Source organism: Petroclostridium xylanilyticum (assembly GCF_002252565.1).
Classification (GTDB): Bacteria; Bacillota; Clostridia; order SK-Y3; family SK-Y3; genus Petroclostridium; species Petroclostridium xylanilyticum.
In genome coordinates, this window is sequence record NZ_NPML01000012.1 from 57,672 (window position 1) to 115,342 (window position 57,671).

Sequence of the window (57,671 nt, forward strand, 5' to 3'; positions counted from 1 at the left end):
CGCATCTACTGACGCCTTTCGTACATCCTTTACCTGAACCTGGTACTGAATTGTATCAAATTGAGCAACCGATCTTCCCTTTCTAACCAGAAAGAATTTATAATAGGTACCGCTGACCGCAGCAAGGATCAACAGTACTACAACAATATCTACTATGCTAACCTTTCCAAAAATCCTGCCTTTATCATCAATGAACACTGAAATTCCTCCTCTCACTGCTGTTCATATCTTATTCCTATAATAAAAGATGCACCGGCATATCCCTTGCCTTTTACATACAATCTTTGTCCTACTTTGATCTCTACACCTTCTGCCAATATGCTGTCAGGAGTAACGGCTCCATTTGCTTCTAAGGTTAAAATAACATCATATGCATTAGGAATTTCCACTTTTTCAAATTTACCTTTTTCTAAATTCTTGGTTACATCAGTTGCCGGCAAGACCTGTTTTTTTACTACCTTGCCTAAGTAGTTGCCTTTTATGCTTTCACGTATTTCGTCTCCAACTTTGATGACATCCGCAAATTCCTTAGTCTGAGCCTTTATTTCAACATCATACTGCACTTTTCTACTTAACTCTTCACCTGGTCCACTTTTTGCAAAGTATTTTATATAAATCCCAGCAGCTGCTGAAAAAATGACCAGTACAATAAGCAAATCAATAAGGCTGATCATGCCAAATAGTCTACCTTTACTATCAATAAAAGACATATATTTTCCTCCTAATTCATAATAAGTTCTTCATAGGTTTTTTCAATTTTTTTTGTCATGGCCTGCGCTGTAAAGTGTTCTTCCATAAATTTTTTTCCTCTCATTCCCATCTGTTCCCTCAGCTTATCATCTTCGACCAGTTTTAATATCGCCTCTGCTAACTTGGGAACATCTTTAACCGGTACCAGCAGGCCATTCTGCCCATCCAAAACCACCTCAGGATTTCCCCCTGTATTGGTTGCTATACACGGTTTTCCTACGCTCATTCCTTCTATTAATGAAAGGCATAAGGCCTCTGAGAGAGACGAAATCACATTAATATCTATAATGTTCATTATTTTACCTACATCTTGAATGTGTCCTGTAAAAATTACTTTTTCTTCAAGCCCCAGGCTTTTTACCTGTTTTTTCAATTCTTCCTCCCTTGACCCCGTACCCACAATAAGAAATTTTGCTCTTTTATTCTTATCAACCACTAAATGAGCTGCTTCTATAAAATAGCAGTGCCCTTTTATTTCCTCCAACCGTGCTACAATTCCTACTACAACATCGTCAGGCTTAATATTCCATTTCGCCCTTATCTTTTCCCTTTCAGTGAGAGGAATTATGTCCAGCTTTTCTACCCCATTGTGTATTACTGTAATCCTATGCTCCGGAATTCCGGAGGCAATCAAATTTTCTTTTGCCGCCTGGGCAACGGCAATAATTTTATGGCTCAACAGCGTATTAACTGCTGCAATGATATCTCTTTTTACACCTTTTTCTATATCCTGATCTATACAGTGCTTGGTGTGAATAATAGCTTTCACCCCTGCCATCCTGGCTGCTATTCTTGCCGAGAGGCTGGCATGAGTATGGACAACCTGGGTCCTTTCTCTTTTAACAATTTTATACAAAGCCTTAATAGATTGTATATCAAAAGACCGGTCAGCCATCCCCGGAACTTCAAATGATTCTATTTTAAGTTCTTCAATTTTACTTTTTAATAAACTTCCTTGAGGTAAAACAACTTTCACTAAAAACTTTTCCCTGTCAACATATTTCAAAAAATTAAGCAGCCACCTGCCTGCCCCGCCAATATTTGTATCACTTAGCACATGAATGACCTTTATCATTATTTTACACCTCAAACTCTTTAAAAACTAAGCAGTATACTGCAACACTATTCTCACTGTAAATCGTGAACCGTGAACTGTGAACTATTTACTGCCAATTTATGCGCAGTCATACCCAAGGATATCACAATCCAAAACGTCAGCATCACACGGTAATTATACCATATATTATCTACCAGTCCCTGGAATAGGTATCCGGCTAATCCTGCACAAAGGGCAATCATTATGGTGGAGAGAAACTGGTCCTTTGTCCTCCAATAGGATGACAGTATACTTTTGTAAAACATAAAAAGAAGCAATAAAAATGATATAAATCCTACAATACCTGTCTCCACCAGCAGCTGAATGTATATATTATGCGCATGTAGTGCAAAGGCCGCTCCGGATAACGCATATCTTGGATATATCTTAATAAAAGCATCGCTGCCCAATCCTATCCCTGATGGCCAGTAATCTTTTACAATTTTTAGTGAGCCAAGCCATACTGAAAGTCGATACGCTGATGAAGAATCCTTGAGATTTCCTATACTTGTAAATCGGTTAATGATGGTTGCGGGTAAAGCAAAAGGCAGCATAAGCGCACCTACAATGCCCAGTGTCACAAGCCTCTTATCTCTTAACACTGCAAATATGCCTAATGCCAGCATCAGCCCCAGCCATGAACCTCTGGAGTATGTAAAGATAAGACATACTCCCATAATAATGGCAATACCGCCGAAAATTAAACGATAAAACCAACCTTTTTTTGCCCACATTAATGCAATAGAAATAGGGATTAATAGCACCAAATACTCACCCAGCACATTAGGGTTGTCAAAGCTGGAGTAAACCCTTGCTTTTATATTTTTGAACATCTCTTTGTCAATCCAGGACTGGGTAGTAGGTCCCCCTGCATAATACTGATAAATTCCATATAATCCGACAATAAAACCTGCAAAAACAAACAGCACAATTAAGGCATTAAGCTGTGCGGAATTTTTTATGGTATTTACAAATATCATATAAAACAGCAAAAAAGAAACGTAGACCAATGCAATAAAAACACTGCTCCTGGGTGCGAAAGATGTTATGCTGCTATATACAATCATTCCGCCAAACAAAACCATAGGCAGGTCCAGGGGCGTATTTTTTAAAGTATAATTCTTGTTTAATAGTAATTTGATAACAAAAGAAAAAAGACTTAGTATTATCAATCCGACCAGCTGCATTGTTTGCAAAAAAGGAGTTAAAACAACAACCAGAAATACTCCTATTTCTACCTTCCATAAGATGCAAACTGCTACTGCCAGGCCCCCGGCCACCTTTATGAAAGATGTAATGGGAAGCATAAAGCCCAAGACGCCTAATACCATACCGATAAATACAGCAGTGATTTCAATTTTATTTTTATTTACAGCCTGTATCATATTTCATCCCACCTGATTTCTAAAAAAACTACCTATCAACTGTGCTAAGCTACTTCCTGAATACAAAGCTTTTAATGGCTTATCAATGAGTATAAGAATCAAAGATACAACAAGTAGTAATACCCTTAGCATGATAGATTTTAAATCATTTACTCTTAACAGTATCCATAATATTCCTTCGGTCAGTGAAAACGCCAGCAGCATCAGTCCATAAACTTTTGTACTGAAAGCGAAAACATTGCTTAAAAATTCAGCCAGAGAATTTAAAACAATACTGCCCCTTATGCCATCGCCTAAAGGTTTCGCCCATTTGTTTGACAGATACCTGATGATTGCCAAAGGTAAGGTAACTACCTTATGCATAAAACTGCTTGTCCACCACTTTCGTTCCCTTTCACTTTTGAGAAAAAAACGTATCAACGCGCTGTTTTGCAATGCCTGTGAAAAAAATTGTGGCATAGAAGCAAATATATCATGCACTCTACTGTATTGATAATATCTGCTCCACTTATTAAAAACTACTCGAAAAAATCGAAAAAATAAACTTTCCTGCAATCTATTCACACCCTTTTAAATCTATCTCTAATTATGTCCAGAGCAATTTTAGCTTCTTTAACACCCAAAATAAGCGTTAATACTGCATACACCAGCATTCCTACCAAACCTGTAAGGCTTAGATTCAGTATTTGCTTTAGTAGTGTATTATCTCCCAATATGCTGCCTGCAAATCTATGGGTTGCCGCCGCTATTACACCCATAATAAGCGAAGCAGCAGCAATTTTCCCTAAATCGTAGAATACCAGGGAATTAATGATACCCCCAACTCTTTTATTGATGAAAGCAGCTAAGGTAATAGAAATTGTGATAGCAGCAATGGACGCTGCCAAAGCCAGCCCCCCGATTCCCATATACTGCACCAGTATAAAACTTAACACAATATTTAATGTGATGCCTGCTACACCGATTTTCATAGGGGTAGAAGCATCGTGTAAAGCATAAAAAGCTTTATTCATAATTTCCTGAATCCCAAAACCTACCATCCCCAGTGAATAGTACAGCAACGCCGTAGAAGTCAATTGGGTAGAAAGTGAGTCAAAAGCACCCCTCTCATAAATGAACCGAACCATGGCGGTTCTTAAAATAATAAAGCCAACCATTAAGGGAAAAATGAAATATATGACTGCTCTAAGGGCAGTATTTAATGTTTTTGCAAACTCTTCTTTATTATTCGCGGCGTTCATTCTGGAAAGGGAAGGAAAAATCACATTCCCGAGGGCATAGGTAAAGACGCCTATAACAATAATATAAGTTCTATTCGCATAATCCAAAGCCGCCACTGCCTCCCCCCGGTTCAGATAGGAAGCCAATCGGATATTCACCATTGCATTAATAGGCTGGACCCATGTACTAATGAGAATAGGAATAATGAGCATCGATACTCTTTTTATCCCTTCACTGGTAAAGCTAATAACCGGCCGGTAAGAATACCCCTTTTTTATAAGAAAAGGTATCTGCACAATTACCTGTGCAAGCCAGGCAAACAGCATTGTTAGTGCTAAGCCAAATATCCCAAAATGCTTAACCAGGAAAAGAAAATAAAAAATAACAATCCCATTGGATATCAAACTAATGGCAGCAGGAACATTAAACTCGTTAAAAGATTGCAATATTCCTACAAACGCATAGGCAATACCCGTAAAAATAATCATGGGAAACAAAATCTGAACCAATTGCACTGTTAAAGCATATGTTTTTTCATCCAGCCCGGCCGCAATAATATTTACCCATTGCCTGGAAAATATGATTCCAATTAAAGTTATAAAACTGGATACCAATATAATGATATTTAAAAATTGGTTTGAAAACTCAACCGCCGCATCCTTATCTCCACGCTCCAGGTATTGATTAAAAACCGGAATAAAAGTGGAAGAAATAGCAGCCCCCAGCCCCAGGTCAAAAAACAGAAGAGGGATGCGGCTGGCAGTTAAAAAAGCCACCGCTTCCATGCCTGTCCCATATTGGCCTGCCAGAAGGATATCTCTCACCATTCCAAGAATTTTAGCTGCAAGTGTCGCAAAAATCATAAAGCTGACGGTTCTGACAGTATTTTTTGTTGTTAACATAACTCCCCTGCTCTACTATATATTATATTATATATAAGTTTAATCAAAAGTTAATACTATAGACTATATCGGACTTTTTCAGTGGTTTCGAACCGTCCCCATGTCATGCTCCTGAACGATTCTGTAAAATCTTTAATGCAACATATATATCATTTTATAAATAATATTTTTTTCATCCCTTAACACCCTTAATATTATATACATAAATTTCTTTATTTTCAACATTACAGACTAGAGGAATTCGTTCTATTCTTTTTTAAATATATACTTATCTTTATCTTCCATATAAGCTGTTCCAAACAATCTGCCGTCTTTTGCAAATAATTGCACATCTCCGTTTGCCTGCTTCTGTATATTTAAAGGAAATACAGATAAATCATCTTTCATCCCCATGATAATATAAGTATCCCATACTTCTTTATTAATTTTAGCTTTCTCACCATCGGATACAGGCCGGAGATATAATATCTTCTCATTTCTCGCAATCCCCCGTACTCCTCCGGTGAGTGCCCAGTCACTGGAACTCACATTGTGTATATGGTCACGGAAATAGTAGTTCTGTTCTATATAAGAAGATTTTGTATTAAATATGATTACACTTTTCTTTCCCTCCAAAAAGCCGGGATCTTTTACAGCAGCAATTATGTTAGCAGACATCTTTTGATCCGCTTCACTTACATTTTTGTAATCTGTAATTTCCGAAACATTTACTACAAGAAACACAAAAGTTGCAATAAATACTCCCAGCCCTTTTAAAAGGGTACCTATTTTTCCTCTGAAGAAAATTCCCAATACTCCATCTATTATCAAGGCCAATCCGATAAAGGAAGTAAAGGCATTACGAATACAAATCCATACAAGTTCCAATAGAAAATTAGGACCAAAAGGGACCCAAAATAGTACAAAACCAACAACGATTTTGAAAATATTGATTTTTATACTGCCAATATTTTTATCTTTATATGCAAATACCGCTGCAGCAAAACTGAAAAGTAAAAGTAATAATAAAAATATATATGAATCATTGGATAATAATACATCCATTCCCCGCGGGAACCCATTCGTGTAAAAAGGTATATGAACCTGTCCGAATACATCGGTCACCTCATCCAGCACAAGCATGGTATGCTTTATAAAGTTACTTTTAACAAATTCTCCTCTTACAGCAACATTACCTATCTTGGAAAATGCCTTGTAATACATTGCAATGGCAAAAAAATTGATACAGGGAAGGCTGACAATCCATTTATGTTTGATTGCCCTCCAGTTTACAGCCAAAAGCAGCAATACACCGAAAAAGCTAAGGACAATCACTTGTTCATAGTACCCCATGGATGCCAGATTTGTAATAAAAAAGGTCCAAAGATATATATTTTTTTCTCGTTTTATATACAAATTTAATAAGAACAAGGACAACGCCATAAAAAATGTACCCACAACCACCCTGGCTGATGCAGAAATCCAATAGGTAGCCTCGGTTCCCAACGGCAGCAAACCAAATACAATAAGAAAGGATATACCTAACGGCATCCTGTTGTCCTCAAATACTTTGTATAGAAAATAAGCACTCAGAGCATGCATCATTGTAATAATGAAAAATACTATGCCCATTACTCCCCAGAATCGTCCCCAGATATAAGGATCTGAGAGATTAGCAAGCGGACGGGCAGCATAGAGCTTCATCTCTATGACCACATCCCGGAATATGTTGTCGTACAGTCTATACCCTCCGTATTGAATCCAGTCATCAATGACGGGATAATAGCGAAAGCCATAGTATCCATATTTTAAAAGCATTAACCCTAGAAAAGTTAACCAGAAGGTTTTTGCATTTACATACTTCTCATATCTTTTCATTATTCACTTTCCTCTCCTGCAGCTCAAAGTTGAGTATATTAAACGCCCTAACTGCCACTGCTTTTGATTTTTTTTAATGAATATTTTCCCGTAATAAAGTAGTAAAACCCCAAAGGCAACATTGCAGCATACTGAATAAGGTGAAGTAATATGGCCAATACTGCTGCCTGTATGCTGGCTACTTTATACAGTTCAAGAGAATAAATACATGCGTACTGAAAAACTCCTATGCCTCCTGGCGCAGCAGGAATTAACATAGCAAGGTTGGTCATGGTTAAAACAGTCAGAGAAGCAGGTAATGCTTTCCCTAATTCGGCCCCTACACTTAGAATTCCTAAAAGGGTACATATGTACACGCACAACCAGGACAACAGCAAATAAAATCCTGCATATAATATTACTTTAGGTGACTTTATTAACCCGGCCTTTTCTATATATCCCAATAGTTTTACCAACCACGCAGGTTGTGACTTAGAATTCAGGTATAACCAGCGCAATATCCCGGTAATGGCTACACCAAATACAATTCCAGCTATCGCCAAATTACGTAACCAGATAATTTTCTTTTCAATCTCTATTCCGAAATTTGTAAAGAACAAAGTAGTTACCGCCAGACATATCAGGATGACAACATCCATAAGTCTTTCCAGTATAATATTTACCCCCACCCTGGAATAGAATGCATCCTTTGTCCCTCCCAGTACAGCTATGCGCAGTGCTTCACCCATGCGAAAGGGCACCACCATATTCACTGCCATGCCGATGCAAACTGCTTTAAAAACCTGTATTGTTTTAAAATCTCTGCCCATTCCTCTGCTCCATGCCAGCGACCGAAACCACTGGGCGGCTATAAAAAACAAGATTGAAAGTGCAACTAAAAAATAGTTTACCGGGTAAGTAACCACTTTTCTCAGGTCCAATTCCCCTATACTTTTATAAGAAAAAAACAAAAAAATAATTGTAAATAACATCCCGATTGCCAGTTTTATATATTTCTTCAAAATTTCTGTCCTCCGCAAATGCATTGTTCCCATCCAGGGGCAGCCCGCTGTGCTGCCCCTGCAAGCATCATTTTAAAAATACATTCTCATGTTCTATGTCATATAATCTTTTCCAGTCATTAATTCTTACTTTTAACGCATCCCGCATCATTTTAAGGGAATCTGAAATGATATTTACCTTTGATCCCCCGGTATGAGATAGATTTACAGGTATTTGTTGAATATCCAAATGATATTTTTTAGCAATATACAACATCTCAAAATCAAACCCAAACCCATCAATAGTAATCATAGGAAAAATACCTTTAGCAGCATTATTGGTAAACCCTTTAAATCCACACTGAGTATCTGAAATGCCTAAATGTAAAATTCCGTTAATGAATAATGAAAACATCCTGGACATTATTTTTCTGTGTAATGGGTAAGGCACGTCCGGTTTTTCTTTATACAAATCCCTTGAACCTATCACCAAGTCGGCTCCCGTTTTCCTGAATACTTTAATTGCTTCTATCATACTATCTAACGGATATGGCAGATCAGCATCCATAAAGAAGCAGTAATCCCCTTTCGCATAGGACATCCCTGTTTTTATTGCCTGTCCCTTGCCCCTATTCCGTCTCTGGGATATTATTTTTAAATGTACATCATGATATGTTTTTAACACATCTATTGTTCCATCCGTACTTCCATCGTCAACCACAATAACTTCATAACTTTTAAAATGCTTGTTCATAAACTTTGAGACACATTCCATTGTATGGGTTATTCTTTTTTCCTCATTAAATGCCGGTATAATAAGAGAAACTTCCATTGATAACACTTCCTTTTATATTAAGTATAAACAAATAAAAAGCCACCAAGCGCAGGTATAAGCCTGCTACCTGTGACTTGTACCCTACTATTACTCTTTTGAGGGTTCTTCCTCACTAACTTCTGCAACTTCAGCGGCAGGCACGTTCATATATTTTGCACCCGCTACTACGAAAACCAATACTGAAAGAACAAGTATCATGGCTCTAAAAGCTCCGCTGCCTGTTAAAACTACAGCGCTAATCCCTAAGATACCGCTCATGGTATAAAGTATCATCACAGTTTGCTTTTGTGAAAATCCCCTATCAATTAGTCTATGATGAAGATGTCCTCTATCAGCTTCCATAATAGATTTACCACTTAAAAGTCTTCTTAAGATAGCATACCCGGTATCAAATATGGGCAAGCCTAAGATAAGAAGCGGTACAGCAAAGGATATGACAGCATAGCCTTTAAACAATCCCTGTATTGAAACTGTAGCCAGTACAAACCCGAGAAAAGTTGAACCGGTATCTCCCATAAATATTTTTGCAGGGTTAAAATTATAGGGTAAAAATCCAAGGCATGCACCTGCAATCGCTGCAGTCAGCAAAGCTATTGTTGTTTCACCTACTAAAAGTGAAATAAACAAGAGAGAAAGGGAAGCAATAGAAGAAATCCCCGTAGCCAGCCCATCCAGCCCATCAACAAGATTTACTGCATTCGTTATACCTATAATCCAAATCACAGTTACAGGAATAGCCCAGTATCCTAAAGAAATCAGCCTTTCACTGCTAAATATGTTAGGATTTGTAAGAAAATCAATCCTAACTCCATGAAATGCTACAATTAATGCAGCAAAAATCTGTACAACCAATTTTACTTTTGCTTTTAATTGCTTAACATCATCAATAACCCCTAAGATCACAATCACTAATGATCCTAGAAGTATTCCTTGAATAGCCTTATCAATTTGTACAAAAGATATAGCACTTATGATAAATCCATAAAATATGGCCAGTCCACCCAAACGAGGAATAGGCTGCTTATGTACTCTCCTTTCATCCTTTGGAATGTCTATCGCACCAATTTTATGAGCAATGATTTTCGCCAAGGGTGTCGCAGCAAAAGCAACTAAAAATGAAACGATAAAAGAAAATACCAACAATAAATTCTGGTAATCCAATTTAAAACACCTCTTTGTTAGTCAAAATTATATCTTACACTATAGACGGAATTATCCCCATTTTGTTTCCATATCTAATAAATATTATATACATTTTTAACAATCTTAAATTTCCAACAATAATTGTATATTTACAATCGTTTATTGTCAATAAAACTATACCAAATCTAAAAAAATTACGAATTATTGTAACCTTTTCTTCAGTAAATTTCATATACTATTACTAGGAATTATTTTTAGGAGGGTGTATCGTGATTATTTGGAAATGTCCCAATCCCAATTGCAATATTAATAATGTCTACCAAGATGATCCCAATCTTATTTTAGAGGATGAAACAGAAATTATACGGACCTATGACACCCAGTGCAGTAATTGTCTAAAAAAATACGAGATAATTATAAATACCAGATTAAAAGAGCTTAAGATTAAAGATAAAAACGGTTAAAAAGTCAATCCAGGGACGGTTCGAGACCACTGAAAAAGTCCGGTTCAGCAGGAAGAAGGGCTTCGACTTGGGGACGGTTCGTCTGTCGAATGCGCTTTTCATGCGACTGAGGAACCGTCCCCATGTCGAAGCCCTGAGCAATCAAGCACTTTTTCAGCAGTTTCGGACGGTCCGAAATTGCTGAAAAAGTGCCTCTACAGTCAGAGGCATTTAAATTTTAATTCTGCTCATCACGCATATTATCTTCAATCATCTTAATCAGTTCATTGCCACTGGTATTACCAAAAGCCGTCAACCGTTTCAGCTGCTTAAGCCCATTTTTTTTAACATTGACGCCTTTATCACCAACGGTCACTTGAATCTCATACCCCGCCTTTTCTGCCAAATCTTGTACATCAGCATTATACAAGCCATAAGGATATGCAAATACCTTGCAGGTTTTTCCCAGTTCCCTTTCAATTAAATATCTTGAACGCCTTAATTCGAGCTGGGCACGGCCTTTATCCACCTTCGTCATGTCAGGGTGTAAGTCAGAGTGACTTTCAATATCAATTACACCGCTTTGCTCCATCTCCCTGGCTTGTTCCCAGGTAAAATGAGGATAAATGACATCCTTTGATGCACCCATACGCCCTGTTATCACAAAAATCGTGGCTTTCATATTTAGCTTTTTTAAAATAGGGTAAGCATATTCATAGTTGCTGCTATATCCATCATCAAATGTGATAATGATTGGCTTATCAGGTAAAGCCTGATTGTACACTACGTAATTGTAGTAATCCTCAAAGGTGATGGTGCTATACCCGGTGCTAACCAGCGCAGTCATATGTTCTTCAAATTCAGCCGGGCTAATCTGCACCGAAGCATCCTGTGGGTCATAACCATCCATCAAATTATGATATAATAAAACAGGTACTCTAACATTTTCATCAACTTCGCCGGCTATTCCCTCTGAAATCGTGTCTGTGTCGGCTATAGTAAAATCCAGGGTAATTAAAAGCATAAGTAACGTTATTATTATAGTTCTATAAATTTTCAACACATTATCCCTCCCTTTTTAAGGGATTTTTCTCATCGAAAATCACTAGTTATATCAATCTATATTGAAAGCACTAACGATTTTGCATTAATTTTTGTATCTTGTATGTGTATAGCAATTGCAGCAACGCTTCAATTCGGAGTTAGGAGATTCTCATTTATGTAGTTTTAACTCCAAATTCCCAATTAATTGTAACTCCAACTTAAAAATCATGATCGCATTATGTATATTTTTATTATAATATTCAATTATCAATATGTCTACATTATTGACAACCATTCGCCAATTAAAAGTAGAAAGCACAGAAAATCATATTCTGTGCTTTAAAAATTTATCATAAATTATTAGGAGGCATTTGCTCAAAAACTTCATTTCAAAATATATTTTATATAATAAATAAATAATTATCAATGATTTTCCAGAATATTAACAATTTATTCATAAACTTTTAATCATTGTGTAATATGGTCAAATGCAGCGTCCTTACTCATGACTAAAGTCACGAGTAAGGACGCTTTTCATCAACTTTTAACACCATTTACCTTTTTACCAAAAACGGTATCAAAAGCCAGCCCTAACGATATAATAGCCAGGGCTGCTCCAATCCACCATGAAGGATGCACCGTAGTCATAGTGATTGCAAACACAATTGCCCCCACAGCGAACTCTCCATATATGTTTGCAGTACTATTGAGCAATTCTAAAACTTTTCTGCCTATATATGCACAAAATGCTGCAAAACCTAATAAAAGTGCTATTCCAAAAAAGACTATTGCAATTGGCAAACCGATAATGGTAATAGCCAGTAAAATTGCGATGATAGGAAAACAGAAAAATAATACAGCACCAATTATAAGTTTTCGTATAATATTATCTTCCACAGATTCTGATATATTTTTTACCCTTTCGCCCGCTATCGTTATAATTAGTAGTGAAAACACTAAAAATATAAAAAACCCTACATTGCTGAAGAAATTAAAAAACCCAAAACCTCTATACATAAAGGGTAGAAAATTTATTTTAAATCTTGGCAGATCCAGATTTCCGAAATTTATTCCTACCGAATCCCCACCAATTTCCGACCCCGGAAGCCTTTGAATACCTCCAGGACCTATTGCTACAACATCTCCGGCTACATTTGCCTGAGATCCCAGTGTAACTTTGCCCAACACCGCTACTACGTCTCCCCTGACATCCGATTCCACATTAACACTGCCTAGTACTGCTACTATATCCCCATCTACTGCATACCGGGCATTAACACTTCCAAATATGGCTACTACGCTGCCTCTTATAGGTTTGTCTACATCTATATTCCCCAGTATACTTACCTTATCCTCCTGCATCGTTGCAGCAAAAACCTGCATTCCAGTGGAAATAAATAAAAAACATAAAACTACAATTCTAATAATGTTTTTCATGTAAACCTCCTGCTTTTTGGTTCACAGTTCATGGTTCGCAGTTTGTAGAATTATTGAAACTTCATCTTCTACGAACTATTAACTGTAAACCATGAACTTTTCTAGCATCAATTCTGCTTAATCATCCTTGTGCTCATAATATAACCAATTACAATAACAGCTGTCATAGAGAGCATAACATCATAATAGTTCCTCAATACAACATAATAAATATCAAAAATAGAATTTCCTACAATAATTACTGTCTTATAAGAATTCTCAGCAGCTACCAGAATATTATCCAGCAAATCTAACGTCAATCCGTTTCTCATAATTAATTGGATTAAGTCAATTGCCGTTATACTGTTCAAAAATATTACTGCCCATATCGTAAGCATTAGAAAGCCGGTTGCCAATAATACATATAAAATACTGAGAGGCATTCGTATAAAACTTTTCCTGGAAACCGGAAGTACCTTGATTGATTCCATTACACAAGCTTCAAAATCTTCAGGAGGATCCATCAAGGGCTGCTTCTCCATATACCCTAATACTTCTGACATAATGGTATACTGCTCGGAACAAGCAGGACAGCTTTTCAGATGCTGTTTGAAATAATAAAAATCAATATCATTTATTTCACCATCAAAATATTTCATCATAATTTCATTTACTTCACTGCACTTCATAAAGCTTCCTCCCTTCTTATCGTGACCAGCTTATCCCGCAGCATATGCCTTGCCCTATGTAACCGGTTTTTAACTATACTTAGCGGTTCGTTCAATACTTTACAAATCTCATCATAAGACAGCCCATGCTGGTGAAATAGGATAATCGGCAGCCTATATTTTTCCGGAAGAGAATTAATGGCTTCTTCTATTTGCACTGTCCGCTCAACTTTCAAATATGCAGTCTCAGGGTCTTCACCATGACCTGGTTCGTAAATCATTTCATCCACTGATGTAGTTTCGATTTTCTTCTTACGTAAAATGTCCAAACACAAATTAGTAGTAATCTTTACTGCCCAGGTGGAAAATTTGTACTCCGGATTATACTTATCCAGCGTCCGGTACAGTTTGATGAATACTTCCTGTGCAATATCACTGGCATCTTCCTTATCATTGATCATTCGGTATACAATCGTATACACCAGCTTTTTATATCGGTTAACTATTTCAGCAAACGCGTCTTGATTACCTTTTAAACATAATTGAATTATTTCATAATCAGTCAGCTCCAATGCCAATCATCCCTTTCGACCGTCTTCATATCATTTTACGTCATATTTCTAAAATATGTCTGATTATTTCTAACATAAAATTTAAGGATAGACTGTTAATAGTCTATCCTTATCATTAAATTTTTCTCTTCCATCTACCTAATCTAACTCCACTCTTCCATCAGGTATTTTTTTCTTGCCTGATATTAAATATATTATACCATACTCAGTATTAATTTACTATATTATTCTAAATCGAATATCAGTAAGTTTATGATATATCTTACCTTTTTGTCTTACACCTCTTATGATAGAGAAATATTCAAAAAACCTGGAATCATATCTATTGATTACCATATATCCCTTTATAGTTATTTTAATACTTATTTTATACAATAATGCAAAACAAGAAGTGGGACTAAACCTTGTAGTAGGTTGTTCCACTTCTCGTTTTACATTTATTTTATTTGACTCGTATCAACTAAAAACAAATAACTCCGCCTCCCCAGTCTGCAAACCTGTATCAACATACCAGACAAACTAATAACATCGCTAAAGTTATTACTAAAATTGAACTTTCATGCATTAATAGTCTTTTCAAGCATTTTTAGTCCAGCAATCCATGAGGACGTATAGGCTGATTTTTTTAATTCAGTATCTTCCGAAATTTTGTATTGCATACATCACTGCACGCATACTGGTCAGCAAGGATCCGTTGTTGATTGAACCAGCTGTGGAGATATTAAGTCCTCTGCATTCCCTCGCCATTTCACAATCTCTTTTCACTTCGGCAATAATCGCCTTTTCATCGTTGCTCATAAAAGTAAAAGGCGCAAGACAACCGTCGATTCTCGTTCGCGGCATGTATTTCCGAATCTCGTCCACTAACACTGTAGGTCCAAAATTACACCCGGTCAGATTTAAGCGGCCAAGGATGGGAAGCAAATGGGCCATCGCTGAATCTGAGTGCTGGTATCGGTTGTCTTCTGGCTTAGGACACCAATGATCAAATATTCTTTTCAGTATGGGAAATCCAAACAATTCATACATTTCCGGAGTTAAAAGGCAGCAGTTATCATCTGCAAAGCTAAATCCTCCCGGAGCTTTTCCAGGCTCATATCCAGCTTCTTCATCCATAATGGTTGCAATACCAAATATAACGTCAGATATAACCTGGCTAAACCTCTTTGCCAAGTCAGGCTCATCGAGGATCAAAAAAATCAAATTCTCGACACCATATATGGAAGTAGCAAGGGTTACCGGTCCCCTTACATGTCGCATCAACTCAGGCTTTTTGCCATATTTCTCATAGATCCTTTTCTTCTCACTTTCCCAATTGGGAGGAAGAATAAACTCACGCAAATTAAGTTTTTCTACATGATCCAGCATTTTCTCTAGTTCCTTCGGTGTATTGCATGAACCTTCCAGCCATTCTGATATCCCATTATAGACATACCGACCTTCAAAAACCTCACCTATTCTGCGTATTGGTGGGAAAACAGCATCCGGTTCCGGAAAATCTTCAGGCAACAACCTTCGCCCTACAATCTTTTCTGCCTTATCATTATACCGCTTGTTCAGCTCTATACGTCTTTCTCTTGGCATATATCCCCATGGATTTCCTTTTTCCCCCAATTCCGCAAATACACACTCTTCACTCATGCGGATTCCCAGAGCAACCTGTGGTGCTTTTGAACTGAAGCAGTTTTCTTCATGGGCAAGCTCATCATCTGCCCAAAACTTCTCTATATCCACATCCAGCATCTTTCTACTCCTCCTTCTTTCTTAGTATCGGGTGTATTTTCTGAGTTTGAAGAATATTATTCCACTGACTGAGCCTCAAGGCTAAGAACCTGTAAATTTGCTCCGGACCGCATCAAACGCGCTACCCGTAGCAAGCTTAGAAGTTCTTGACTTCGGAGCTTCAGTGACTGGAATAGTATTCTTCACTTTTAATTTATACACCTCAACTGCGTAAGTAATGTTGAATTAATAATACTGCTATTGTATAATATATACAATGAAATAAAATAAGTTTATTTGTATAATTTAAAGAAAATTTTAAACAAAATTTTCTTTGCAAATCAAAGGTGAAAGCTATGACATATACTGATTTTGATAATTTGATACCAGCCATCGGTTATTTTGTAAATAGAAAGTATACTCCTAACTGGAAGATAGAAAAAAGTTTAATTGACTTTCATGATCTGACCTATGTATATGCTGGGTTGGCAACGTATTTTGTGAATGAAGTTAAATACACGGTAGAACGAGGTGACATTGTCTACATACCGGCTGGAAGCGTCCGGCAGGCTTATACTTATCCAGAAAACCCAATACAATGCTATTCCATTAACTTTAAATGGTATCTACCCGAAAATAATAGTGTAAATCTTCCTTTCCCAGTTATTTCTAAGCTAGGCATATTTAACGAAATAATAGATCTCTATAAAGACTTCAACAATGTATGGATTGAAAAAAATCCAGGATATATGATGAAGGCAAGGGCTATATTTATGCTTATTCTGCATAAACTGTTATGCCTCACCTACTATAAGAATACTGCCCTTACGGAAGACTATCGTATAAAGAAAATTAAAGACTATATCATGATTCACTATAATGAAAAGATTGAAATTAAACAATTGGCAATGCTGCTTGGACTTACTCCTGTATATCTCGGAACCTTGTTCAAAAGAAACAATGATTGCTCTATTAAGCAATACATCACCAGGATACGTATCAACAATGCTGAAAACTTGTTGTCCACAGGAGAATATACAGTAGGTGAAGTTGCTCAGCAGTGCGGGTTTGAAGATATTTTTTATTTCAGTAAGGTATTCAAAAAGTACAAAGGCTATCCTCCCTCGAACGCCCTGAAAATCAAATAACCCTATGCATCCTTTTTGTGGTTTAATATAACTTCATTTTACTGCATAAACTAATTAAAGAAATGAAAACTGCTCTTTGAAAATTTCATATATGTAAAGCTGCAAAATGTGGCAAGTGTAACATATTTATATAGTTGATAATATCTTGGTTTTGTTCCATGATAACATTAGGTATAAGTATGCTCCCCAAAAACTTTGTTTTATATCTTTAGACAATATAAAATTAACATATTTGGATCACTTATGCTTTGTTTTTGCCATTCTATTGCCAATGTAATTGTTGGATACACTGTCAATTACATTTGTTTACAAACAATTTAGTACGAAACTCAAGTAAATTGTTAGATTGTACTAACATAATTTATACTAAACGTCATGAATCATGAGGTGGTATGAATGAAAAATAATTCATTATCTATTAAATTATTTACCGCACTAACTCTTTCACTAGTTATTACAGTGGTGATTTTCAACATTATATCAAACTATGCAGTAATGAGCAGTTTTGAATATGAAATAAGTAAAAACTCCATAGGTAAATTAAAAGTTGCTGAGAATATGATAGTTCAGTTGAAAGATACGATAAATAAAGATACAATACGGCTTACGGTAAACAGTGCTATTAATGCTCTTGCTGATATCCAGGAGAATAAAGCCAACTTATTCAATACTGACAATTTGTTTAAATTATCGAAAGTAATTGATATTATATCCGAAATCGTAAAGACCAATAATAGTTATCATTCCATATATTTGTATCTTGAAGATCTGGGCTATGTTTTTACGTCCAGTCAAGGATTTGTTTCCGAAAATAGTTTGAGTGATACTGTTTGGATGAAATATTATAAGGATTTTAAAAAAAATGGAACTGCTTTGTCATGGATTGAAACAAGATTACCTGATGATGGAAATAATGATGTCGGCGTCGGAACATCAGAGCATGTGATTACATATATTTACCCTCTGACCCCATATACTACCAACTTAAGAGGTGCTTTAGTGGTCAATATCCGTGAGCAAGTACTAAATAAGCGTATTAATAGCAATAATTTTAATAGCGAAGGCTATATAATAATTATTAATAGCAAAGGTAATGTAATATCGCATGTTAATGATAAACTTTTATGTAAAAATATATCTGACAAGAAATATATAGACAGGATTATCACTAGTCAATCAGCAGAAGGATATCTGGTAACCAATATAGATGGCAGCAAATCTCTTGTATCATATTATAAGTCGTATAATAATGACTGGATATATATCGGGATATTCTCACTCGACAATCTGATAAATAAAGTAAAGCTTATCCGAATCTATACTATTTATATATCATCCTTGATTGTGGCTATCGGTGTATTTATTGCGTATTTAATTTCCAGAAGATTGTATAATCCTGTAAAAAAGCTGCTCCAGGATATACAGGCTACAAAAGGAATTGATTTTAAAGATAACGAAGATGAAATGGAGATATTGTGTAAAGCTTTTGACACGCTAAAAAAACGTGATGAAAGCCTGTTTGATATTCTGGAAAGGAACAGACGAAATATTAATGAAAGTTATTTGAATAATTTATTGAGAGGTAATTGTTCTTGTGTAGCTGATAAAAATATTTTGGAAGTGGATTTTCAGTACCTTTATTATACCTGCGCTATTATATCCATTGATAAATATAGTGAATTTTCGAAATCATATAAGGGAAAACAGCAATATTATGTCAAAATGATGATTTTAAAAGTAGCTGAAGAAGTTTTAAACCCATCTTTTATATGTGCAGGCATCAATATAGATAAAGGTGATATAGCCCTGATTATTAATACTAGTTATTCAAATAATAATGAGTTACATGAGAGGTTAAAAGCTTACTTTTTAAAAATTCAAAAAGAGATTACGAAGATATTCGATTATACTATTTCTGTAGGTATAGGTCTTTGTCATCCAGGAGAACATGAGATAAATGCTTCATATATGGAAGCCCATGAAGCATTAAAATTCAAGTTGAAATATGGATATGGAAGTATTATCGCATGGCAAAAGGAGTTAACTGAACATAAATACTACTATCCATTTACCACCGAAAAACATATATTGAATTATCTTGATTTAAAGGATAAAAACGGAATAACAAATGCTGTTAATGGATTAATGGACGAAATCAGGAATAAGAAAGGGCTATCTTGCGACAACGTGATGCAGATATTCAATCAACTGGTAGGAAATACTATTATAAAATATCTTGTGGACTCTTATGTGGACATGAGTCATGTGTTTGGAAGCGGCTTTAATATATACAGAGAGCTTTCAACAAAGGAAACATTGGATGATATAATATGCTGGCTTATTGACGTATATAATACAGTAATTAATTATTGTAGCAAATTAGAAAATAATGAGAAGGATAAATTTAAGGTTATAATAGAATTTATTCATAAAAATTATAAAAATGATATAGGGATAAGGGATATAGCAGATCATGTGAAAATCAGCTATTCACATATAAGAAAGATATTTAAGGATGAGACAGGAGAAAATATTGTAGATTACATCAATGTTATGAGGGTGAACGAGGCAAAAAAATTGTTAGTCTCGACAGATATGAATATTAAAGATATAGCTCTTGGCCTGGGATATAATAATGACCAGAGTTTTACCAGAGCTTTTAAAAAATTTGAAGGGATAACTCCGGGTGAATATAGAAATAAAATAAAGTAAATTAATTTTCTTCTTGTTCATATCACAGTGGTATTTTTTTACAGATAAAAACTCATAGCATTAAATTTGATTATCCATAATTAAATTTAATGCTATGAGTTTTTATAAAGGATTTATATAGATTTATATTAATTTTAAAATTAAAAATGCACTTCCTAAGCAAATGTCATTATTGAAATAAAATAAATTATTATATACAATACAATTATAAATTGTTTATATTTTACAAAAAAAATGGAGGTGTAAGGGTATATGAAAACAAATATTTCATTATCCGATTTAAAGGGGGTAACTGAAGTTAAAAGAAAAAAAGGAATAGTTTATTACATAAATCGGGATAAATACCTTTATTTATTACTGTTGTTACCCATTTTATATTTTTTTATATTTAAATACATTCCTATGTATGGGGTAATTATTGCTTTCAAAGATTATAACCTGTTTCAGGGTATTTTCGGAAGTAAATGGATAGGGTTTAGCGCATTCAAAGAAGTTTTTGCAATGAATGATTTCTTTAGAGTTGTAAGAAATACGTTAATACTTAATTTTCTTGATTTGATTTTTGGTTTTCCTGCTCCAATAATACTCGCACTAATTCTAAGTGAAATCAAATACATGTGGTTTAAAAAAAGTGCCCAGACCATTTTATATTTGCCACACTTCCTGTCTTGGGTTATCATTGGCGGGATAGCATATCAGTTACTGTCGCAGAATGGTTTTATAAATAATTCTCTAAAAGCTATGGGTCTGGCCCCTATACCGTTTTTAACAGAGAAGTGGCATTGGTTATTCACATATGTTGGAATAGGAGTTTGGCAAAATGCAGGTTGGGGTACAATAATATATCTTGCTGCAATTGCAGGTATAAATAGAGAGCTTTATGACGCTGCTGATGTTGATGGAGCTGGCAGGTTGAGAAAAATATGGCATATAACCCTTCCGGGTATTAAGCCTACTATTATCATACTGCTCATTTTAAGCCTTGGAAGAATGGTTTCTATTGGATTTGAACGGCCGTATGTTATTGGTAACCCCCTGGTTTCTGATTTTTCTGAAGTAATAAGTACATTTGTCTATAGGATAGGTCTCCAGTCAGGAAACTTTACACAGGCTACGGCTGTAGGATTGTTTCAATCCGTAGTTAGTTTGATGTTTTTGCTAACAACAAATTATATTGCTGAGAAAAGTGGTGAAAGTGGAATATGGTAGGAAATTTAAAATAAAAATTTTATATATAAACAAGCAGTTTGCGTTTGGACGAAACCTGAGTAGTTACTGAAAAACATAACTTACTACTTTTTACACAAAAATAAAGGAAAGGCGGGAAGACGATGCACTCAACAATAACCGATAAAGTATTTGATGGAGTAATTATCATATTAACCATTCTGGCAATTTTAATATGTTTAGTTCCGTTTCTTCATGTGATTGCACTTTCTTTTAGTTCAAATCATGCAATACTTTCAATGAAAGTCGCAATTTTTCCGGTTGATTTTACTCTTGAAACATATAGAGCGGTATTTAAAGACAATGCAATGATTAATTCCCTTTTATTTACAATAGTATTGACAGTGTCATACACAATTCTCGGCATGATTATGACTATTTGTGCTGCATATCCTCTTACAAAAAAAAATTTGAAGGGCAGAAACTTTTTTCTGCTACTTATAGTTATAACCATGTACTTTAGCGGAGGTTTAATCCCTGATTATTTACTGATTAAAAATTTGGGACTTCTCAACAAAATATGGGCTCTTATATTACCGGGTTTAATAAATGCTTATTATTTGATTATTTTAAAAACCTTTTTTTCAACATTACCTGACAGCCTGCAAGAATCTGCGTACCTTGATGGTTGTACAGATATAGGAATATTGGTTAAAATAATATTACCTTTATCAAAACCAGTATTGGCCACATTGAGTTTATTTTACGCAGTAGGAAGATGGAATGGTTTAATGGATGCACTCTTTTACATTACAAATCCTAAGTTATATCCAATCCAACTGAAATTGTATCAAATTGTTTATAACAGTATGCAGTTAGATATTCAGCAGATGGAAGGAAGTGCTGCTGCCGGTATTCTCCCAGAAAGTTTAAAGGCAGCCAGTGTTATTTTTGCTACTGTCCCCATTCTTATTGTTTATCCATGGCTTCAGAGATACTTTGTAGCTGGTATAATGATAGGTGCTGTTAAAGGATGATAGATTTCCTCTCAGATTTCGCTTAATTTTGCGATATGATGAGGATCCTACATATAAAATTTATAAAAAGGAGAGGATTTTTATGAAGAGTGTGAGAAAAAGAGTACTGTGTATCCTTTTGAGTGTGATGATACTGGTAATCATGCTTGCAGGATGCGGGGGAACAAAGAGTAACGATGCCGGCAAAGGTAACACTACTGACAATACCAGCACCACCACTAAGGAATCTGCTCCTCCGGTTGAATTAAGGGTTGAGGTTTTTGACAGGGGTAATCCTGGACAGACACCCGTCGATAACAATTATTGGACAAAGTGGATTCAGGATAACTTTGGAACTCCTAATAATATTACAATGAAGTTTATTGCGGTACCCAGATCTCAGGAAGTGGATAAGCTTAATATCATGATGGCAGCAAATGAAGCACCTGATATTGTTTTCACTTATAATGCAAATGTTGTGTACAATTATGTTAAGCAAGGTGGTCTTGCTGATCTGACAAACCTGATTGACGAACATGGATCAAATATTAAAAAGCTTTTAGGAGATGAAGTACTTGAATATGGCAGGTTTAACGGTAGAATTTATGCAATTCCTGCCAAAAGAACAATGGTTGGAAATACATGCAGCTATATAAGAAAGGATTGGTTGGATAAACTTAATATGCCGCTGCCGACAACAACCGAGGAATTCTATAATACAATGAAGATTTTTAAAGAAAAGAATCCTGGCAACGTTAACGGTGTTATACCTTGGGGGTTGACTGGTAGGATTGACTGGAGTGCAAAAGGTTTCTTAGATTCTTTTACCCAAAATATTACCGAAGAGGAGTTTGCGACTCTACCAGTATGGCTGAGACCGGGATATAAAGAAGGTTTAAAATTTTTGAACAGAATGTATCATGAGGGATTGGTAAGTCCGGAATTTGCTATTGACAAAGATGAGAAGAAATTGAATTCAGACGCTTCATTGGGTAAAGTCGGCTTCATTTCCAAAAATCTCGATTTTCCTTTAAGAAATAATCCTGGTATCAATGATGCATTGAAAAAGAATGTTCCTGGTGGAGTATTTGTACCAGTGGATACATTCACAGATTATCAAGGGAAGTATTCAAAAGAGGTTTATGCTCCTAATGGAATATATAACCTGATACCTAAATCAAGCAAAAGGGTTGTTGAAGCTGTGAAGTACCTGGATTGGCTGGCAAGATACGATGTGATTTACTATTTGCAGAACGGTGATGAAGGTGTACACCACAAAGTAGTGGACGAAATTCCTCAGGCAATACCTTTCCAGGGTGAAAAACAGTTGAATTCAGTACAAAATATTGACTATACATTGCTAATAAACGGTATGGAACTGGGTGATAAGGAAAAGAATGCTAAGGCTTGGACAAAATCCTATGCAGGATATGAGGATCTGGCTAAGATCGCTTATGGTATATCACTGAAAGACGGGTATACTCCTTTTAGATTTGACAGGCCTATTGAGGCTGATGCCAAGTATAATAAGTTACTGGAAGACAAGTCCGTAGAAATGTGGGTCAGACTTGTTACTGCAAGTCCATCGGAATACGACAAGTTGTATGACCGGCTTGTTGATGAGTATATGAAATCTGGTGGGCAACAGGTAATGGATGAGAAGAAGGCAGCGTATAAGGCAATGAAAGGTAATTAATGCAGAATTTAAAGGGTACTGAAAACGATAGTACCTTACAAAGAGATTTGTAAAAAAGAAAATTCTAATGAGACTGTGCAGAATTTTATGTAAACGTTGAAATTGCTGCACAGTCTCTTCTTTTGTTTAAAAAAAGACCCCACACATAGTGGGGTGTTCTTCAAATATTTATTAGTCCTTGCAAGGTCTTGCGTTATTGAAGACATCCTGTGCACCTTCAAATTCAAATCTTTGAGGTGGGAAGAATTCATCAATCGGGAACTTGATTCTTTCAAATAATTCGCAAGGATTGTCTTCAGTAGCTGCAATACATTCTTTATCAGGAACGCAGAAATCAAATGCAGGAATGAGCAGCTGGACATTTCTTTCAATTTTAATAATTGTGAACAATCCAAGAGAAACAAATACCCTCTTTCTTTCTGCACCGGCTACCAATTCATCATCAAAGCAGCTGCATACACTTTCAGGTATTCCTGACAGGTCTATATTATCAGTCGGGAACAATCTGTCAGTAATATCAACTAATTTAGCTGCCAGGCATATTGGGTCAACTACTTCCACTTTAGCTTTTGGCATATTGGTCTTCTTCCAGAGCTGTGGATCAAATGCATCTTCTTTGAATTTGGATTCAAAGATCTTAGCATTACCTTCAGAACCGAAGAGGATAACCGTCTTGTCAAATGTAGCCAACCCTTCTACTTCTGTAGGCCTTCCAATACCTGTAAATGCGTCCAGGGTAATTCTGAAGAAAAATTTAACACTTACTGTGAAAAATCCCCTGTTAAATGGAACAGGCTCTACATCCGGGAAAACCCAGATGATTTCAGCTTTTCTACATTTAACATTTATTGCCCTGTCAACGATTTCCTGGCCTCTTCTGGTTAAAAATACTCTTAAATCTTCCAGACAGTCTTTTTCCCTACAAGAATCATAAACCTTATCTGTCTGTATGCATACAGCTTCTTTGAATCCTGGATGCGCACCAAGAATTGGTCCTGGTTTAAGTTTTTCGCTCATAATCTATCCTCCTATTAATAATATTTTTTAGTATCCCTATAAAAGGTGTACCCTCAATAACATAATATGTTGGTCCGCCTTATGTGTGATTGTTTTAAAAAAATTTATATAAATTGAAGAAATAGAGCATATACATAAATTAAGAGCAGAGATTGAACCTGAAACAGCTAGGAGTTCGGAGCTCGAAGAAATTATTTGGAATCCCAAAAAATACTGCCGATATTTCAATCTGTGTTTCGTTACGGTATTAATTCTGAATTAATATTGTGGGGGTGTTTCTTTGACTAAGGTCATATCTAATCAATATATGCTTAAACAAGCTTCTAAACAGCAATGGTATTTTTTTCACCATACTAATACAGGTATTTGCTTTAAAAAGAAACTGGAAAATGAATGGAGTGATTATGAGATCCTGCTCAAGGATGGACAGGGAGATTTTGATATTATTATAGATCCTAGAGATAACATACATTTAATTTGCCAGGATAAGCTTGGAAGTATCATCTACCTTATGTATAATGGGCAGCAATGGCACAAGTATGTTATCCTGCAAAGTAAAAACAATAAAGCATACCCTAAGTACTTTAAGATGTTGTTCGTAAATGGTTGGATTAACCTTTTTTATGTCATCCAATACAAAGATAAAAATCTGCTCGTACACCATATACTAGATAATAACAACGTCTCTCCTAATGTTATCGACTATATAGTTACATCAGCCAGGCCTTTTTCCGTTTCAGCAGAAAACTCAGGCAATATACATATATATTATCAAGATAATACTGATTCCAACAAAATTGGCTACAGGGTGTATATGTGGTCTAAAAAAACATGGAGTGATTTTATCTCTATTGATCTGGAAAATTATGATGCAGTATTACCCTATATTATCATAGATCACCAGGACAACATTCACCTTACGTATTTAAAAAAATCAGGAAAAAATTATGATATCATTTACAAACGCAAGCCTTCCAACAGTTATAACAAAGCTTTGTGGGATAAGGAAGTAGTAGTCTATAACCGTTGCTATGAGGATGCTGTTCCTGTGATTATGAAAGTTGATAAACAGCTTTTGATATTATGGCAGCAGGATATTAAAGTACTAAGCAGTTCCTCGGACGATGATGGGATTACATGGAGAAAACCTTCACAGTTTATGGCGGGCAGATACGGCAATATAGGACTATTTGGATTTAGAATTCCTGCTTCTATGGATAAAGATAATATCATTTGTGACCAATGCTACGGCTATAACACTAATAACGATATAAATTTGTATATAATTTCCAATTATCTTGAACAACTGCCGGCTGCCAAACCTGAACCTGAATTCAAAATGTCGGGTTATGAAGTGGAAGAATTTGCAGAAAAACATAAGAATTCCTTCCTGTTTCCTTCTTCTAATCCTTCCGTCCCTGCTGCTTCTCCAGCTGCAGCATTTTTGCGTTCTTCAACAAGTCAGTCAAATACCGGGGTTGATAATAGCATTGAAAGTACTAAATTAAAGATCATGCTCAATATGCTTCAAGAAGATCTTTCTCAGACTAAGAAAAAACTATTGGAATTAAGTCAATTTTCTAGAATTGATGAAGACTTAAAAAATATTATAGACGAGCAATACAGAACTGAAATTGAAAAATTAAAAGTGCAATTCCAACAGCTCTTAGAGAGAATTGCACAAATTGAAAAAATTCAAGACAATATTATCCGTACAGAGCTAGAACGTATTAATAAAGAAATTACCATTATCAAGCGTAATAACAATAAAACGAGTTTTACAGATTTGATTCATAAGGTAGAGGAAAGCAAAAAATAAGATACCTTCGACGTCTCCCATTGACGTCGAAGGTTTATCTATATTAACCCATTAATTTTTGATGGATTGAGTATAATTTTTCCAGCATTTCAAAAGCATTTATACTGCTTGTACGATTGGTATTAATGTCGGATACATGATGCTGAGCAGTAACAGGTTGTTCGCATGTTACATCATTAACAGTTTTATTCTCCAAGTCCGATTCCGGCGTTTGTTGTTGACTATCCGGTTTTTTAACTGTATTGTATACTCCAACTTCTATATCTTCCTCTATACCTTCTTCTATGCCTTTTTCCAAATCTTCATCCATATAAAAATCAGTCATTTTTTCAGAAGTATCGCTGCTGCTGGTATCCTTGTCCTGTACATCATCCGGTTGATCATAAGATAATGTCTCTTTTACTGCCTTCTCCAAATCTTCTATTATACTTTTCTCTACATTTCCCTTGATATTTTCCATATTTTCTTCTATATCATCTTCCATATCTTCCTTCATGCTCTCTATATTACTATTTTGTAAATGTATTGGATCAGGTCCTGAAATAGACTGGTAGATGGATTCATAGGTTTTTTCATCACTATTATAATCCTGTACCTCAATCAACTCAACATCTTGAATCTGATGGTTATCCTTTTCCGTAATCAAGTCATTGCTGCTTTTTACTTTTCTTATACTGTTAAAGTACAGTAATGGGCGGTACGGTAAATTTTTGCAATTTATTCGATTCACTCTCTCCTTCTGGAGTTGCAAAGGTTGTGAAGCAGGTTGATAGCTTTCTTTCTGGACGTTATCCCCTTGGGTACTACCCATTTTTTGTTTTTGGGTCTGCTTCTCATCATTTTTTTGCGTTTCATAATCTTGTTTGGTTTGGACTGATCTACTATTATTAAAATACGGTAATGGACGGTACGGCAGATTACTACACTTTATCCGATTCATTTTCATAATTTATAAACTTCCTTTCTTTATATGTATTATATAAAATGGTAAAAATCTTATTTATTGTAGCTGGTGATTTTCTTCATAATTGAATACATCTCTCTTTCATTTATATTACATTTCTTTATAAGAGACTTTGTTTTTTCTAACGGGTCGGCTGTAGCATAAAATTCTTTATTTGCTTCCAATTCTTTTAGCATTTTTTCATAGATTACTTTCTCACTAGGAAATAAAACATCCTCTAGTTTGACTTCATAGGATTTTGGCCTTTTATGGGTGCCTCCGTTATCAATATAATTTTCAAACCATTTATGTCCATTCTTACATTCAAACCTGACTCTCATCGGTTCATTTATTTTTATAACCTCTGTCTGATTACAAATGGCACACTTCAAATTTATCACTTCCTTACCGCCTTGAAATTCCTAATACTTTGACTCCCGGTTTGATTTCTATTGCCTGAAACGGGTGGTCATTTATCCATATGGAACCTTTCTCATCAACTCTTAAATCTATATCTAAACCTTCAAAATTTAAATTTTCTAAAGCGTATGGTGAGATAAACACCAATACTGAATTTAGTTGTACTGGTGATATATTATTAGTTCCGGCTAAATTTGCCTGGTTAGAAAGGTTGACCAAAAAGTTATAGAATTTATTTTCAATCACCTCTGAATCTTTAGATGACTTCATACAACTTATTCCCTCCTTTGCACGATGTAAAGAAAATGTCATTCTTCTTTACTACAAGTCATTTTTTTATCTGAATAAACGCGAATATTATTTTCATCACTCAAAATATCTTTATCCAAACCATTAATCTCAAGTTCTCCAGATCTAGTAATGTTTATAGATACCGGAATTTCATCTGTTTGCCCATTGTCTCTCCTTAAATGCTCTAAACCCAGTATAACTACAAAATTGAACTGGGATAAGCCAGACTGGTTAGCACTGTGAACGTTCGCTTGATTTGAAGAGTTAAGTATGGTCGATAATTTTTTTTGGTCCAAAATTTATCACCTCACACCATTGTATTTTAAGTCTGTTCGTTTAACATTTGTTTTAATTTTTCCGCTTTTTCTTCGTTTGTCAAAGTTTTATCAATACGCAATTGATGCATTTTCATTAACAATTTCAACGGGTCGATATTTCCAATATCTTTATTCATCTTAATATTAAAATCTCCTATCGTTACCTCTGTTGGATCAATTTTATATTTTTTATCTTTCTTCTTGTTTGGTTCAATACCGTTTTCAACTTTTATATCATCAGCTTGCCTTTGACTTTCTTCCGACATAGTCTCATCTCCTTACTCTCAAGTTAACCTGTATAAACCAAATCTACACAGGTCAAGGATCTTAGTTCTGCATTTAAACTTTTCTTCACCGCTCCCAACCCGCTACTCTAATATTTAACCGTAGTCCTTTCTGTCTTATTGGGCTCTTGTATATCTGTAATGACTGCAGTTTCTCCCTTACTTGCTTTTTTCTGCTGCTCTATCATTTTCCTGGTCTCTTCTCCGGTATTTAATTTGTTATATTTCTCAACACTTACGCTTAAATTTTTATATTTCGTCTTATTTTCGTCATAGAGTTCACCATCGATAAAAACATTTCCGTTTTTATCGATTTTAATTTCTGAAGGTATATCTTTTCGTTTCCTCGTGCTTGTTATTGTAATCCAGTTGTCACTTTTAGCGTTATTATTCACGGCTTCTCTTTACCTCCTTTTGTCTGTATAACTCCTAACTCTCACCTGTAGCTTCATTACCTCCGGCACTATTGATTTTAACTGCAGAATCGGATTGTGTTATGACAGAATATGCTGAAAGAGTCATATTAGATTGTTGGTTTGTATTGACCTGATCAATAATATCTGCTTGCATATATATATCATTTGATTTTTTTGATTCTGGTAATTTGCCAGCAGCCTGTTTCGGCATCCATGAAACCTCCCCTATATATTTGACACATTTCTTTCTAAAACATACTATGCATATCAAACTTAAAAGGTTCGCATCATACATAATAAAAAAGACCCTCCTCGTAGAAAGAGCTGCGAGAAGAGTCCTTTTTATTATATTTTTCTTTTATGCGCAAATATTATCATTATCAAGGTTAGTAGCAAATCCGAATTGAGCTTCTAAAATGTTCAGTACCTGAGCTGCTATAAGGACTAAGATTTGCTGAGCATTCTGGTTTACAACTTTCTGATTGATACAGCTAGCTACAAAAATATCCGGCATGTCGTTCCCTCCTCTATACTTAATAAGTCAGCTTATTTTTCTACCATAGACTGTAATATTTTAATTTTATCCATTGTAGTAGCTTCTGTATCTGCCATTCTGACAGAAGCAAGCTTTGATAACAATTCAAATGCATCTACTTTATTGTCTATTTCCTCTGCTTCTATGCCATAGCCATTGACAGAAAAATTCAAAGGATTAAACTTTTTTGAGTTAAGGGTTAAACCTTCTTTACTGAATCCTATTTTCAACTGTAACATCTCCTTTCTCAAACAAATTTTTATACGTTTACAACATCACTATCATCATTGGTGGAGAATCCAAACTGAGCTTCAATGATATTAACAACCTGAATAGCTATAGCAACCAGGATCTGTTGTGCATTCTGGTTTACAGCCTTTTGATTAATCACACTGGCTACAAAGATGTCCCCTGAACCTGTTGACAAAATTGAAGGTTTCTTTGGCATAGCACCGTTTATATATTTATAAGCCAGGCTATTCACACTTAGTCAACTCCTTCCTCATTTTTTCCTCGTTTTTATGCTTTTATAGTATCATTGTCGAGATTAGTAGCAAATCCGAATTGAGCTTCCAGGATATTTAGTACCTGAGCTGCTATAAGGACTAAGATTTGCTGAGCATTCTGGTTTACAACTTTCTGATTGATTACACTAGCTACAAAAATGTCTGGCATTTTTGTTACCTCGAATCCCACGCCTTCAGGCGTGTGGAGTGTCAACAGGATAGTCATACGTTTACCGTATCGCTATCATCATTGGTAGAAAAACCAAATTGAGCTTCAGTAAGGTTGATAACCTGGGCAGCCACAGCAACCAAGATTTGTTGTGCATTTTGGTTTACAGCTTTCTGGTTGATTACGCTGGCTACAAAAATGTCACCCGAACAGGAATTTGTGTTCGCCATTACTTTGCACCTCCCTTCTGTTGCTTCTAGTATATAATATGTAGTACAGTTAATAGTGTTACACATTATGTAAATTTTTTTATTTTGAATACATAGTAATTTACTCAAAAACTATGGCAAGACAGCATTATAGTCCAAAATGGATATGGAAGAATCAACTTGAACCTTTGTTGGAACATAATAATAAATGCAAAGGCAGCCACAGCAGTGACTGCTTTTTTGCTCCATTATTAAATTTAAGACTAAATACCCTAAGCTTTCTTAGAACTTTAATATTTACTGTTTAAGTCCATTCATTTTTAAAATTTGGTTCATTTCATACACTGCCGCCTCAATAATCTTATCAATTTGTTCATCGGTCAATTTTCCTTTGGTGAAATTCTTTAATACCTGTACCGCCTCTTGTTTTTTATCCGCACCATGTCCTCCCCCAATCGTCTGTTCTATAGCCGTAACTACAGTCTTTGCAAGGGAGCAGTAGACTTTAAGATTCTGTTCACCTATCTTTGCTCTAATATACTGTATGGCATATCCCCCAACAATAAGAATAAGAATTTGTATCAACACCGTTAGCAACTCGGCTAGTAACTCACCAATCATAAAGAACCCCTCCTATTTCATATTTTTTAATCGCTGTTGAGTAATAATATATTCACCCCATGTAACAGGTACGTCCAGGTCATGGTCTTCCAGGACTATACCCTTTGCTTTCCATTCATCAAAGGCGTCCTGTGCAAAATGCTTCGGCTTTTCGTCTACTTTAGTCTGTAAAATATCTTTCCATATTTTTACGATGCTTTCACCATATCCTTGCCCGGGTACAGCCCATTTTCCGTTTAAATCTTCCCAGTAGGGTGCACTTCCACGTTGGACCAGATGAAAGCGCGGGTCTACCTGCTTCGTTTTTAAGGGACCGGTGGTTGCATAAGCCTTTAAATGTTGTATCTGTGCCCTAATTCCTTCTTCAGGAGTTGCAAAGACTGCACCTTTACTATTTTCATCTGTAGCACCTAATCCCGCAAAATTATTCTGATTTTTATCAATACTTCCACCAAATTTAAAATATCCGGTTTCTTTAATAGCCTGCGCAAAAGCAATATCCCCCTTCACACCTTCCTGTTCTCCAATTATTAAAAATAATTCTGCCAGATATGGAGCATCCGGGTTAACACCTCTCACAAACTTATCCATCTGCTGTGCTGTAGCTTCTGCCTTTCCCATAATAGGAGTTTTATTCGAAAACACAGGTTTAAATCCGAAATATTCACACATTACTTTTGTCAACTGATTAGTAAAAGCGTCCTGCCACTGTGTGTTGTTTAATTTATCTTCTTCTTCAGGATTAGATATAAACATAACTTCAATCAGCACTGCTGGCATTTTTGTCTCCCGTAATACGTAAAAATTAGCGAATTTTACTCCCCGGTCCTTATTTTTGTTAAACTCTATCATCTTGGTCTGCAGCACCTGAGCCAGTTTGTATGCCTTTCCGCCGCCGGCAAGACAAAATGTCTCTGTCCCACTAGCTCTTTTATCTTTCGAACTGTTGCAATGAATACTAATGAAATAATCCGCCCGATTTTTATTTGCAATATCACATCTTGGCTGTAGGTCAATATACCGGTCATCCTCTCTGGTGCAAACAATATCCATTCCACTTGCAATGAGTTTGTCTTTGAGTTTTAGCGAAAGAATTAAATTTATATCTTTCTCTTTGCTGTAGCTCCCCAATGCACCCGGATCTTTTCCCCCGTGCCCCGGGTCAATAACTATCTTCATCTTACCAACTCCCTTCTATATAAAGTAGATACATGTTTAGACTTTATATTATACATAGTATTTTTAGAGCATAGAAATGTTACCAACCTACGGGTGTCAAGTGTCGGTGTCAAGGGGACGGGTTGTTTGTCGGTGTCAAGGGGACGTCGGTGTCAAGGGGACGGGGTTGTTGACAACATGTTGTCAAACGGGTGTCAACAACCCCGTCCCCTTGACACCCACGGGGTTGTTGACAACATGTTGTCAAACGGGTGTCAACAACCCCGTCCCCTTGACACCCATAGTTTTCATTTACCATAAGGTCTTTAGATGGGTGTGCAAAATGTCCCGGATGGGGGTGATAAACAAATCATTTTTAAGCTCGTAACCTTTTGTGCATATACAATTCAAAGCTTTATAATTTTACTCTTATACTTTTTTAATTGATTTGTTGCATTTCTGGTATCAAAGAAGATATTAGAATTTTTTACGATCCATTCATAATCATAGTTGCTGTGCGGTGTCAATAAAACTGTACAGTCACAACTGCTTAATAGCTGTCCACTCAGTTGTTGTGAAAAATATTTATGGTTGTCTATATCCACTTCACCTATATATGGATCATGATATATTACCTGACAATTTTTTTGCTGTAAGAGTTTTATGATTTTTAATGCAGGTGACTCCCTAGTATCCCCTATATCTTGCTTGTACGAAACTCCTAATAGCATAATCTTTGAGTAACTTAATGGTTTATTAACATTATTTAAAATATCTTCTATTCTATCTATGACAACATACGGCATATTGCTATTTATGTTGTCAGCTATCTCTACAAGTGATAGTAAAAAATCATATTCCTTTGCTTTCCACGACAAGTATAGGGGGTCAACAGGTATGCAGTGTCCTCCTACCCCTGGTCCCGGATAAAACGGCATAAACCCAAAAGGCTTTGTAGAAGCTGCCTCAATAACTTCCCATATATCAATTTCCATTTTGTGGCACAAAAGTGATAATTGATTGACTAAAGCAATATTGACGCTCCTAAAAGTATTTTCCAATATCTTTACCATCTCTGCTGTTTTAGTACAAGAAACCCTGTAGACATTATCAATAAACTGACTATAAAAAGTATATATCAGGTCGGTACAGTCCTCAGTGACGCCACTAACAATTTTAGGTGTATTTTTTATTCCATACCTCTTATTCCCAGGATCTACTCTTTCAGGAGAAAATCCCAGAAAAAAATCTTTTCCTACTCTCATACCCGTCCGGCTTAATACAGGAAGCACAATTTCTCCGGTTGTCCCCGGAAAAGTAGTGCTTTCCAGAATGATGATTTGTCCATTTCTCAAATGACCGGCAACCATCTCTACAGCAGAATTTATATATTTTAAATCCGGTTCTTTGTTAATATCAATAGGTGTTGGTACACATATAATGAGCACATCAAATTTTTCAAGGCTGTCATCATTACTCTGGGCAGATAACCGACAACTGTCAACCAAGTATTTTATTTGTTCATGCGTGATGTACTCTATATATGAATTTCCACTGTTGATAGCATTTACCTTATTAATATCTAAATCAATTCCCGTAACCTTAAAGCCGCTTTCTGCCATTCTCAGCATAAGGGGTAACCCTACATATCCCATACCTATAACAGCTACAGACACGTTTTTATCTTTAATCCGTTTTAAAAGTTCCATAACAGACGCATCCCCTTTATACAATTCATGTTCTCACTTATCTAATTCAATATATGTTGTGGATTATAAAAACGTTACTTATAATAATATATTTTATGTTAAGCGTGCACATGATTTTGCAGTGTAATTTTGTACAAACCTTGATTCATATATTAAGAATAATTATATCAAATCATACCCGTTCCCATGTTCGGCTGAATTGAAAGCAGGTGTTTTTATGATAACCAGTATTCTAAACTCCGGCTTCGGCCACTCTGTAAGATTTATAGCCATGGTAGAAAATTTAAGGCGATATACTGATGAACCCGTTTCATGTCTGGTAGGCGGGAGCATGCAAAAATTTATTAGTACAAACCTATCTAAATATAACTGTAATGTTTATAACCTATACCACTATCACTCACTGGTTAACAAAAGAGCCGGCAAAGTTAAAAATGCAATAAAAACAAAGGATAAAAAAACAATACAAACGTTTAAAACTACTTCCATACTCATCAATGATTTCATTACAAATATAAATAGCATAAAAAAATTATTTTCTGATGAAATCATTACCAGCTGCCTCTATCATGGAGATATAACTCCCTTAAATAATGACAATCCCAAAATAGCATCTTTTAAAAAGCTTGTCCTCGATACAGCTTCCAGGCATGACATTTTTTTTCATATAAACCTTGAGCAACCTTTAGACAAACCAAATATAAAATGTATGTATATACCTATTCCAATTATATCAAGGCAAGTTTCAATGGATAAAGCAACGGTTAATAGGATTTTGGGGCTATCTCCCAACGATAAATTCATCTTGGTTCATGCCGGCTCTGCGGTGATGGAAAATGTTTATAAAGATTTGCACAATTTCTATACCGCAGTAAACAATTTGAAGACAGAATACAGAATTGTAATATCCAGTAGTCTGGAAAACAACCATTTTCCTTTTCATCCGGGCATTATCAAGGCCCCGCTATTTAACAACGGTATTGATCTGGTAAATGCAAGTGAACTGGTAGTATCCAAACCCGGCATGGGAATACTTCAAGACTGCATTGTTACTAAAAAACCCCTGCTATTTCTTCCCGGTGATTTTGCAGAAAGAAATCTAAAAATCAAGCTGCTGGACCAATTACTTTCAGGAAATCTGCCCACTATGAAAAAAATAACTGCTTTAGATTTAAAAAGCTGCATAAACCAATGCCTATCTATTACAGACGCATATCATGCAGCATATGCAAAAGTCCCTACCAACGGTGCAGATATAATCGCAAAAGCAGTTAATATTTTAAAGGATATTAAAAAAGATGAATTTCCTAATGTTTTGCCTGTTATTCAGAAAATAAGTCCTTTTAAGTAGTTCATGGTTCATGGTCCACGGTTCACAGTTCACGGTTCACAGTTCGTGGTAATTGAATATACAGCAAATTATATAAAACATATGTAACATCTGTGAACTGTTAACTGTGAACTGTGAACTATTTCGCTATCTCATTAATTGCCTTTAAAACTTTATCTATATCCTGTTTTGTATTAAAACAGCCAATACTCAGTCGTACTGTTCCACTCTCCAAAGTCCCTATTGTTTGATGCGCCAGATAAGCACAGTGCAGGCCACCTCTTGTAGCTACATCAAATTTTTCATCAAGTTCTGTACATACATCTATACAATCTTTTCCCTTTATATTGATTGAAACAACTCCCACCCGCTGCTCCAGTTGTGTGGTCCCGTATATTTCTACTTTACTAATACTGTGCAGTCCTTCCAGCATGTGCTTGGTAAGTTCTCTTTCATGTCTCATAATTTCATTAAGTCCAGTGTTTAGGATATACTTTACTCCCTCATTCAGGCCAGCAATCCCTGGTGTATTAAGTGTGCCGCTTTCATATCTGTCGGGAATAAATTCCGGCTGATAGGGGCTTTCAGATACACTTCCCGTCCCGCCCTCTTTGAGGGTATCCAACTCAATACCCTCTCTGACGTACAGCCCACCGGTGCCTTGTGGCCCTAATAACCCTTTATGTCCAGGAAAAGCAAGAATATCAATATTCATTTCTTTCACATCAATAGGGTATACTCCTGCTGTCTGAGCAGCATCAACCATATGGATCAGCTTATTCTCCTTAGCAACAATCCCGATCTCTTTTATCGGATTTATTGTCCCGCATACGTTAGATGCATGAGTGGTAATAATTAATTTTGTTTTTTTGTTGATATACTTTAAAATGTCTTTTGGATTTACTCTTCCATTTATATCTGCTTTAGCAATGGATAATTTAACTCCCGAAGTCTCAAGTTTCTTTAAGGGACGCAACACAGAATTATGCTCCATACTGGTTATAATGGCATGATCGCCTGGCTTTAATAGCCCTTTTATACCCATGTTTAAAGCTTCGGTAGTATTGCTGGTGAATGAAACACAAAGAGGATTAGCTATACCAAATATTTTACAAATATTTTCCCTGCATTCATAGATCTTTTCGCTTGCTTGTATAGACATTTTATGACCGCTTCTTCCGGGATTAGCGCAGTATTTTCTCATACAATTCAATACTTCATTATAAACTGCATGAGGTTTTGGCCACGACGTAGCAGCATTGTCCAGATATATCATTTTTATCAGCCCCTCTCAAAATTAAGGTAAAAAATATCGGTGATGGTACCATCACCGATATTTTTGTTGAGCTTAGCTTATTGTCCACAAGGGTATATATACTGGGATTGTGCCGGGTAAAAATCATCAGGAAATGCAGCGGAATCGAAATCATCACATGCACTGACATCTGAAAAGTCTTTACATTCTCTTGGTGGAACACAATATGGAAATACTTGGTCAAGCTTCAGCTGCACCCTTCCTATTACCTTAGGAATGACAAATACTCCTATTGCAAGCGTTAATATGCATCCATCATTACACTCACATTCTACTATTTGGTCTAATACCTCTCCCCTTGTTTCAACAATAATATTAAATTTAAATTCAGACCTTGTATCTGGATGGTACATTACTATATCAAGAGGTATTTCTGGAAGTGTTCCAGGGATTTCAAAACATTTACCATTGCAGGTAGCTACAACTATGTAGTTTGTTACTACAGTCGCCTTTATTCTTTTGCAACCTTCCGGAAGTACAGAACTGTCTAGAACTTTTAGAGAACCTGGTACTATTACTCCGTTTTCAAAACGCACTTCGATGTCGCAAAAATTAGGGTCTATTCCATCTGGCAGTTGTACTTTTATATCATCGAAGCAAACTTTCTTTAGGCAGCTATCAAAAACCTTATCCACAAGTATGCATTCAAAATTTCTTTCGTATAATCCATCAAAACCGTTAGCCATGCCTTAAACCTCCTTAAAAATATTGATTATTAATTGATAATCCCACAGTTCAGTATATACACCATACTGATAAAGTGTTACATATAATTTAAAATTTCTTAAGTGTCGCGCTACTTCAGTTGTACCTTCCAACTTCTATATATCCCTGTGTTCCACCTCTGATATCAATATATGTTGAAAAGAAAAAACTGTTACTACCAGCTGTAATTTATTTTTATTTGATATTTAAGGAAAGTCCATAAAAAAAAAGCATATACATATAATATGAAAATAGTGCGGAGCGGACAGTGGGGAGTGTGGTGATCATCATGCAGCAAAAAATGTTTCTTATAAAAAAAAGCAACGGCATTATCTACAACTTTTATTTTTCGAAAACAGGAGGGATTTGCTATAAGCTCTACTCTTTACACAACAACCAAAAGGTAGACCCTTTTGAAATAAGTGTAATTGAAGAAAAAATTCTTGAGTTCTATGTAAATATCGATGAAGAAGATACCATTCATATCTTATGCCTTACTGAAAGCGGGGAACTTAAATATTTCGTTAATAAAGAAAATATGTGGAACAGCAAAGTATTTTCACGCTTTGACTTGCGTTCAAACATTGTAAAATCTTTATTTATTCATGTCACCAATAAAAAAATATACATCATATATGCAGCCAGTAATCTGATGAATGTGAATCTATGGACAATCTATTTTAAATCCTGGGACGGGTCTAAATGGAACAATATAAATATTGGTATGACTATATGCGATAAGGAATTCCCACCTTATTGTTTAGCACTTGATACTCAAAATAATATTCATGTGGTTTATAAAAACTCCAGTAACAGAGGTACTCAAATATTTTATAGAAAGTTTCACATGCAGTTTTCTCTATGGAGCACACCTGAAAAAACTATAAATTCCCCTGAAGCTGTAGGATTCTACTATATTTTCTGTGACACACGCAATAATCTTCATCTGGTATGGTCAACTTCAACCAGTACTAACTTTAAAATGCTATATAAAAAACTTAATACTAAAGTATTAAATAATAAGCATTATGATAGAATTATTTCAGTACATATGTCCAACCATCCATATTTGCAGCCTGTAATATTTGAGATAGAACAAAAAATATGGGTAATGTGGAGAAACCAGGGCGAATTTTCAGGATGTGAAATAGACTCATCAGGCCTATCCTGCAGTTCTGTCTCATCCATCCAACATGCCGGCAGTTCCTCTCCCATACTTGTTGAGTTTATCAATAATTATGAAATAGAAAAACAGAGCTTTAGTGGACGTTTATTATATGGGGTTGTAGACGACTTTATTGATTTAATACTTCCTAAAAGTTACTCTTGTGATTTTTATGAAAACATACCTACAGAAGCATCAGAATTAGATCCTGAAGAGTTTTTAGCTAATGAATATTCCCCTCAGAATTTAGTCCAAGAATTGGTTACAGTAAATGAAAAGGAAAAACAGGTTGCTGCCATTCAAACACTAAACGAGCAATTACCCTCTAAAGTATCCGAAAAATTTGATGAGATTAAATTAGATAATCAAAAAATTGTAAAAATATTAAAAGAAGTTAAAGAACAATTGGATAACCAGGATGTAATAAAAATCCTCGAAGAAATTAAAACGCAAAATGTATTGCTTACGGAACTTATAGCAAAAACGCTTGAAAAAAATGCAATAACAGAATCCGTTGAAACATCAAAAAATGATGGAATGTTAAAAAAAGTCTTTAACTTTTTTAAGTAAATTATATCGATAACCAATATCAAAATTATAAATAAATTAATGTAGTTATCGATGAAATGAATCAACTTTAAAATTAAATATTTAGCTTTAAAGTTGGTTCATTATAAAGCTAGCCAGATAATCTGACTACAATATTCAGACCATTTGGCTAGCGATTAATTATATCTAACATATACCTGATTATATTTCTATATGTGTAATTTTGGACTGTTTGTTTATAAGCATTATGCCTTATTTCATCTCTTAACTTTTTGTTGTGAAGATAAAATAAAATCTTATTTACAAGGTCACTGCAGTTGTCAATATCAAATGTCACGATTTGTTTATCCGGTTTAAAAAAATCAGAAACCTCTTCCCTGCTATTATCAACAATTTGAAAAGCAGCACATGCACTGATGTCAAAAGTTCTGGAATTTAAACTTGCCGCTTTTATATTCCGGCTGTTTTGGTTATAAGGAATTGCCTGGTCTTCCCATTCTCTATGTATATTGATATTTATCTTTGCACCATTATAATATCGTGCCACTTCGCAGGGATCAGTTATGTAATTTGTTACAAGTTTTTTTAGAGCTGGTGAGAGTTTTTCATTCCAAATATCCCATTGGCCGATTATTTTTGCTTTGTACTTAAGAAGCAATGGTTCCAGGCTATTTAATATTCTGATTCTTCGTGGAAATCCCTGTCCAATAATGCAAATGTCGCTTTTATATTTTAAATTAACCTGCTGGGGCTTGTATATCTTTTCATCGGTACAGGCAGGAAGATAATAAATATTCTCCCTGTTATAGTAAGGTATTGTCGCTAAATCATTGGTAAATACATAATCATAAGCCATTCTGGTTTTGTCATAGTATATATCAAACTGGTAGGGATCTTCCGTAGCCCACAGTACAGTTTTAAACCCCTTTCTCATAACATCCAGTATTTTTTTCGGTTGTACAAATATTCCGTAGAATACAAGTATAATATCTGGTAAAAAGGCATCTTCAATATTTCCGGTCATAAACTGCTGTGGTGAAATGCTGCGAACTTTGCACTTAAATTTTGTTATCAGCGTATCTATAATACTTGATTGTATACTAACAAATGCACGTGGGCGTCCTGAATTGACAAATAAAATTTTCATAACCTCTTCCCTCTGAACCATTCTACCGTTCTATTTAATCCTTCTTTCATTTTTACCTTTACGTTGTAATTCAGCAGTGATTGCGCACTGGTAATATCAGCCAGTGAATGCAATACGTCCCCTTTTCTCGCTTTCTCATATAGCACCGACCCATCGTAACCTATAATTTCGCTTAAATAACTTACTAACTGATTCAATGTAGTTCTATTGCCACCACCTATATTAATCACTTCCCCTCTGCCGACTTTTTGAGAGTGGCATGCCAACAGGTTAGCTTCAACAACATTTTCTACATAAGTAAAATCCCTTGACTGATAACCATCACCATAAATGACAGGAGGCTGCTTTTTGAGCATTGAATAAATAAACTTAGGAATGACTGCAGAATATTCAGATGCCGGGTCCTGTCCAGGGCCAAATACATTAAAATATCGTAAACACACCGTCCTTAATCCATAAATCTCATGAAAAATTTTACAGTATTGTTCTCCGGTATATTTCTCCACTGCATAAGGCGATAAAGGATTTGCCGCCATACTTTCTGTCTTGGGTAAGGTGTCTGTATTCCCGTATACAGACGAAGATGAGGCAAATACAACTTTTTTTACACCCTCCCGTTTTGCTGCTTCCAGTATATTTAGAGTTCCGTCAATATTAGTAGAATTTGATGATAGAATGTCATCTATTGACCTTTTTACTGAAGGCAGCGCTGCTTGATGTAAAACATAATTCACTCCTCTGACAGCTTTTTGGCATGCAGAAAAATCTCTTATATCTTCTTTTATAAATTCTATATTTTTCAGGTAATCCTCTATATTTTCCAACTTTCCTGTTGAAAGGTTATCGATAATTCTGATCCTATCATTTCTTCTTACTAGTTCTTTTACTATATTAGAGCCTATAAATCCAGCACCGCCTGTCACAAGATAAAATGGCAATTTGACCCCTTCTTTCTTATTTATCTATTTTTCTCTCTATATATAGAACACACTAAAGGTCGACATGGGGACGGTTCCTCAGTCTCATGAAAACCGCATGCGACAGACGAACCGTCCCCATGCCGCATAGAAGAATTTTTATAAGTTTGTTTATTAATACGGCTTCCCAAACTTATTCTGAAACTTTCTCAAATTATTATCTAACAATTTTTTGCAATTAATATCTAATTTATTAAAAGTTGCCCTATGATAGTGATATACATAGGTATCAAGTGCTAATGCAATCTTGTATCCTCTCAATCTTGCCCTTTCACAATAATCTGTATCATCCATAAATCCTATACCATAGTCTTCATCCAATAAGCCAATATGATTAATTGCATCCCTTTTTACTACCGCACAAAAAAAGGCAACCATTCCCACTATTTTATATTTACCAGAATATGTATTTTCAATTATTTTTGCATATTCATCTACCGATTTCCCTTCCCAATCAGGCAAATCCTGCAACCATGATACCTTGCCCTTAAGATGATTGACAGGCTGCCATCCTATATTGGAAGGGGAAGCAAGACATCCAATAATACCTATTCTTTTGTCTTTATTAAAAATATTTATCATTTTGGTTAACCAACCGTGTGTTACTTCTACGTCATTATTCAGAAATACAATAAACTGTCCCCGTGCCAGCTTAATACCCTGGTTGGTTCCTTTTATAAAACCTTTGTTCTCTTTATTGAGTACGATAGTATATTCAACATTATTTTTATTAAAAAAATCCAACGCAGTTTGTATCACTGGTTCCTCAGAATGATTATCAATCAGGATTATTTCATAGTCGACAGCAGTATATTTTACAACACTTTCCAGACATTTCATAGTAAATGCAAGATTATTCCAAACACATATAATAATACTTGCTTCTACTTCTGATTTTTCACTTCTATTAAAAATACATTTCATTTTTACCTCCTAAAGTATTTGTTTTGGATTTTTATATATTAAACATAATATTCTCATTAACAGCAGTGTGTCTTTGTATATATTCGTATAATGCATCTTTCCATTCTCTAAGTTGATAGACACCTTTGGTATTTATCAAAGAGGAATTGGCCGGCCGTCTGGCTAACCTGTTCAGTTCTTTTGAAGTAACAGGAATTAACAAGGTATCTTTATTTCCGGTACATTTCAGTATTTCACGCGCAAATTGGTACCAGGAACAATAACCGCTGTTTGAAGCATGGTATACCCCATAGACTTCTGCCTTAATGAGTTGAAATATTGCCTCCGCCAAATCCATAACATACGTGGGACAACCTATTTGGTCATCTACCACTCTTATTTCTGAATTCTTTTTTGCCAACTCCAGGATTGTATTTACAAAGCTTTTTCCCTGACCACCGTACAGCCATGAACTTCTGACGACAATATATTTATTTAACACACTTCTTACTATTTGCTCACCTATAAATTTTGTATATCCATAAATGTTAACAGGCGAAGGCATATCCTGCTCCGTATACGGCATCCCCTTTTTTCCATCAAAAATGTAATCAGTACTGATATAAACCATAACCGCATTGAACTTTTTGCAAGCCAAAGCAATATTTTCCGTCCCTATACAATTTACCTGAATAGCTTTCTTAATATATATTTCACTTTCATCCACTTTTGTATAGGCTGCTGTATGAATAATATAATCAGGTTTTATCTGTTTTACCGTCCGGAAAACTTTTTCTTTATTCACTACATCCAACTGACTTTTGTCCAAAGGTGCTAATAAATAGTTATTGTTGAGAAACTTTAATGCACTTCCTAATTGACCACTTGAACCAGTTATCATTATTTTTTTTGTATTTTTACCTTCAATTTTCCACATGCTTCATCCACCTTTTTTTACTTAAATTTTGAGGCTTTTGCATCTAGAAGAATGGAATATATTTTTTTAGTACTTGTAAAAATTCCTGAGATGTAATTTCATTATTATATTTTTTTTCTATTAATTTTCGAGCATTCATGGATAATTTCTCTCTCAAATCCCTGTCATTTATTAAGCTTTTCAGTGCCAAATACCATTGTTCATCTGTTGAAGCCAGAAAACCATTCACACCATTTTCAATCAGTGTTGCATGATGTTGTGTATCCGACGCTACTACAGGAAGTCCCAAAAGCATCATCCTTTTTAATCCGAAGCCGCTTTTTCCCCATCTATTCGGATGATCTATATAAGGCATAACAAAGATATCCGATTTCGCTATCTGCGGTACAATATTAGCTAAATATTGTTTCATTGGCTGGTATTCAATAAATTTTGCAAAAGGCATTGCCTCTCTCACTTTGCCACTATGGTCGGGATAATCCTTTCCCATATGCCATCCGTATAAGTGTAGTTGGATTCCATATTCTTTATTCAGTGCACAGAGTGGCTTTGCAACCATTAAAAGATCTTTTACATAGGCATCCGCACATGATTGCTGCCAGCTGATGATTAGTGGATTGTTGGATTTCTTATCAACAGGAACATATTCATAGTTTTCAAGATCCAATATCCCTGTAATAGCTTCTACAGGAGTGGTAGTATAATCTCTCAGTGCTGTTTTATGTTTTTGTGTTCCTACAATTATGAGGTCAGAAATATTTAAGGTTTCTATATGCTCTTTGTTTTGCATATCTAAAAAGTCGTCATCAATATGGACCAGATAAACCTTTCCCTTCAGATGCCTGATAGCCTTGCTCGTATGTGCAGCACACTGTATGGTTTTTTGGAAAATTATTACTTCGCAATCAGGCTTATTTAAAATTTTGAATTTTTCCCGTATATCTCTTACAATTTCTACTTTATAACCCTGATTACCCAAACTGGAAGCTAATAAATCATTAGAATATGATGTTGTAGAGTTTTCATCCGTTGAAAGGAAAAAATATATTTTCATGCTTATCACTCCCCGTATAACAAAAAAATCTTCAATTCTACCTTATTATAATATTCAAATGCCCCTGTTAAGCGTTCCACTTTATCAAAATTAATCATATATATATTATAGTTCAAGCAAGTTTTATTACTTTTTGAGAGGGTGTCATACGGTATGAAAATCGGATTTTCACAAGATTATAATGGCCCTGGTGGTGCCAGGAGCTGGATAAAAAGTTTCAGTAATTATTGTCTCTCCAAAGGACATGATATTAGCTTCGGCTATGATCCTGATGTCGATGTGTTTTGCTCAGTTGCAGCCATGTCAAAAATTGAAGAACTGGAAGCTCTTAAAAATAAAAAAATCAAAATATTGCAAAGGATAGGCGCAATATTTTTACCTTATAATTATCCCAGCCCAGAGCTCGTCAAAAGCCGCAACGATTATTTCAAAAAAATAATCTCTTTTGCTGACAGCATTGTATATCAAAGCATATTTTCAAAAACAGTATTACTTAGAAGCATATATAACGGCAATGAACCGGACGGTGATATTATTTACAATAGTGTTGATGCATCTGTTTTTACACCTGACGGCAAAACGCTATATAAGCCAAAAAATAAGAAGGTCATACTATCCATAGCTTATTGGGGCACGCAGTATACTTCAGCCAAGTCCCTTCAAGCCTTAATCAATGTTGCAAAGTTATTTAAATCAAAAAAAAATATTGAATTCTGGATATTAGGAAAAGCATTCCCTAATGATGAAAAACTGATACGGAATGCCAATCTGCCCAATATCACAAAATTAGATCTCAGTACCCCCGTCCCTCGTGATTTAATGCCTGAATATTTAAGAACGGCGGATCTCCTATTGAGTTTCAAAGCACATGAAGCGTGTCCCAACCTGGTAATTGAAGCAATGCATACCGGAACCCCTCTGGTAGGATTAAATTCTGGCAGTCTTCCTGAACTGGTAGAAGATGCTGCTTTACTTGCCAATTGCAGCCAAAGCATCAATTCATTTCCGACTGTGGATATACATGATTTATGTAAAAAAATTTTAGAAACTCTTCACAACCAGGAGTTTTATAGAAAAAAAATGCTGGCAAGAGCTAAAAATTTTTCTGAAAAGGAAACACATGAAAAATATTTAAATAAGTTGGAAGAACTATACCATTTGTCAAAAAAATAATTTTATTATACATTTTCGCATTCCTGACCAGTTCTGAAGAAATCTCCTTTATAATGTAATTACATTACAAAGGAGATTTCTTATGTGCAAATCAATTAATAATTCATACAAAGTTAATTTACCCAACATTTTGAGTAATTACTCCTACAAATATTTTTTGAACGATTTTATTTCATCTACAATTTTTTCAACATCACTTTCACTTAGGTTGGGGTGTAAAGGAATATTTAATGCTTCTTCATTTAGTATTTCGCAATTTGGCAATTTTACATTACTATGGTAAATTTTATTCATATGCAGCGGATGATAGCGTACGGTGGTATATATTCCTTTTTCAAACAAATATTTTGCTAATTCATCTCTCTTCTTCCTTATCCTGATACAATATGTGAAATATGAATGTTTATCTCCATCATTGGCTTCACAAGGAGTTTTTATCCAGTCACAGTCTTTAAACGCATTTTGGTATATATCCCAAATCTTCTTTCGATAAGCCTGTAATGCATCCAACTTTTCCAACTGAGCCAGCCCTATCCCCGCCAATATATCCGATGGATTCATTTTAATAAATACTTCTTTTATATCATATTCCCACCATCTTTTTTTACCCTGTGTAGACGTTTCAAAACCTGACTTGCCAATACCGCAATATCTTAATACTCTTGCTCTCTCTATTAATTCAGATTTTTGGGCAGTAACACCTCCACCTTCTCCGACTGCCAGGTTCTTAATTGCATCAAAACTGTAAACGCCGACATCTCCAATACTTCCACAAGCTTTTCCCTTATAATAGGAATCCACTGCATGAGCTGCATCTTCTATTATGGGAAGACCAAACTGCTTAATTGAATCCATTTCCACCGGTAACCCCGCGTAATGTACAACCATGATTGCTTTAGTTTTATCAGTTATACTATTTGCAACCGTTTTTTCTGTAATATTATAACTATTTATGTCAACATCGCAAAAAACAGGTTTATGCCCTGCCAATATTACGGCTTGTGCACAGGAGACCCAGGTAAAAGAAGGTACAATAATTTCCGAGCCCATCGGTAAATCTAATAATTTTACAGCTAAATAAAGACCATTTGAACCGCTATCAACCATTAAAAAATTCCTAAGCCCTAGTCTTTTTGAAAATTTTTCTTCGAATTCTTTTACTTTTGGTCCCATTCCCATCCATTGATTATTGATGCTCTCCGACACCTGTTCAATTTCTTCTTTTCCTGCTTTAGAGCCAAAGACCGATATCATTCTTTTTCACATCCTAAGATAACTTGAATTTGACAAGGTCTGAACTTATCAAAATCTAATTCTGCATAAACATACTCTCCATGATTTTCAACAATTCTAAAACCATTTTTTATATACCATGTTACTGCCGGATTATCCTTTAATACTTTGCAGCCAATTATTTTATTGAAATTGGTTTGAATATAACTGCACATTATTCTTAACGCATCACTTATTTTTGCACAGGATTTATGGTATTTTTCACCGCGGATGATATTGTAAAGGTCTATATAGCTTTTTGCATCCCTAAATCCCATACATCCAATGCTTTTGCAAACATTTTCAATATCTTCTTCAATGATAAACATGAAATCTTTATCTCTATCTAAATACTTTTTAAACCATTCTTTTTGTTCATCTACACTTATCTCATTCTTATAAAAAAATGAATCTCTATTTCGATTTTTCCAATTACGTAAATGATTTAAATCCTTTTCTTCAATACTCCTTAATCGCATATTGGGATGTTCATCTGATAAAATAATAAAATTTTTATCCTGCATATTCAGAACCTCTCTTATACTCTCTATATAAACGCACCTAGTTAGCATAATCAATATAAAATTGAAAGTTCTCTTCCGCCCATTCTTTATTATAAACATGGTTTCGTATAGAATCAGGATCATGTATGGACGCACAATATACGGTGCGTTTACCTGCATTTACTTCGCTGAGGTAAATCGACAGTTTGTTCCGAAATTTTTTTGCAAACTCTCCATGTTTGTGCCTACTCTTATGAATATCCAGGCAAGTCATCGACTTCTTTAAAACAGTGCACTGTTTTTTTAGCATGCATTGTTCGCAACGTACATATTGCGTTTGCTCTATCTCAATACTTTGAATAAACCCTGTTTTATATGGAGTAAATCTATTGATACGCAAAGATGTATCAACATCAGCCCAACAGGTTTCTTCGTTGAAGTATCCAATATAATCAAACAATTCCGGACGAAGACATATACAAGATCCTATTACTGAATGATATTGGTAATAGCTAATACCATCTTTTGTTACAATCTTAGGTGATATATTTTTTTCTTGAAACAACGTGTCTCTCGCTACTCCTAATAATCCTATCTCTGGAAATGTATTCATCACCTTCATAAATTGAGTAATCCAATCTTTTGTTTTTATATACACATCACAATCTATATGAATAAAATATTGGTCCTTTTTTCTTTTACTTAATGCATAATTGATGGCATATACCACACCGCGGTTTAAATCAAATCTCTTTTTGCACTTAATTCTGTCATCCTTTAGGCTTTCTATAAATTTCCATGTATCGTCCTGAGAATTGTTATCAATAATATACAATTCAAAATCTTCGGTTGTATTAAGAAGAGCTGCCAGGTTACGTGCGATTAATCCTGCCCTATTAAAAGTAACGAAACATACCAATGGTGGCGTCACAGCTATCACTCCTTCCATTAAATTTTATATTTGCTTATTACGTTAACTACTTTATCAATATCATTATCAGTCATATCAGGATATAAAGGCAAGGTCAGGATTCTTTTCCAAATATCATTGGCAATAGGCACGCTAGCCTTTATATTTCTGTAGCAAGGTTGAAGATGTATTGGAAGATAGTGTACGCCCGGTGAAATATCATGCTGTTTTAGATGTTGTATCAAACCATCTCTTGCACTTTGGTCCGGCAGTTTTACCTGATATAAATGCCAGCTGCTTTCTGCATATGGTTTTTCATGCGGTAGTTCAAGCCATTTTAGATCTTTTAAGGATTCAGAATATTTTTGAGCAATGTATTTACGTTTCTGATTTAGTATTTCCAATTTTGCAAGCTGCACCAGTCCTATAGCAGCATTGATATCATTCATATGGTATTTGTATCCTATTTTATCTATCCAGTATTGCCATGCATATATGTGCTCTCTTGAAGTCCGGAACCATGTATCTTTAGATATACCAAGCCATCTCTTTTCTCTAAAATACCTGTTGTACCATTCATTATTACATGTAATTGCGCCGCCTTCGCCACAAGTTAAATTTTTTACTGCATGAAAGCTGAAGCAGGTAAGATTGTTTCCACTTCCGATTTTTTTCCCTTTATATCTGGCTCCACAGGCATGGGCGGCATCTTCTATTACGTATAATCCATCATAACCGGCCAATTCATTAATCTTATCCATATCACAAGGATGACCTGCCATATGGACAACTATGATGGCTTTGGTTTTTTCAGTTATTTTTCTCTGAATATCATGGACATCGATATTCATGGTGTCCTGTTCTATATCCGCAAATACCGGTTCTGCCCCAACATAACGTATTGCATGTACTGTAGAGACAAAAGTCATAGGTGTAACAATAACTTCATCCCCCTTTTTTATTCCCAGTGCTTCTACCGCCATATGAAGGGCAGCTGTCCCGGAATTTAATGCTACAGCATAGTTACATCCGATATAATCGGCAAATTTTTTTTCAAATTCTTCCGTTTTTGGTCCAAGACCTAACCAACCGGACTTTAGTACTTCAACAACAGCATTAATTTCATCTTCACCAATAGACGGCTTTAATACAGGCATTGTCATAAATATGCTTCCTTTCACTCATTCAAAATTTTATTGTTCAAATTCTTCTTTTAATATGCCGACAACTTTTACGTCCCAAAATTGCGAATGTGCATAATATGCTTTTCTCATACATCCTTCTACCTTATATCCATTTTTTTCTACCATTCTTAAAGATCCCTTGTTATATTCCACTATATATCCATTAATTCTTCTCAGGTTCATTTCATCAAAAGCATAACGTGTCAGCGTCCATATTGCATCTGTACCATATCCTTTTCCCCAGAAATTCTTATCTCCTATGAGCATTCCTATTGTCGCATTCTGGTTCCTGTGATTTATATCATATAGCCATGTAATTCCGATATATTGATTTTCTGCTTCAATAGCAAAAATCAGTCTATCGTTATACTTTTGATACTGCTGAAAATGCTTTTGATATTGTTCATACCATGCTTCTTGTGCATATTTACTTAATAAACCTGAATCCAGGAAATTCGTACGCACTCCTTCCTGGTTTCTCCATTCCACAATCTTATATATGTCTTCTTTTTCCAATGGTCTTAAACTAACTTTTTTACCCTTTATCAAGATACCTACTCCTTTCTATATTAAATTCATATCTTTCCACCATTTTTGACTTTCTTTATACCATTGAATAGTTTTAGCCAACCCTTCAAAAAAATCTATCCTGGGAACCCATCCTAATTCTTTGTGAATTTTACTAGCATTCATTGCATATCTTCTATCATGTCCCAGGCGGTCTTCTATATATTTAATTAAGCCTTCAGACTTATTTAAATATCTTAATATGAATTTTACGATTTCTATATTTGCTATTTCATTATCAGCACCTATGTTATATACCTCACCAGAAATGCCTTTCTCCAATACGGTCAAAATTGCGTTGCAATGGTCCTGGACATGTATCCAATCCCTTACGTTTAACCCATCTCCGTAAATACCTATAGGTTGTTCATTAATTGCATTAATAATGGTTTTAGGTATTAATTTTTCAGGATGCTGGTATTCGCCGTAGTTATTAGAACATCTTGTAATAACAACAGGTAATTTATAGGTATTAAAATATGCCTTGACAAGCATATCCGCCCCGGCTTTGCTGGCAGAATAAGGATTTCTTGGAGCCAGTGGTGTATCTTCAGTGAATGCATCCTTTGTATTCAATTCCAAAGAGCCATAAACTTCATCGGTTGAAACTTGTATATATTTTTCTATTCCATGTTTTAAACTATTATCTAAAAGCACCTGGGTTCCCAATACATTGGTTTGAATAAATACCTGTGAATTTTCAATGCTTCGGTCCACATGGGATTCGGCAGCAAAGTTGACAACGTAATTTATTCCTTGTCTAAAGATATCGTCCATTAAACGATAATCACATATATCCCCTTTTATAAATTTATAGTTTTTAGAATACTCTATGTCCGAAAGATTTTTAGTGTTTCCTGCATAGGTAAGTTTATCAACATTGATTACAAACAAATCATTGTGTTTTTGCAGCAAATACCGTATGAAATTACTGCCGATAAATCCACATCCACCTGTTACCAGTACCGTTTTCATCATCCATCTTTCCTTTCCCAGTTATAAGGAATGTCGTTATTATGGGGATCTACTCTGAATTCGTCCGGATCACTGTAGTTATACACTTCTGTCGGAATATTGATAACTATTGCTTCGGTTTCACCGATGCATTTAAAGCCATGAAAAACCCCATTAGGAATCTGAAGTAATATTTGGTTATAATCGCCCATAAAAAATTCATTAATTTTGCCAAAAGTAGGAGAATCTTTTCTATCGTCATATAAAACAACCTTCATCATACCTTTTATAACGATGAAATTATCCGTCTGTTTTTTATGATAATGCCATGCTTTTACTACTCCAGGGTAAGCTGTAGTTAAATAGACCTGTCCAAATTTAATAAATATATCATCATCTGCTCTTAACATTTCCATCAATCTACCTCTTTCATCGGGGATAGATTTTAATTGCTTGATCTTAACACCTTGGATGAATTCCATGTAAATCCCCACCTCACAATATTTTAATCTTGCTCTTATCTCCTACTATAAAAGAATAAGTTCTGGATAGTGTATTATCGTTTGCAATCTCCGTACTGCTGCCAATAAGGCTATTGTTGATTCTATTCCCTACATTTTTTATTTTACAATTCTCCATAATGATACTGCCTTCTACCTCTGAGTTTTCTATTTCACATCCTTTACTGATGGATGTGTAAGGACCAATATATGCATTTTTTATTGTACATTTTTCACCGATAATGACCGGCCCTCTAATTACACTGTTAATCACATGCGCATCCTTTTCTATAATGACCTTGCCCTGTACCATTGACTTTTGGTCTATCCATCCCTGGTCATAACCCTTTATGTCATCCAAAATTTTCTGGTTCGCTTCCAACATATCCTGTGGAGCTCCTGTATCCTTCCACCAATTTTCCAGCTGACCATAACTGACTTTGAACCCGTTTTTTATCATGTCCTGAATGGCATCAGTGATCTCCAATTCATTACGCCATGAAGGTTTAATTTTACTAATAGCTGAAAATATGTTTTTATCAAAAATATAAAGGCCTACAATGGCCATGTTACTAATATATTGTTTTGGTTTTTCAACCAGCTCAACAATGTCGCCATTTTCCAGGACTGCAACCCCATAGTCTTGTGGATTATCAACCTTATCCAGTACAACCAGGGCATTTAATTTTTTACCATAATATTTCTGAATAAACTTACTTAAATCATCCCTGATAATGTTATCCCCTAAAAACATTAAAAATGCCTCTTCCTTTAGAAAAGGTTGTGCAATTTTCACTGCATGGGCCAATCCTTCCGGTTTTTCCTGATAAATATATGTGATTTTTGCCCCCCATCGGGTACCATCCCCAACCTCTTGCATGATTTCGTCCCCGGTGTCACCTACTATTATTCCAATATCACTGATCCCTGCCTTAATGATTGACTCGATAGCATAAAATAGAATCGGTTTATTTGCCACCGGAATGAGTTGTTTGGGCCTGGTATATGTGATAGGCCAAAGCCTTGAACCTATTCCTCCACTTAGAATGAGAGCTTTCATGCCGCCACCTTCCCGTTTTAATTTCCTTTTTTCCTTATCATATTATGAAGTAAGTTGATATTATGTTACCAAACTTTTAAAAAATATGGTTTAAAATAAATACCAGCTGTTAGCTGGTATTTATTAATATATTTGACTATACGATTTTACGCCATTTACAACAGATTCTTTATATAAAGCTTTTATCTTGATCCCAAGATCTTGCGATACTTGCTTTACCACTGGCAGTTTGTGTTTTTTAAATTTGAGTGCATAACTACACCCACCCATTGATATGGACCTGGGTGTATGAACAATTCCGATATAATCTCCATCCTGTGGCATGTATTTTTTTACTCTATTTGCCAGGGTTACTGACGAATATATCGCTAAATAATAATCCATAAAACCCTCCCCTTGCATTCTAACTCCTCATGTTGCAAAATCATCCCCAGCCCTACGGCAGTTAAGATAACAGCGGAAATAATATTGGTAGAAGCAAATATTATCTTACATTATCTGCTATAGTAATATATATTATGTAATATCATTGCGAAAAGTGAAAGGTATAAGCGTTGGATTCGGGTCTAAAATAGTTCGATACTGGTTAATGTTTCCATATTTCCCTTCGGGATCAAGTTCCATATATCTCTTATATTTTTCCCACCTTAATGCCTCACTTGCCCATCCGTAGTGTTTCAGCCTTATATTGCACTGACACCCTTCCAACATGCTGATATTATTGGGAAATCTACCACAGTGCTGGGGCGTTTCATGCCATGTATAGTGAAAGTTGGGCTGATATCTGGTCAAAAATATCCTGTAATACTTGTGTGCCTGCCAGTAACTATCTTCCCTGTAATGTGACTCATCCCAGAAATCGTAAAGCCGGAAGGAATAATAGTCAAAAGTAGGTTGATCAATCAATTGACGTATGAAGTTAATGATGCTATCTTCAAAAATCTCATCGGCATCCAGACATAAAATCCAATCAGGTTTTGTGCTAATCGTCATATCCCATAACTGTTTGCGTAAAGAAATTTCATTGCTGAAATTAGATCGTTTATTTGAAACAATATATGAAGGTACGTCCTTGAGGATTTGTTTGCAAATTTCTACCGTATTATCCTCACTGCCATCATCTAAAATTACTGCATTGTCAATGTATCTTACTGCATGGGATAAAACTTTATTCAGGTATTTATTGGCTTCATTACGGACCAACATGGCGAGTGTCACTTTATTGTTTGTACTTTTATCAATTCTTTCCCGGCTTTCCAACAAATCAACAAGGGAAATCCCCAGCAAACTGGTTCCTTGATCATTTTTGAGGGATATAAAGTCTACCAACCATACAGACCTGTTGAACTCCTTTAAAATTAGATCACACCCGAACAATCTCTCCTTTTCACCCTGTTCACCTATACTTTTCACACTAAAGTTTACCTTTGCTTTTACCACCCCTTCTGTGGCTTTCTCTACATCTACATTTATACTTAGAGGAAAGGCCATGCACCTAATTTTGTTTTTGATTAAGCAGTTAATATCTGAATCTTGTCTCTGCATCAGCTTACTAATATATTGTTGAGTAAAATATCTATGTCCTTCAAAACCGGTTACAATCCTATAATCACAGGAAAAATACTTTTGAATAAAATCTTTGATTGTGTTGGATATATCGGTTTCACTAACAGTTCTTGCAGCTGACACCTGCACAGGAGGTGGACTGCTTTGTGCACTGTCTTCCTTTAGCTGCTCTTTTTTGTACCCCTCTATTCCTTCAAGATCACTCTGACGGTAAATATGATATGCCGGGCAGGTTGTATCTACAAATAATTGAAAGCCCAGCGCTGCCGCTCTAATACAAAAATGGCGGTCCTCTCCCCAGAAAGATACATTATGAATTTCTTCAAAGCTGACCCCTTTTTGTATGGCTTTTTTACTTATTAACGTACAGGCACCCAATCCCCCTACTTCATATACTCCTGGTTTTTTCAACTGTTCGAGAAATTTATTAACCCGTATACTGCTTTCTTCCTGTGTTAGTCTCTCCCCTCTGCTTTGCGGTACTAATGAATACTGGTCATACAACCATACCTGTGGCAGTTCAGGAGAATCCGGCTGCCATTTGGTCCAAAAGATTTCTGATATGATATCTTTTTTTGCAGAAATCAGACTTTTTAAGGTTTTGGGATGTAAAACAAGGTCAGAATCTACTAAGAATATATAATCGTAAAACTTTCTTCTGCCATAATCAATAATTTTATTTTTGTAAGCTGCTACCTTCCATATTAAATTTTCATTCCATTGATGAGTTTTTTCAGTACAGATATACTTTTCCAGCGCATCCCCTTGTTCAATAATTACTTTCCTCTTATTTTGTGAAGAAAGGGTTCTTAAAGAAAATGCTGATGATGAGAAATCTTTTAATATTTTCTTTGATAAATCACTATCATTATCATCTATAAAAAAATAATCCACATGGATATTATCTTTTTCCAACTCATCTAAAGATTTAAGAAACTCCTTTAAAATGTCCGGCACCTGCCGTACAGGACTCCCTATCAATACTTTAAATTTCATCCTCATTTTCACTACTCCCATTTTTAGTTCATATTTCTTTATATAGTATTTCAACCCCTGCAGGGTCAATTGCATTCAATTCTTTTATAGATCTTAAAATCTCATTGACAGCCATTTGTTTAAATCCATTATTGTAATATAATTTTCCCAGCTCAAGAAGAACCTTGTTAGAATTTATAAAATTTAACACATTCAATAATTTTTCAAACAAATCAAACTCTTGAATCTTTAACAGTTCAGCTAATATTGCCAGTGTTATTTGAAGAATTTTATCATGGTCGTCTTCTTCTAAGAGAATTACTTCTTCTTTACCTGAAAAAACATTATATAATTGAAGGTATATTCTGTACAAAAAATCATCACTACTTTGTTTTATCTTATTAAGTACAGTTTCAATATTGTTTAGGTCATGCATAAGACTATACATGAATATATATTTTAAGCTTTCCCGATATTCACTGCTTTTCTCCGGCAATTTAATAAACATTTTAACCGCTTCTGCACTCTTTTTTTGATAAAATAGGTTGATGCCAATCAAAAAATTCACTTGACTGTCGCTTTTATCCATCTCCCTCGCCTTTTCCAGATATCCCATTGCTATATCATATAAGCCTTCGCTTATTAATACACCTGCAACTAATAACAGGTTAGGTACATACTCTAAATTAAAATACTGGGATAATCTAAACGATACATATCTCTTGTTTTCATATAAAATATTTAATATTTTACCAATCCTATAAACCGGGCTCTGTAAGTATGGATTTATCCTTAATACATTTTCAAAGCATTCAAAAGCTTTTTGATAGTCCTCCATTTGAAAATATATCTCCCCCAATGCCTGGTACGGCCGGTAGGTGCCACATCCATCAAGAAACTCCAGTTGTATAGGTGCGGGACCAAGTTCTATACATTTTTTAAAACTATCCATGGCAAGGGTATACTGTCTATTTTTTAAATAGATATGCCCTCTTATTAACTCCAGGTCTGTAAACCCAGGGTATGCCTTTAGCCCTTCTTCGATAGCCCTTAAAGCCTCTCTGTATTCTCTCAACTCATCAAAGCACATGATACGTCTGATTACTAGCTTAGATGAATATCCGGCGTTAAAATCCAGATTCCTATAAACTTTATCAAATAGTTCTAGAGCTTTCCTCTGGTCTCCTAAAGCAAAGTATTCATTTCCTAAATTAAATAGATGAAAACGGTTGTGAGGATCTTTCTTAAGTTCTTCTTCAATAATTGAAATATTTCTTTCCCGCTTGTTTTTTTCTGCCGCCACATCATTTAGATACCCATAATGAAAGATTTCAATATCTTCTGTGGAAAAATAGTTATAGTCCATTTTACCATTTACACAGGTCAACTGTTCATGGATAGCACCTACAAATTGATATTTTTTGTTATTCCTCAGCAGCCGCAAGTTAAGATTTGACACTATATCCTTTCCGGGTCTTTCCCCTGCATAGCTTAATGTTTTAAAAAAATGTCCATCTTTTGTCGATGTATTGACAAGTTGAATAAACTTGTCATAATGTTCTTTATTAAACTCATCGTCTCCATCCATTAACAAGACCCATTCCTTGCTGGCATATTGCAAAGAAAAGTTTCTTGCATTGCTAAAGTTATTATCCCATTGGTAATACTTTACTGTTGCACCCATTTTTTTTGCAATCTCGACCGTCCGGTCTGTCGACCCTGTATCTACAATGATCATCTCATCTACAAGTTCTTTTACACTTTTTAGACACCTTTCTAAATATTTCTCTTCATTTTTCACAATCATGCATAAGCTGACAGTCTTTTTTCTTTCCATAATTCTCCCCTTCAATATCCCTCTGGATTAGATTCATCTTCTCTATGATATATATGAATGCAGATATTGCAAAATGCCCCTAATAAATTAGGGCATAAGACCACGTTTAAAAGCTTGGCCTTATGTCCTAACCTATTTAGAGATTAGTTAGCATGCTAACTGATTATACCTGCGCATTATAGTAAACGTCGAACGTACAGGTTACACCGCTTGTTTCATAGAATAATCGCGTATACTGCAAGAATTTAGCTGCTACAAGCGTAGTTTTTTGGCCTGCTGCTACACCTACCGGACCACTTGTATCGTCCACAAAATAGCTGGCAGTAGTTGTTGGACTAATCTGCAGTTGGACGGTTACCGTATTGGATCCAGTATTAAATACATAGAAGGAATACATGCTTTGCTCACCGGTATTTTGTACGAATATGCCGGCTGAGTCGATAACTCCTGCTACTGTTGTATAGCTTTCAGTAAACAGGCGTGAGGACAATTTTATACTATCTGTCGCTGCTGATAATGCTCTTATATCAAGATCTTCAGCAGTTACTGTTACTACTGAGTTCCAGATAGTAATGCTGTCGGTTGTTCCGGTTATCGGCCTGATGTCAAAGTTTTCGGCAGTCACTGTTACTACTGAGTTCCAGATGGTAATACTGTCGGTTGTTCCGGTTATCGGCCTGATGTCAAAGTTTTCGGCAGTCACTGTTACTACTGAGTTCCAGATGGTAATACTGTCGGTTGTTCCGGTTATCGGCCTGATGTCAAGGTTCTGAGCTGTTACTGTTACCGTACCTAAATCCAATCTACCGCTGGAATCCGTGAGGATCGCTACTGTATTACCGTTTCCATCCACACCGCTTATTTGCGTTTTAAGTTGACTGGCAGTTCCATTAAACACTAG

General features: G+C 35.4%; 60 protein-coding genes (2 of these 60 cut by a window edge). 10 read left to right on the plus strand and 50 right to left on the minus strand.

Features of this window, described 5'->3' with window-relative positions:
- The 10 genes from CIB29_RS07180 to CIB29_RS07225 form a co-directional block, all read right to left on the minus strand.
- Window positions 1-198 carry the start of a DUF4330 domain-containing protein gene (locus CIB29_RS07180; RefSeq protein WP_157910236.1) on the minus strand. It extends 303 nt beyond the left edge of the window, so 198 of the gene's 501 nt are visible here — the first part of the coding sequence; the start codon lies at window positions 196-198; the stop codon falls past the left edge of the window.
- Between the two features lie 14 nt (window positions 199-212).
- On the minus strand, window positions 213-710 hold the full coding sequence (locus tag CIB29_RS07185; RefSeq protein ID WP_094548238.1) for a DUF4330 domain-containing protein: 498 nt from the start codon (window positions 708-710) through the stop codon (window positions 213-215).
- An 11-nt stretch (window positions 711-721) separates the two neighbouring features.
- Window positions 722-1,825, minus strand: a complete 1,104-nt coding sequence (locus CIB29_RS07190; RefSeq protein ID WP_094548240.1) for a glycosyltransferase — start codon at window positions 1,823-1,825, stop codon at window positions 722-724.
- A gap of 53 nt (window positions 1,826-1,878) precedes the next feature.
- Window positions 1,879-3,231 (minus strand): O-antigen ligase family protein, encoded by a 1,353-nt coding sequence (locus tag CIB29_RS07195; RefSeq protein WP_094548242.1) that lies wholly within the window; start codon window positions 3,229-3,231, stop codon window positions 1,879-1,881.
- 3 nt (window positions 3,232-3,234) lie between these two features.
- Window positions 3,235-3,690, minus strand: coding sequence for a hypothetical protein (locus tag CIB29_RS07200; RefSeq protein ID WP_198543788.1), 456 nt, complete (start codon window positions 3,688-3,690; stop codon window positions 3,235-3,237).
- Between the two features lie 101 nt (window positions 3,691-3,791).
- Complete coding sequence (gene murJ, locus CIB29_RS07205) at window positions 3,792-5,354, minus strand: murein biosynthesis integral membrane protein MurJ (protein ID WP_094548246.1); 1,563 nt, start codon at window positions 5,352-5,354, stop codon at window positions 3,792-3,794.
- A gap of 246 nt (window positions 5,355-5,600) precedes the next feature.
- Window positions 5,601-7,211, minus strand: a complete 1,611-nt coding sequence (locus tag CIB29_RS07210) for a hypothetical protein (protein WP_094548248.1) — start codon at window positions 7,209-7,211, stop codon at window positions 5,601-5,603.
- Between the two features lie 47 nt (window positions 7,212-7,258).
- On the minus strand, window positions 7,259-8,212 hold the full coding sequence (locus CIB29_RS07215) for a lysylphosphatidylglycerol synthase transmembrane domain-containing protein (RefSeq protein WP_157910237.1): 954 nt from the start codon (window positions 8,210-8,212) through the stop codon (window positions 7,259-7,261).
- A gap of 67 nt (window positions 8,213-8,279) precedes the next feature.
- Window positions 8,280-9,023: a dolichyl-phosphate beta-glucosyltransferase gene (locus CIB29_RS07220; RefSeq protein WP_094548252.1), complete on the minus strand. Its 744-nt coding sequence runs from the start codon at window positions 9,021-9,023 to the stop codon at window positions 8,280-8,282.
- A gap of 90 nt (window positions 9,024-9,113) precedes the next feature.
- Window positions 9,114-10,187: an MraY family glycosyltransferase gene (locus tag CIB29_RS07225; protein ID WP_242965093.1), complete on the minus strand. Its 1,074-nt coding sequence runs from the start codon at window positions 10,185-10,187 to the stop codon at window positions 9,114-9,116.
- Between the two features lie 251 nt (window positions 10,188-10,438).
- Here CIB29_RS07225 and CIB29_RS07230 point away from each other — a divergent pair, with 251 nt between their 5' ends.
- Window positions 10,439-10,633 carry a hypothetical protein gene (locus CIB29_RS07230; protein WP_094548254.1) on the plus strand — a complete coding sequence of 65 codons (195 nt, stop codon included), beginning with the start codon at window positions 10,439-10,441 and terminating at the stop codon, window positions 10,631-10,633.
- 217 nt (window positions 10,634-10,850) lie between these two features.
- Here the strand turns inward: CIB29_RS07230 and CIB29_RS07235 are convergent, their stop codons facing one another.
- The 5 genes from CIB29_RS07235 to CIB29_RS07255 all read right to left on the minus strand — a co-directional run bounded on the left by CIB29_RS07235 (window position 10,851) and on the right by CIB29_RS07255 (window position 16,055).
- Entirely contained in the window at window positions 10,851-11,672 is an 822-nt protein-coding gene (locus CIB29_RS07235; RefSeq protein ID WP_157910238.1) for a polysaccharide deacetylase family protein, read from the minus strand.
- Window positions 11,673-12,193: 521 nt separating this feature from the next.
- The gene (locus tag CIB29_RS07240) at window positions 12,194-13,093 is read right to left on the minus strand and encodes a DUF8173 domain-containing protein (RefSeq protein ID WP_094548258.1); all 900 of its coding nucleotides are present in this window, start codon (window positions 13,091-13,093) and stop codon (window positions 12,194-12,196) included.
- Window positions 13,094-13,200: 107 nt separating this feature from the next.
- Complete coding sequence (locus CIB29_RS07245; protein WP_094548260.1) at window positions 13,201-13,761, minus strand: hypothetical protein; 561 nt, start codon at window positions 13,759-13,761, stop codon at window positions 13,201-13,203.
- Window positions 13,758-14,312, minus strand: coding sequence for an RNA polymerase sigma factor (locus CIB29_RS07250; protein WP_094548262.1), 555 nt, complete (start codon window positions 14,310-14,312; stop codon window positions 13,758-13,760). Before CIB29_RS07250 ends, CIB29_RS07245 begins: the two co-directional genes overlap by 4 nt.
- A gap of 630 nt (window positions 14,313-14,942) precedes the next feature.
- Window positions 14,943-16,055 (minus strand): uroporphyrinogen decarboxylase family protein, encoded by a 1,113-nt coding sequence (locus CIB29_RS07255; RefSeq protein WP_094548264.1) that lies wholly within the window; start codon window positions 16,053-16,055, stop codon window positions 14,943-14,945.
- A 335-nt stretch (window positions 16,056-16,390) separates the two neighbouring features.
- Between CIB29_RS07255 and CIB29_RS07260 the strand changes: the two genes are divergently transcribed.
- The 5 genes from CIB29_RS07260 (at window position 16,391) to CIB29_RS07280 (ending at window position 23,773) form a co-directional block, all read left to right on the plus strand.
- Complete coding sequence (locus CIB29_RS07260; RefSeq protein WP_094548266.1) at window positions 16,391-17,182, plus strand: AraC family transcriptional regulator; 792 nt, start codon at window positions 16,391-16,393, stop codon at window positions 17,180-17,182.
- Between the two features lie 396 nt (window positions 17,183-17,578).
- Window positions 17,579-19,894, plus strand: a complete 2,316-nt coding sequence (locus tag CIB29_RS07265; RefSeq protein WP_094548268.1) for a helix-turn-helix domain-containing protein — start codon at window positions 17,579-17,581, stop codon at window positions 19,892-19,894.
- Window positions 19,895-20,146: 252 nt separating this feature from the next.
- Window positions 20,147-21,103 carry an ABC transporter permease gene (locus CIB29_RS07270; protein WP_094548270.1) on the plus strand — a complete coding sequence of 319 codons (957 nt, stop codon included), beginning with the start codon at window positions 20,147-20,149 and terminating at the stop codon, window positions 21,101-21,103.
- 215 nt (window positions 21,104-21,318) lie between these two features.
- On the plus strand, window positions 21,319-22,098 hold the full coding sequence (locus CIB29_RS07275) for a carbohydrate ABC transporter permease (protein ID WP_242965094.1): 780 nt from the start codon (window positions 21,319-21,321) through the stop codon (window positions 22,096-22,098).
- A gap of 82 nt (window positions 22,099-22,180) precedes the next feature.
- The gene (locus CIB29_RS07280; protein WP_094548274.1) at window positions 22,181-23,773 is read left to right on the plus strand and encodes an extracellular solute-binding protein; all 1,593 of its coding nucleotides are present in this window, start codon (window positions 22,181-22,183) and stop codon (window positions 23,771-23,773) included.
- A gap of 171 nt (window positions 23,774-23,944) precedes the next feature.
- Here CIB29_RS07280 and CIB29_RS07285 read toward each other — a convergent pair whose 3' ends face one another.
- On the minus strand, window positions 23,945-24,790 hold the full coding sequence (locus CIB29_RS07285) for a hypothetical protein (protein ID WP_094548276.1): 846 nt from the start codon (window positions 24,788-24,790) through the stop codon (window positions 23,945-23,947).
- Between the two features lie 280 nt (window positions 24,791-25,070).
- Here CIB29_RS07285 and CIB29_RS07290 point away from each other — a divergent pair, with 280 nt between their 5' ends.
- Entirely contained in the window at window positions 25,071-26,609 is a 1,539-nt protein-coding gene (locus CIB29_RS07290; RefSeq protein WP_094548278.1) for a hypothetical protein, read from the plus strand.
- Between the two features lie 43 nt (window positions 26,610-26,652).
- Here CIB29_RS07290 and CIB29_RS07295 read toward each other — a convergent pair whose 3' ends face one another.
- The 15 genes from CIB29_RS07295 to CIB29_RS07350 all read right to left on the minus strand — a co-directional run bounded on the left by CIB29_RS07295 (window position 26,653) and on the right by CIB29_RS07350 (window position 34,187).
- On the minus strand, window positions 26,653-27,549 hold the full coding sequence (locus CIB29_RS07295; protein WP_198543789.1) for a hypothetical protein: 897 nt from the start codon (window positions 27,547-27,549) through the stop codon (window positions 26,653-26,655).
- A gap of 56 nt (window positions 27,550-27,605) precedes the next feature.
- Window positions 27,606-27,953, minus strand: coding sequence for a hypothetical protein (locus CIB29_RS07300; protein WP_094548282.1), 348 nt, complete (start codon window positions 27,951-27,953; stop codon window positions 27,606-27,608).
- Window positions 27,954-27,957: 4 nt separating this feature from the next.
- The gene (locus CIB29_RS07305) at window positions 27,958-28,242 is read right to left on the minus strand and encodes a hypothetical protein (protein WP_094548284.1); all 285 of its coding nucleotides are present in this window, start codon (window positions 28,240-28,242) and stop codon (window positions 27,958-27,960) included.
- A gap of 38 nt (window positions 28,243-28,280) precedes the next feature.
- On the minus strand, window positions 28,281-28,559 hold the full coding sequence (locus tag CIB29_RS07310) for a hypothetical protein (RefSeq protein ID WP_094548286.1): 279 nt from the start codon (window positions 28,557-28,559) through the stop codon (window positions 28,281-28,283).
- A 26-nt stretch (window positions 28,560-28,585) separates the two neighbouring features.
- Entirely contained in the window at window positions 28,586-28,846 is a 261-nt protein-coding gene (locus CIB29_RS07315) for a hypothetical protein (RefSeq protein ID WP_094548288.1), read from the minus strand.
- Window positions 28,847-28,953: 107 nt separating this feature from the next.
- Window positions 28,954-29,259 (minus strand): hypothetical protein, encoded by a 306-nt coding sequence (locus CIB29_RS07320; RefSeq protein WP_094548290.1) that lies wholly within the window; start codon window positions 29,257-29,259, stop codon window positions 28,954-28,956.
- A gap of 34 nt (window positions 29,260-29,293) precedes the next feature.
- A complete protein-coding gene (locus CIB29_RS07325; protein ID WP_157910239.1) occupies window positions 29,294-29,491 on the minus strand; it encodes a hypothetical protein in 198 nt (65 codons plus the stop codon).
- Window positions 29,492-29,638: 147 nt separating this feature from the next.
- Window positions 29,639-29,794 (minus strand): hypothetical protein, encoded by a 156-nt coding sequence (locus CIB29_RS18875; protein ID WP_198543790.1) that lies wholly within the window; start codon window positions 29,792-29,794, stop codon window positions 29,639-29,641.
- Window positions 29,795-29,826: 32 nt separating this feature from the next.
- A complete protein-coding gene (locus CIB29_RS07330) occupies window positions 29,827-30,045 on the minus strand; it encodes a hypothetical protein (RefSeq protein ID WP_094548294.1) in 219 nt (72 codons plus the stop codon).
- A gap of 29 nt (window positions 30,046-30,074) precedes the next feature.
- Window positions 30,075-30,299 (minus strand): hypothetical protein, encoded by a 225-nt coding sequence (locus tag CIB29_RS07335; protein ID WP_242965095.1) that lies wholly within the window; start codon window positions 30,297-30,299, stop codon window positions 30,075-30,077.
- A gap of 35 nt (window positions 30,300-30,334) precedes the next feature.
- Window positions 30,335-30,490: a hypothetical protein gene (locus CIB29_RS18880; protein WP_198543791.1), complete on the minus strand. Its 156-nt coding sequence runs from the start codon at window positions 30,488-30,490 to the stop codon at window positions 30,335-30,337.
- Window positions 30,491-30,543: 53 nt separating this feature from the next.
- Window positions 30,544-30,720 (minus strand): hypothetical protein, encoded by a 177-nt coding sequence (locus tag CIB29_RS18885; protein WP_198543792.1) that lies wholly within the window; start codon window positions 30,718-30,720, stop codon window positions 30,544-30,546.
- 276 nt (window positions 30,721-30,996) lie between these two features.
- Window positions 30,997-31,320, minus strand: a complete 324-nt coding sequence (locus CIB29_RS07340; RefSeq protein WP_198543793.1) for a phage holin — start codon at window positions 31,318-31,320, stop codon at window positions 30,997-30,999.
- Between the two features lie 12 nt (window positions 31,321-31,332).
- Entirely contained in the window at window positions 31,333-32,499 is a 1,167-nt protein-coding gene (locus CIB29_RS07345) for an N-acetylmuramoyl-L-alanine amidase (protein WP_094548296.1), read from the minus strand.
- A 386-nt stretch (window positions 32,500-32,885) separates the two neighbouring features.
- Window positions 32,886-34,187: a nucleotide sugar dehydrogenase gene (locus CIB29_RS07350; RefSeq protein WP_094548298.1), complete on the minus strand. Its 1,302-nt coding sequence runs from the start codon at window positions 34,185-34,187 to the stop codon at window positions 32,886-32,888.
- A gap of 217 nt (window positions 34,188-34,404) precedes the next feature.
- Here CIB29_RS07350 and CIB29_RS07355 point away from each other — a divergent pair, with 217 nt between their 5' ends.
- Complete coding sequence (locus CIB29_RS07355) at window positions 34,405-35,538, plus strand: hypothetical protein (protein ID WP_094548300.1); 1,134 nt, start codon at window positions 34,405-34,407, stop codon at window positions 35,536-35,538.
- A 118-nt stretch (window positions 35,539-35,656) separates the two neighbouring features.
- Here the strand turns inward: CIB29_RS07355 and CIB29_RS07360 are convergent, their stop codons facing one another.
- On the minus strand, window positions 35,657-36,793 hold the full coding sequence (locus CIB29_RS07360; protein ID WP_094548302.1) for an aminotransferase class V-fold PLP-dependent enzyme: 1,137 nt from the start codon (window positions 36,791-36,793) through the stop codon (window positions 35,657-35,659).
- 77 nt (window positions 36,794-36,870) lie between these two features.
- The gene (locus CIB29_RS07365) at window positions 36,871-37,518 is read right to left on the minus strand and encodes a hypothetical protein (RefSeq protein ID WP_094548304.1); all 648 of its coding nucleotides are present in this window, start codon (window positions 37,516-37,518) and stop codon (window positions 36,871-36,873) included.
- Between the two features lie 308 nt (window positions 37,519-37,826).
- On the opposite strand from CIB29_RS07365, the gene CIB29_RS07370 reads away from it, so the two are divergent.
- Window positions 37,827-39,272: a hypothetical protein gene (locus CIB29_RS07370; protein ID WP_094548306.1), complete on the plus strand. Its 1,446-nt coding sequence runs from the start codon at window positions 37,827-37,829 to the stop codon at window positions 39,270-39,272.
- 148 nt (window positions 39,273-39,420) lie between these two features.
- Here CIB29_RS07370 and CIB29_RS07375 read toward each other — a convergent pair whose 3' ends face one another.
- From CIB29_RS07375 to CIB29_RS07395, 5 genes are all read right to left on the minus strand, one after another.
- On the minus strand, window positions 39,421-40,398 hold the full coding sequence (locus CIB29_RS07375; protein WP_198543794.1) for a CgeB family protein: 978 nt from the start codon (window positions 40,396-40,398) through the stop codon (window positions 39,421-39,423).
- Window positions 40,395-41,336: an SDR family oxidoreductase gene (locus CIB29_RS07380; RefSeq protein WP_094548310.1), complete on the minus strand. Its 942-nt coding sequence runs from the start codon at window positions 41,334-41,336 to the stop codon at window positions 40,395-40,397. The genes CIB29_RS07375 and CIB29_RS07380 overlap by 4 nt, the downstream gene beginning before the upstream one ends.
- 153 nt (window positions 41,337-41,489) lie before the next feature.
- Window positions 41,490-42,299, minus strand: a complete 810-nt coding sequence (locus tag CIB29_RS07385; RefSeq protein WP_094548312.1) for a glycosyltransferase family 2 protein — start codon at window positions 42,297-42,299, stop codon at window positions 41,490-41,492.
- A gap of 31 nt (window positions 42,300-42,330) precedes the next feature.
- The gene (gene rfbD / locus CIB29_RS07390) at window positions 42,331-43,215 is read right to left on the minus strand and encodes a dTDP-4-dehydrorhamnose reductase (protein ID WP_094548313.1); all 885 of its coding nucleotides are present in this window, start codon (window positions 43,213-43,215) and stop codon (window positions 42,331-42,333) included.
- A 43-nt stretch (window positions 43,216-43,258) separates the two neighbouring features.
- Window positions 43,259-44,269: a glycosyltransferase family 4 protein gene (locus tag CIB29_RS07395; RefSeq protein ID WP_094548315.1), complete on the minus strand. Its 1,011-nt coding sequence runs from the start codon at window positions 44,267-44,269 to the stop codon at window positions 43,259-43,261.
- Between the two features lie 153 nt (window positions 44,270-44,422).
- Here CIB29_RS07395 and CIB29_RS07400 point away from each other — a divergent pair, with 153 nt between their 5' ends.
- Window positions 44,423-45,442, plus strand: coding sequence for a glycosyltransferase family 4 protein (locus CIB29_RS07400; protein ID WP_094548317.1), 1,020 nt, complete (start codon window positions 44,423-44,425; stop codon window positions 45,440-45,442).
- A gap of 144 nt (window positions 45,443-45,586) precedes the next feature.
- Here CIB29_RS07400 and CIB29_RS07405 read toward each other — a convergent pair whose 3' ends face one another.
- The 12 genes from CIB29_RS07405 to CIB29_RS07465 form a co-directional block, all read right to left on the minus strand.
- A complete protein-coding gene (locus CIB29_RS07405; protein WP_094548319.1) occupies window positions 45,587-46,696 on the minus strand; it encodes a DegT/DnrJ/EryC1/StrS family aminotransferase in 1,110 nt (369 codons plus the stop codon).
- Window positions 46,693-47,238: a GNAT family N-acetyltransferase gene (locus CIB29_RS07410; RefSeq protein ID WP_157910240.1), complete on the minus strand. Its 546-nt coding sequence runs from the start codon at window positions 47,236-47,238 to the stop codon at window positions 46,693-46,695. Before CIB29_RS07410 ends, CIB29_RS07405 begins: the two co-directional genes overlap by 4 nt.
- Before the next feature lie 37 nt (window positions 47,239-47,275).
- Window positions 47,276-48,166, minus strand: a complete 891-nt coding sequence (locus CIB29_RS07415) for a glycosyltransferase family 2 protein (protein ID WP_198543795.1) — start codon at window positions 48,164-48,166, stop codon at window positions 47,276-47,278.
- Complete coding sequence (locus tag CIB29_RS07420) at window positions 48,166-49,290, minus strand: DegT/DnrJ/EryC1/StrS family aminotransferase (protein WP_094548325.1); 1,125 nt, start codon at window positions 49,288-49,290, stop codon at window positions 48,166-48,168. Before CIB29_RS07420 ends, CIB29_RS07415 begins: the two co-directional genes overlap by 1 nt.
- Window positions 49,291-49,320: 30 nt before the next feature.
- On the minus strand, window positions 49,321-49,860 hold the full coding sequence (locus CIB29_RS07425; RefSeq protein WP_157910241.1) for a GNAT family N-acetyltransferase: 540 nt from the start codon (window positions 49,858-49,860) through the stop codon (window positions 49,321-49,323).
- A 15-nt stretch (window positions 49,861-49,875) separates the two neighbouring features.
- Window positions 49,876-50,853, minus strand: a complete 978-nt coding sequence (gene rfbB / locus CIB29_RS07430) for a dTDP-glucose 4,6-dehydratase (protein WP_094548329.1) — start codon at window positions 50,851-50,853, stop codon at window positions 49,876-49,878.
- Entirely contained in the window at window positions 50,853-51,314 is a 462-nt protein-coding gene (locus CIB29_RS07435) for a dTDP-4-dehydrorhamnose 3,5-epimerase family protein (RefSeq protein ID WP_094548331.1), read from the minus strand. The genes rfbB and CIB29_RS07435 overlap by 1 nt, the downstream gene beginning before the upstream one ends.
- Window positions 51,315-51,327: 13 nt before the next feature.
- On the minus strand, window positions 51,328-52,392 hold the full coding sequence (locus tag CIB29_RS07440; RefSeq protein WP_094548333.1) for a glucose-1-phosphate thymidylyltransferase: 1,065 nt from the start codon (window positions 52,390-52,392) through the stop codon (window positions 51,328-51,330).
- Between the two features lie 123 nt (window positions 52,393-52,515).
- Window positions 52,516-52,776, minus strand: a complete 261-nt coding sequence (locus tag CIB29_RS07445; protein ID WP_157910242.1) for a putative Se/S carrier-like protein — start codon at window positions 52,774-52,776, stop codon at window positions 52,516-52,518.
- Between the two features lie 132 nt (window positions 52,777-52,908).
- Window positions 52,909-54,960: a glycosyltransferase family 2 protein gene (locus CIB29_RS18370; RefSeq protein WP_242965096.1), complete on the minus strand. Its 2,052-nt coding sequence runs from the start codon at window positions 54,958-54,960 to the stop codon at window positions 52,909-52,911.
- 22 nt (window positions 54,961-54,982) lie between these two features.
- Window positions 54,983-56,770 carry a tetratricopeptide repeat-containing glycosyltransferase family 2 protein gene (locus CIB29_RS07460; protein ID WP_094548337.1) on the minus strand — a complete coding sequence of 596 codons (1,788 nt, stop codon included), beginning with the start codon at window positions 56,768-56,770 and terminating at the stop codon, window positions 54,983-54,985.
- A 163-nt stretch (window positions 56,771-56,933) separates the two neighbouring features.
- Window positions 56,934-57,671 carry the 3' portion of a DUF6385 domain-containing protein gene (locus CIB29_RS07465; RefSeq protein ID WP_094548339.1) on the minus strand. Its footprint extends 12 nt past the window's final position, so only the last 738 of its 750 coding nucleotides appear in the window; its start codon lies off the right edge, out of view; the stop codon is at window positions 56,934-56,936.

Bases quoted from the DNA above. Each gene is read 5' to 3' on its own strand.
- CIB29_RS07185 (WP_094548238.1), bottom strand. From the start codon at position 710: ATGTCTTTTATTGATAGTAAAGGTAGACTATTTGGCATGATCAGCCTT.
- CIB29_RS07190 (WP_094548240.1), bottom strand. From the start codon at position 1,825: ATGATAAAGGTCATTCATGTGCTAAGTGATACAAATATTGGCGGGGCA.
- CIB29_RS07195 (WP_094548242.1), bottom strand. From the start codon at position 3,231: ATGATACAGGCTGTAAATAAAAATAAAATTGAAATCACTGCTGTATTT.
- CIB29_RS07200 (WP_198543788.1), bottom strand. From the start codon at position 3,690: ATGCCACAATTTTTTTCACAGGCATTGCAAAACAGCGCGTTGATACGT.
- murJ (WP_094548246.1), bottom strand. From the start codon at position 5,354: ATGTTAACAACAAAAAATACTGTCAGAACCGTCAGCTTTATGATTTTT.
- CIB29_RS07210 (WP_094548248.1), bottom strand. From the start codon at position 7,211: ATGAAAAGATATGAGAAGTATGTAAATGCAAAAACCTTCTGGTTAACT.
- CIB29_RS07220 (WP_094548252.1), bottom strand. From the start codon at position 9,023: ATGGAAGTTTCTCTTATTATACCGGCATTTAATGAGGAAAAAAGAATA.
- CIB29_RS07240 (WP_094548258.1), bottom strand. From the start codon at position 13,093: ATGAAAAACATTATTAGAATTGTAGTTTTATGTTTTTTATTTATTTCC.
- CIB29_RS07245 (WP_094548260.1), bottom strand. From the start codon at position 13,761: ATGAAGTGCAGTGAAGTAAATGAAATTATGATGAAATATTTTGATGGT.
- CIB29_RS07255 (WP_094548264.1), bottom strand. From the start codon at position 16,055: ATGCTGGATGTGGATATAGAGAAGTTTTGGGCAGATGATGAGCTTGCC.
- CIB29_RS07260 (WP_094548266.1), top strand. From the start codon at position 16,391: ATGACATATACTGATTTTGATAATTTGATACCAGCCATCGGTTATTTT.
- CIB29_RS07265 (WP_094548268.1), top strand. From the start codon at position 17,579: ATGAAAAATAATTCATTATCTATTAAATTATTTACCGCACTAACTCTT.
- CIB29_RS07270 (WP_094548270.1), top strand. From the start codon at position 20,147: ATGAAAACAAATATTTCATTATCCGATTTAAAGGGGGTAACTGAAGTT.
- CIB29_RS07280 (WP_094548274.1), top strand. From the start codon at position 22,181: ATGAAGAGTGTGAGAAAAAGAGTACTGTGTATCCTTTTGAGTGTGATG.
- CIB29_RS07285 (WP_094548276.1), bottom strand. From the start codon at position 24,790: ATGAGCGAAAAACTTAAACCAGGACCAATTCTTGGTGCGCATCCAGGA.
- CIB29_RS07295 (WP_198543789.1), bottom strand. From the start codon at position 27,549: ATGAATCGGATAAAGTGTAGTAATCTGCCGTACCGTCCATTACCGTAT.
- CIB29_RS07305 (WP_094548284.1), bottom strand. From the start codon at position 28,242: ATGAAGTCATCTAAAGATTCAGAGGTGATTGAAAATAAATTCTATAAC.
- CIB29_RS07315 (WP_094548288.1), bottom strand. From the start codon at position 28,846: ATGTCGGAAGAAAGTCAAAGGCAAGCTGATGATATAAAAGTTGAAAAC.
- CIB29_RS07325 (WP_157910239.1), bottom strand. From the start codon at position 29,491: ATGCCGAAACAGGCTGCTGGCAAATTACCAGAATCAAAAAAATCAAAT.
- CIB29_RS18875 (WP_198543790.1), bottom strand. From the start codon at position 29,794: ATGCCGGATATTTTTGTAGCTAGCTGTATCAATCAGAAAGTTGTAAAC.
- CIB29_RS18880 (WP_198543791.1), bottom strand. From the start codon at position 30,490: ATGCCAGACATTTTTGTAGCTAGTGTAATCAATCAGAAAGTTGTAAAC.
- CIB29_RS18885 (WP_198543792.1), bottom strand. From the start codon at position 30,720: ATGGCGAACACAAATTCCTGTTCGGGTGACATTTTTGTAGCCAGCGTA.
- CIB29_RS07340 (WP_198543793.1), bottom strand. From the start codon at position 31,320: ATGATTGGTGAGTTACTAGCCGAGTTGCTAACGGTGTTGATACAAATT.
- CIB29_RS07345 (WP_094548296.1), bottom strand. From the start codon at position 32,499: ATGAAGATAGTTATTGACCCGGGGCACGGGGGAAAAGATCCGGGTGCA.
- CIB29_RS07350 (WP_094548298.1), bottom strand. From the start codon at position 34,187: ATGGAACTTTTAAAACGGATTAAAGATAAAAACGTGTCTGTAGCTGTT.
- CIB29_RS07355 (WP_094548300.1), top strand. From the start codon at position 34,405: ATGATAACCAGTATTCTAAACTCCGGCTTCGGCCACTCTGTAAGATTT.
- CIB29_RS07360 (WP_094548302.1), bottom strand. From the start codon at position 36,793: ATGATATATCTGGACAATGCTGCTACGTCGTGGCCAAAACCTCATGCA.
- CIB29_RS07365 (WP_094548304.1), bottom strand. From the start codon at position 37,518: ATGGCTAACGGTTTTGATGGATTATACGAAAGAAATTTTGAATGCATA.
- CIB29_RS07370 (WP_094548306.1), top strand. From the start codon at position 37,827: ATGCAGCAAAAAATGTTTCTTATAAAAAAAAGCAACGGCATTATCTAC.
- CIB29_RS07375 (WP_198543794.1), bottom strand. From the start codon at position 40,398: ATGAAAATTTTATTTGTCAATTCAGGACGCCCACGTGCATTTGTTAGT.
- CIB29_RS07385 (WP_094548312.1), bottom strand. From the start codon at position 42,299: ATGAAATGTATTTTTAATAGAAGTGAAAAATCAGAAGTAGAAGCAAGT.
- rfbD (WP_094548313.1), bottom strand. From the start codon at position 43,215: ATGTGGAAAATTGAAGGTAAAAATACAAAAAAAATAATGATAACTGGT.
- CIB29_RS07395 (WP_094548315.1), bottom strand. From the start codon at position 44,269: ATGAAAATATATTTTTTCCTTTCAACGGATGAAAACTCTACAACATCA.
- CIB29_RS07400 (WP_094548317.1), top strand. From the start codon at position 44,423: ATGAAAATCGGATTTTCACAAGATTATAATGGCCCTGGTGGTGCCAGG.
- CIB29_RS07405 (WP_094548319.1), bottom strand. From the start codon at position 46,696: ATGATATCGGTCTTTGGCTCTAAAGCAGGAAAAGAAGAAATTGAACAG.
- CIB29_RS07410 (WP_157910240.1), bottom strand. From the start codon at position 47,238: ATGCAGGATAAAAATTTTATTATTTTATCAGATGAACATCCCAATATG.
- CIB29_RS07415 (WP_198543795.1), bottom strand. From the start codon at position 48,166: ATGGAAGGAGTGATAGCTGTGACGCCACCATTGGTATGTTTCGTTACT.
- CIB29_RS07420 (WP_094548325.1), bottom strand. From the start codon at position 49,290: ATGACAATGCCTGTATTAAAGCCGTCTATTGGTGAAGATGAAATTAAT.
- rfbB (WP_094548329.1), bottom strand. From the start codon at position 50,853: ATGAAAACGGTACTGGTAACAGGTGGATGTGGATTTATCGGCAGTAAT.
- CIB29_RS07435 (WP_094548331.1), bottom strand. From the start codon at position 51,314: ATGGAATTCATCCAAGGTGTTAAGATCAAGCAATTAAAATCTATCCCC.
- CIB29_RS07440 (WP_094548333.1), bottom strand. From the start codon at position 52,392: ATGAAAGCTCTCATTCTAAGTGGAGGAATAGGTTCAAGGCTTTGGCCT.
- CIB29_RS07445 (WP_157910242.1), bottom strand. From the start codon at position 52,776: ATGGATTATTATTTAGCGATATATTCGTCAGTAACCCTGGCAAATAGA.
- CIB29_RS18370 (WP_242965096.1), bottom strand. From the start codon at position 54,960: ATGAGGATGAAATTTAAAGTATTGATAGGGAGTCCTGTACGGCAGGTG.
- CIB29_RS07460 (WP_094548337.1), bottom strand. From the start codon at position 56,770: ATGGAAAGAAAAAAGACTGTCAGCTTATGCATGATTGTGAAAAATGAA.